General features: G+C 67.8%; 48 protein-coding genes and 1 pseudogene (1 of these 49 only partly in view). 29 read left to right on the top strand and 20 right to left on the bottom strand.

Annotation, left to right across the window (positions count from 1 at the left end):
* The 5 genes from AC07OZ_RS28630 to glk all read left to right on the top strand — a co-directional run.
* Window positions 1–940, top strand: partial view of an ABC transporter substrate-binding protein gene (locus AC07OZ_RS28630; RefSeq protein ID WP_495470416.1) — the 3' portion only. Its footprint begins 362 nt before the window's first position; only the last 940 of its 1,302 coding nucleotides appear in the window; its start codon lies beyond the left edge, outside the window; the stop codon is at window positions 938–940.
* A gap of 10 nt (window positions 941–950) precedes the next feature.
* Entirely contained in the window at window positions 951–1,958 is a 1,008-nt protein-coding gene (locus tag AC07OZ_RS28625) for a carbohydrate ABC transporter permease (RefSeq protein ID WP_495470415.1), read from the top strand.
* Window positions 1,945–2,769: a carbohydrate ABC transporter permease gene (locus AC07OZ_RS28620; RefSeq protein WP_495470414.1), complete on the top strand. Its 825-nt coding sequence runs from the start codon at window positions 1,945–1,947 to the stop codon at window positions 2,767–2,769. Before AC07OZ_RS28625 ends, AC07OZ_RS28620 begins: the two co-directional genes overlap by 14 nt.
* 146 nt (window positions 2,770–2,915) lie before the next feature.
* Window positions 2,916–4,292 carry a GH1 family beta-glucosidase gene (locus tag AC07OZ_RS28615; protein ID WP_495470413.1) on the top strand — a complete coding sequence of 459 codons (1,377 nt, stop codon included), beginning with the start codon at window positions 2,916–2,918 and terminating at the stop codon, window positions 4,290–4,292.
* Window positions 4,293–4,432: 140 nt separating this feature from the next.
* A complete protein-coding gene (gene glk, locus AC07OZ_RS28610) occupies window positions 4,433–5,431 on the top strand; it encodes a glucokinase (RefSeq protein WP_495470412.1) in 999 nt (332 codons plus the stop codon).
* A 184-nt stretch (window positions 5,432–5,615) separates the two neighbouring features.
* On the opposite strand, the gene AC07OZ_RS28605 is transcribed toward glk, so the two are convergent.
* Both AC07OZ_RS28605 and AC07OZ_RS28600 read right to left on the bottom strand, forming a co-directional pair.
* A complete protein-coding gene (locus AC07OZ_RS28605) occupies window positions 5,616–7,637 on the bottom strand; it encodes a M13 family metallopeptidase (RefSeq protein ID WP_495470411.1) in 2,022 nt (673 codons plus the stop codon).
* A 135-nt stretch (window positions 7,638–7,772) separates the two neighbouring features.
* The gene (locus tag AC07OZ_RS28600; protein ID WP_495470410.1) at window positions 7,773–8,792 is read right to left on the bottom strand and encodes a DMT family transporter; all 1,020 of its coding nucleotides are present in this window, start codon (window positions 8,790–8,792) and stop codon (window positions 7,773–7,775) included.
* Window positions 8,793–8,930: 138 nt separating this feature from the next.
* Between AC07OZ_RS28600 and AC07OZ_RS28595 the strand changes: the two genes are divergently transcribed.
* From AC07OZ_RS28595 to AC07OZ_RS28585, 3 genes are all read left to right on the top strand, one after another.
* Window positions 8,931–9,809: a LysR family transcriptional regulator gene (locus tag AC07OZ_RS28595; protein ID WP_495470409.1), complete on the top strand. Its 879-nt coding sequence runs from the start codon at window positions 8,931–8,933 to the stop codon at window positions 9,807–9,809.
* 122 nt (window positions 9,810–9,931) lie between these two features.
* Window positions 9,932–10,681: an enoyl-CoA hydratase-related protein gene (locus tag AC07OZ_RS28590; protein WP_495470448.1), complete on the top strand. Its 750-nt coding sequence runs from the start codon at window positions 9,932–9,934 to the stop codon at window positions 10,679–10,681.
* A 22-nt stretch (window positions 10,682–10,703) separates the two neighbouring features.
* Window positions 10,704–12,227 carry a 3-hydroxyacyl-CoA dehydrogenase gene (locus tag AC07OZ_RS28585; RefSeq protein ID WP_495470408.1) on the top strand — a complete coding sequence of 508 codons (1,524 nt, stop codon included), beginning with the start codon at window positions 10,704–10,706 and terminating at the stop codon, window positions 12,225–12,227.
* A 107-nt stretch (window positions 12,228–12,334) separates the two neighbouring features.
* Here AC07OZ_RS28585 and AC07OZ_RS28580 read toward each other — a convergent pair whose 3' ends face one another.
* A complete protein-coding gene (locus tag AC07OZ_RS28580; RefSeq protein WP_495470407.1) occupies window positions 12,335–13,171 on the bottom strand; it encodes an IclR family transcriptional regulator domain-containing protein in 837 nt (278 codons plus the stop codon).
* 568 nt (window positions 13,172–13,739) lie between these two features.
* Window positions 13,740–14,939, bottom strand: a complete 1,200-nt coding sequence (gene pcaF, locus AC07OZ_RS28575) for a 3-oxoadipyl-CoA thiolase (RefSeq protein WP_495470406.1) — start codon at window positions 14,937–14,939, stop codon at window positions 13,740–13,742.
* A gap of 200 nt (window positions 14,940–15,139) precedes the next feature.
* Between pcaF and AC07OZ_RS28570 the strand changes: the two genes are divergently transcribed.
* The 6 genes from AC07OZ_RS28570 to AC07OZ_RS28545 all read left to right on the top strand — a co-directional run bounded on the left by AC07OZ_RS28570 (window position 15,140) and on the right by AC07OZ_RS28545 (window position 21,979).
* A complete protein-coding gene (locus AC07OZ_RS28570) occupies window positions 15,140–16,438 on the top strand; it encodes an HD-GYP domain-containing protein (protein ID WP_495470405.1) in 1,299 nt (432 codons plus the stop codon).
* Window positions 16,435–18,600, top strand: a complete 2,166-nt coding sequence (locus tag AC07OZ_RS28565) for a putative bifunctional diguanylate cyclase/phosphodiesterase (protein ID WP_495470404.1) — start codon at window positions 16,435–16,437, stop codon at window positions 18,598–18,600. The genes AC07OZ_RS28570 and AC07OZ_RS28565 overlap by 4 nt, the downstream gene beginning before the upstream one ends.
* Before the next feature lie 134 nt (window positions 18,601–18,734).
* On the top strand, window positions 18,735–19,058 hold the full coding sequence (locus AC07OZ_RS28560) for a DUF1840 domain-containing protein (RefSeq protein ID WP_495470403.1): 324 nt from the start codon (window positions 18,735–18,737) through the stop codon (window positions 19,056–19,058).
* Window positions 19,059–19,736 (top strand): histidine phosphatase family protein, encoded by a 678-nt coding sequence (locus AC07OZ_RS28555; RefSeq protein ID WP_495470402.1) that lies wholly within the window; start codon window positions 19,059–19,061, stop codon window positions 19,734–19,736.
* 86 nt (window positions 19,737–19,822) lie between these two features.
* Window positions 19,823–20,899, top strand: a complete 1,077-nt coding sequence (locus AC07OZ_RS28550; protein WP_495470401.1) for a sterol desaturase family protein — start codon at window positions 19,823–19,825, stop codon at window positions 20,897–20,899.
* Between the two features lie 126 nt (window positions 20,900–21,025).
* Window positions 21,026–21,979, top strand: coding sequence for a porin (locus AC07OZ_RS28545; RefSeq protein WP_495470400.1), 954 nt, complete (start codon window positions 21,026–21,028; stop codon window positions 21,977–21,979).
* Between the two features lie 94 nt (window positions 21,980–22,073).
* On the opposite strand, the gene ruvB is transcribed toward AC07OZ_RS28545, so the two are convergent.
* The 4 genes from ruvB to AC07OZ_RS28525 form a co-directional block, all read right to left on the bottom strand.
* A complete protein-coding gene (gene ruvB, locus AC07OZ_RS28540; protein ID WP_495470399.1) occupies window positions 22,074–23,138 on the bottom strand; it encodes a Holliday junction branch migration DNA helicase RuvB in 1,065 nt (354 codons plus the stop codon).
* 28 nt (window positions 23,139–23,166) lie between these two features.
* Entirely contained in the window at window positions 23,167–23,736 is a 570-nt protein-coding gene (ruvA, locus tag AC07OZ_RS28535) for a Holliday junction branch migration protein RuvA (RefSeq protein ID WP_495470398.1), read from the bottom strand.
* 110 nt (window positions 23,737–23,846) lie between these two features.
* Window positions 23,847–24,500: a response regulator gene (locus AC07OZ_RS28530; protein WP_067069232.1), complete on the bottom strand. Its 654-nt coding sequence runs from the start codon at window positions 24,498–24,500 to the stop codon at window positions 23,847–23,849.
* Between the two features lie 141 nt (window positions 24,501–24,641).
* Window positions 24,642–26,120 carry a sensor histidine kinase gene (locus tag AC07OZ_RS28525; RefSeq protein ID WP_495470397.1) on the bottom strand — a complete coding sequence of 493 codons (1,479 nt, stop codon included), beginning with the start codon at window positions 26,118–26,120 and terminating at the stop codon, window positions 24,642–24,644.
* A 91-nt stretch (window positions 26,121–26,211) separates the two neighbouring features.
* Between AC07OZ_RS28525 and AC07OZ_RS28520 the strand changes: the two are divergent.
* Window positions 26,212–27,180, top strand: a pseudogene (locus AC07OZ_RS28520) (PhoH family protein); the annotation flags it as partial.
* Window positions 27,181–27,518: 338 nt separating this feature from the next.
* Window positions 27,519–28,028, top strand: a complete 510-nt coding sequence (gene ybeY / locus AC07OZ_RS28515; protein WP_495470396.1) for an rRNA maturation RNase YbeY — start codon at window positions 27,519–27,521, stop codon at window positions 28,026–28,028.
* A gap of 16 nt (window positions 28,029–28,044) precedes the next feature.
* On the opposite strand, the gene AC07OZ_RS28510 is transcribed toward ybeY, so the two are convergent.
* Both AC07OZ_RS28510 and hemB read right to left on the bottom strand, forming a co-directional pair.
* Window positions 28,045–29,139, bottom strand: a complete 1,095-nt coding sequence (locus AC07OZ_RS28510) for a magnesium transporter CorA family protein (RefSeq protein WP_495470395.1) — start codon at window positions 29,137–29,139, stop codon at window positions 28,045–28,047.
* Between the two features lie 41 nt (window positions 29,140–29,180).
* Window positions 29,181–30,188, bottom strand: coding sequence for a porphobilinogen synthase (gene hemB, locus AC07OZ_RS28505; protein WP_495470394.1), 1,008 nt, complete (start codon window positions 30,186–30,188; stop codon window positions 29,181–29,183).
* 221 nt (window positions 30,189–30,409) lie between these two features.
* Here hemB and AC07OZ_RS28500 point away from each other — a divergent pair, with 221 nt between their 5' ends.
* From AC07OZ_RS28500 to AC07OZ_RS28470, 7 genes are all read left to right on the top strand, one after another.
* Window positions 30,410–30,838 (top strand): CopD family protein, encoded by a 429-nt coding sequence (locus tag AC07OZ_RS28500; protein WP_495470393.1) that lies wholly within the window; start codon window positions 30,410–30,412, stop codon window positions 30,836–30,838.
* 7 nt (window positions 30,839–30,845) lie between these two features.
* Entirely contained in the window at window positions 30,846–32,054 is a 1,209-nt protein-coding gene (locus AC07OZ_RS28495; RefSeq protein WP_495470392.1) for a VanZ family protein, read from the top strand.
* Entirely contained in the window at window positions 32,051–32,383 is a 333-nt protein-coding gene (locus AC07OZ_RS28490) for a (2Fe-2S) ferredoxin domain-containing protein (RefSeq protein WP_495470391.1), read from the top strand. The genes AC07OZ_RS28495 and AC07OZ_RS28490 overlap by 4 nt, the downstream gene beginning before the upstream one ends.
* 16 nt (window positions 32,384–32,399) lie before the next feature.
* Window positions 32,400–33,035 (top strand): alpha/beta hydrolase, encoded by a 636-nt coding sequence (locus AC07OZ_RS28485; protein ID WP_495470390.1) that lies wholly within the window; start codon window positions 32,400–32,402, stop codon window positions 33,033–33,035.
* 13 nt (window positions 33,036–33,048) lie between these two features.
* Entirely contained in the window at window positions 33,049–34,218 is a 1,170-nt protein-coding gene (locus AC07OZ_RS28480) for a D-alanyl-D-alanine carboxypeptidase family protein (protein WP_495470389.1), read from the top strand.
* Window positions 34,219–34,372: 154 nt separating this feature from the next.
* Entirely contained in the window at window positions 34,373–35,254 is an 882-nt protein-coding gene (locus AC07OZ_RS28475) for a D-amino acid aminotransferase (protein ID WP_495470388.1), read from the top strand.
* 24 nt (window positions 35,255–35,278) lie between these two features.
* The gene (locus AC07OZ_RS28470; RefSeq protein ID WP_495470387.1) at window positions 35,279–35,569 is read left to right on the top strand and encodes a DUF493 family protein; all 291 of its coding nucleotides are present in this window, start codon (window positions 35,279–35,281) and stop codon (window positions 35,567–35,569) included.
* 11 nt (window positions 35,570–35,580) lie between these two features.
* On the opposite strand, the gene AC07OZ_RS28465 is transcribed toward AC07OZ_RS28470, so the two are convergent.
* On the bottom strand, window positions 35,581–36,249 hold the full coding sequence (locus AC07OZ_RS28465; RefSeq protein WP_495470386.1) for a tetratricopeptide repeat protein: 669 nt from the start codon (window positions 36,247–36,249) through the stop codon (window positions 35,581–35,583).
* Between the two features lie 62 nt (window positions 36,250–36,311).
* Here AC07OZ_RS28465 and lipB point away from each other — a divergent pair, with 62 nt between their 5' ends.
* Window positions 36,312–36,980 carry a lipoyl(octanoyl) transferase LipB gene (gene lipB, locus AC07OZ_RS28460; protein WP_495470385.1) on the top strand — a complete coding sequence of 223 codons (669 nt, stop codon included), beginning with the start codon at window positions 36,312–36,314 and terminating at the stop codon, window positions 36,978–36,980.
* A 32-nt stretch (window positions 36,981–37,012) separates the two neighbouring features.
* The gene (gene lipA, locus AC07OZ_RS28455) at window positions 37,013–38,023 is read left to right on the top strand and encodes a lipoyl synthase (RefSeq protein ID WP_495470384.1); all 1,011 of its coding nucleotides are present in this window, start codon (window positions 37,013–37,015) and stop codon (window positions 38,021–38,023) included.
* A gap of 108 nt (window positions 38,024–38,131) precedes the next feature.
* Here the strand turns inward: lipA and AC07OZ_RS28450 are convergent, their stop codons facing one another.
* The 8 genes from AC07OZ_RS28450 to AC07OZ_RS28415 form a co-directional block, all read right to left on the bottom strand.
* On the bottom strand, window positions 38,132–39,607 hold the full coding sequence (locus tag AC07OZ_RS28450) for an efflux transporter outer membrane subunit (RefSeq protein WP_495470383.1): 1,476 nt from the start codon (window positions 39,605–39,607) through the stop codon (window positions 38,132–38,134).
* A 15-nt stretch (window positions 39,608–39,622) separates the two neighbouring features.
* Entirely contained in the window at window positions 39,623–42,799 is a 3,177-nt protein-coding gene (locus tag AC07OZ_RS28445) for a multidrug efflux RND transporter permease subunit (RefSeq protein ID WP_495470382.1), read from the bottom strand.
* Window positions 42,796–46,035, bottom strand: coding sequence for an MdtB/MuxB family multidrug efflux RND transporter permease subunit (locus tag AC07OZ_RS28440; protein ID WP_495470381.1), 3,240 nt, complete (start codon window positions 46,033–46,035; stop codon window positions 42,796–42,798). The genes AC07OZ_RS28445 and AC07OZ_RS28440 overlap by 4 nt, the downstream gene beginning before the upstream one ends.
* Before the next feature lie 25 nt (window positions 46,036–46,060).
* Window positions 46,061–47,698, bottom strand: coding sequence for an MdtA/MuxA family multidrug efflux RND transporter periplasmic adaptor subunit (locus AC07OZ_RS28435; protein ID WP_495470380.1), 1,638 nt, complete (start codon window positions 47,696–47,698; stop codon window positions 46,061–46,063).
* 201 nt (window positions 47,699–47,899) lie between these two features.
* Complete coding sequence (locus tag AC07OZ_RS28430; protein ID WP_495470379.1) at window positions 47,900–48,409, bottom strand: TlpA disulfide reductase family protein; 510 nt, start codon at window positions 48,407–48,409, stop codon at window positions 47,900–47,902.
* Between the two features lie 110 nt (window positions 48,410–48,519).
* Window positions 48,520–49,695 carry a hypothetical protein gene (locus AC07OZ_RS28425; protein ID WP_495470378.1) on the bottom strand — a complete coding sequence of 392 codons (1,176 nt, stop codon included), beginning with the start codon at window positions 49,693–49,695 and terminating at the stop codon, window positions 48,520–48,522.
* A 173-nt stretch (window positions 49,696–49,868) separates the two neighbouring features.
* Entirely contained in the window at window positions 49,869–50,639 is a 771-nt protein-coding gene (locus AC07OZ_RS28420) for an alpha/beta fold hydrolase (RefSeq protein WP_495470377.1), read from the bottom strand.
* Window positions 50,636–51,901 carry a CaiB/BaiF CoA transferase family protein gene (locus tag AC07OZ_RS28415; protein WP_495470376.1) on the bottom strand — a complete coding sequence of 422 codons (1,266 nt, stop codon included), beginning with the start codon at window positions 51,899–51,901 and terminating at the stop codon, window positions 50,636–50,638. Before AC07OZ_RS28415 ends, AC07OZ_RS28420 begins: the two co-directional genes overlap by 4 nt.
* A 46-nt stretch (window positions 51,902–51,947) precedes the next feature.
* On the opposite strand from AC07OZ_RS28415, the gene AC07OZ_RS28410 reads away from it, so the two are divergent.
* The 3 genes from AC07OZ_RS28410 (at window position 51,948) to AC07OZ_RS28400 (ending at window position 53,233) form a co-directional block, all read left to right on the top strand.
* The gene (locus AC07OZ_RS28410; protein ID WP_495470375.1) at window positions 51,948–52,451 is read left to right on the top strand and encodes a hypothetical protein; all 504 of its coding nucleotides are present in this window, start codon (window positions 51,948–51,950) and stop codon (window positions 52,449–52,451) included.
* A 90-nt stretch (window positions 52,452–52,541) separates the two neighbouring features.
* A complete protein-coding gene (locus AC07OZ_RS28405) occupies window positions 52,542–52,967 on the top strand; it encodes a PTS sugar transporter subunit IIA (protein ID WP_495470374.1) in 426 nt (141 codons plus the stop codon).
* The gene (locus tag AC07OZ_RS28400; RefSeq protein WP_067281479.1) at window positions 52,964–53,233 is read left to right on the top strand and encodes an HPr family phosphocarrier protein; all 270 of its coding nucleotides are present in this window, start codon (window positions 52,964–52,966) and stop codon (window positions 53,231–53,233) included. The genes AC07OZ_RS28405 and AC07OZ_RS28400 overlap by 4 nt, the downstream gene beginning before the upstream one ends.
* Window positions 53,234–53,376: 143 nt before the next feature.
* Here AC07OZ_RS28400 and AC07OZ_RS28395 read toward each other — a convergent pair whose 3' ends face one another.
* Window positions 53,377–54,222 carry a GNAT family N-acetyltransferase gene (locus AC07OZ_RS28395; RefSeq protein WP_495470373.1) on the bottom strand — a complete coding sequence of 282 codons (846 nt, stop codon included), beginning with the start codon at window positions 54,220–54,222 and terminating at the stop codon, window positions 53,377–53,379.
* A gap of 199 nt (window positions 54,223–54,421) precedes the next feature.
* On the opposite strand from AC07OZ_RS28395, the gene ptsP reads away from it, so the two are divergent.
* Complete coding sequence (gene ptsP, locus AC07OZ_RS28390) at window positions 54,422–56,200, top strand: phosphoenolpyruvate--protein phosphotransferase (protein ID WP_495470372.1); 1,779 nt, start codon at window positions 54,422–54,424, stop codon at window positions 56,198–56,200.
* Window positions 56,201–56,607 lie beyond the last annotated feature (407 nt).

Raw genomic sequence — 56,607 nt, 5'->3', positions numbered from 1 at the left:
GGCGCCGTTCCACGCGGCCGCGCATGCGGACGAGTACGTCCGCTTCGCGATGGCGCAGGGCGCGGGGCCGAAGGGCGAGCAGGTCGCGATTCCCGCCGACATCGGCCCCGGCACGCTGATCTACCGCAAGGACCTGCTCGACCAGGCCGGTGTCAGCGAGACCGAGATCACCCGCGACTGGTCCTCGTACCTGGCCGCGGGCGAACGCATCCGCAAGTCCACCGGCGCCTACCTGATGGCCGATGCCGCCGACCTGCGCGACATCGCGCTGCGCCAGGGCCTGCAGGACGGCGAGGGCCTCTACTTCGACGCGGAAGGCCGCGTGCTCGTCGAGTCGGCGCGCTTCCGCCACGCCTTCGAGCTCGGCCGCGCCGCGCGCCGCGCGGGCCTGGACGCGCGCGCGATCGCCTGGACCAACGACTGGGCCGCGGGCTTCAAGCAGGGCCGCATCGCGACCCAGATGATGGGCGCCTGGCTCGTCGGCCAGCTGCGCAACTGGATCGCGCCGCAGACGGCGGGGCTGTGGCGCTCGGCGCCGCTGCCCGGCGGTGTGCAGGCGGCGTACGGCGGTTCGTTCTATGCGATCCCGAAGAAGGCCGCCAACAAGAGCGCCGCCTGGGACTTCATCCGACTGATGACCGCCGATGCGCAGGTGCAGCTGGATTCGCTCAAGGTGCTCGACAGCTTCCCCGCGATGCGCGCGGTGCTGCGCGATCCGGTGATGGACGAGCCGATCGCCTTCCTCGGTGGACAACGCGCGCGTCAGCTCTGGCGAGAGACCGCGACCCACATCCCGGCGATCCCGGTGAACCGATTCGACGTGCTGGCGACGACGGTCATCCGCGACGAGTTCGAGCGCGTCGTTGCCAAGGGCAAGGCCATCGGCGAGGCGCTGGCCGACGCGCGTCATCTCATCGAGCGCCGCGCGCGCCGCCGTTGAGGCCACACGGATGTCCGCGCGCCGCTTCCCCTCGCTCACCGCACTGCGCCTGCCGTCGTTGCGACTGCCGGCGCTGCGATCGCGTCGCGTCGCGCCCTACCTGTTCATCGCGCCGTTCTTCGCGCTGTTCCTCGTGTTCAGCCTGTTCCCGCTGTTCTTCTCGATCTACCTGTCGCTGCAGCAGTGGAACCCGGCCGAGGGCCTGCACACGATGCACTGGGTCGGGCTGGAGAACTATGGCTACGCGCTCACCGACCCCTGGTTCTGGGATGCCCTCTACAACACCGCGTGGTTCGCGCTGGTGGCCGGTGTGCCGCAGCATCTGGTGGCGCTGCCGCTGGCGTTCTTCATCCATCGGCGCTTCAGGCGAGGTCGCGACCTGATCGTCGGCGCGTACTTCGTCCCGTACATCACGTCGAGCGTCGCCATCGCGCTGATCTTCACGACGCTGTATTCCAAGGACTACGGCCTGATCAACGCCGCGCTGGCCGAGCTCACGCGCATCCCGTTCATCGGCAGTCCGCTGGCGTCGCTCACGGCGTTGAAAGACGGCGGCATCGACTGGCTCGGCGACGCCGACGTCACGCGGCCCGCGGTGGCCTTCGTCGTGTTCTGGCGTTACCTGGGCTGGAACCTCGTGCTCTACCTGTCCGGCCTGCAGGTCATCGACAAGGACCTCTACGAAGCCGCGACGCTGGACGGCGCCACCGAGTGGCAGCAGTTCTGGCACGTCACGCTGCCGCTGCTCAAGCCGATGATGTTCTTCGCGGTGACGCTGACCATCATCGGCAACCTGCAGCTGTTCGAGGAGCCCTTCATCCTCGTCGACGGCGAGAAGGGCGTGTCCTCGTCGGTGATGACGACGGCGATCTTCATGTACCGGACGGCGTTCTCGGACGGCGACTTCGGCACGGCGTCGGCGATGTCGTGGCTGATGTTCGTGCTGATCGCCGCGCTGACCTGGGTCAACGCGCGGCTGTTCGGCCGCGACCCGCGGAGTCGCCATGGCACGCGTTGAGAAGCACTGGCCCGCCCGGTTGATCGTCGCGATGGGCGCGCTGCTGCTCGTGGCCCCGCTGTACTTCACCTTCGTCTTCGCGACGCATGGGCGCACGGAGATCTTCGACAACCCGCCGCCGCTGTGGTTCGGCGATGCGGCGTCTTCGAACCTCAGGCTGCTTGAGGAACGCCTGCCGTTCTGGCGCAACCTCGGCATGAGTCTCTACGTCGCGGCGATGACGACGGTGCTCAACCTGCTGCTGTGCTCGCTCGCGGGTTACGCGTTCGCGATCTACGAGTTCCGCTTCAAGCGCACGCTCTTCGCGATCGTGCTCGGCTCGATGATGCTGCCGGCGTTCATGCACATGATCCCGAGCTTCATGGTGATGGACGCGCTGGGCTGGATCGACGAGCCACGCGCGCTCTACGTGCCGGCGGCCGCGAGCGCGCTGGGCATCTTCCTGATGCGGCAGTACATCGGCTCGGCGATCCCGCCCGACCTGATCGACGCTGCGCGCATCGACGGCTGCGGCGAGCTGCGCATCTTCTGGAGCATCGTGCTGCCGCTGCTCACGCCGGCGCTGGGCACGCTGGGGCTGATCACTTTCATCGCGAGCTGGAACAACTTCGTCGCGCCGCTGGTGGTCATGCGCTCGGCCGAGCACTACACGCTGCCCCTCGCGCTGCGGTCGATGCAGGCGCCCAACAACACCGAATGGGGCGCGCTGATGATCGGCAGCGCCATCGCGATGCTGCCGCTGCTGGTGGCGTACTTCTTCAGCGCCCGGCGTCTCGTCGCCGGGCTGACCTCGGGCGCCGTGCGCGGCTGACCGAATCGACCGCCGGAAACGCCATGTCCACGACCGCGACTTCTGCTGCGACCACTCCTGCGACATCCGTCGGGATGTCCTCGACCCCTTCGATTTCTTCGAATCCTTCGACCCCTACGACCCCTACGACCACGACTGCCACCACCATGCACGCGAACGACGCCAACCCCGCCGCCGACACCGCCACCTTCCAATCGCTGATCCAGTCGTTGCCTGCGGACTTCCAGTGGGGCTCCGCCACCAGTGCCGCGCAGATCGAGGGCGCCGCCCGTGAAGAAGGGAAGGGCGAATCGATCTGGGACCGCTTCTGCGCCCAACCCGGCCGCATCAAGGACGCGTCCAACATCGACGTGGCCTGCGATCACTACCGCCGTTATCCGGAGGATGTGAAGCTGATGAAGTGGTTGGGGCTGGACGCCTACCGCTTCTCGTTCTCGTGGCCGCGCGTGCAGCCGCAGGGGCGTGGCGCGTGGAACGAGGCCGGCTTCGCGTTCTACGACCGGCTGATCGACGAGCTGCTGGCCGCCGGCATCAAGCCCAACGCGACGCTGTACCACTGGGACCTGCCACAGGCGCTGGACGATTCGATCGGCGGGTTGCTGTCGCGCGACGTGGTGCCGCTGTTCGCGGAGTACGCCGCCGAGATCGCGCGTCGCTTCGGCGACCGGCTGTCGACGATCGCGACGCTGAATGAGCCGTGGTGCTCGTCGACGCTGGGCTACGAGACCGCGCAGTTCGCACCCGGCCACACGAACCGCGCCGAGGCTTATCAGGTCTCGCATCACTTGCTCATGATGCATGGTGCCGCGATCCAGGCGATGCGCGCCGTGGGCTCGAAGGCGCAGCTCGGCATCGTGCTGAACCACACGCCGTCCTTCCCCGCCGACCCGCTCAGCGAGGACGACCGCCGCGCCGCGCGCATCGACGACGGCACCAACGTGCGCTGGTACATGGACCCGGTGTTCCGCGGCCAGTACCCGGCGGACATCGTGGAGCACCTCGGCGCCGACGCGCCGAAGATCCAGGACGGCGACCTCGCGCTGATCCAGCAGCCGCTGGACTTCCTCGGCATCAACTTCTACACGCGCAGCGTGCTCAACGGGCAGCAGCAGTTCGTGACGCCGCCGGGGGAGCTCGGTTTCACCGACATGGGCTGGGAGATCTATCCGCAGGCGCTGACCCAGCACCTGCTGCGCATCACCCGCGAGTACACGCCGCCGCCGATCGTCATCACCGAGAACGGCATGGCCAACGCGGACAGCATCGTCGACGGCCGCGTGCCCGACGCGGCACGCATCGCCTACCTGCGCGGCCATCTGGAGGCGCTGGCGCAGGCGGTGGCGCTGGGCGCCGACGTGCGCGGATACTTCTACTGGAGTCTGCTGGACAACTTCGAGTGGAACTCGGGCTACCTCAAGCGCTTCGGGCTGTTCCACGTCGATTACGCGTCGCAGCAGCGGCTGGCCAAGGACAGTGCGCACTGGTATCGCGACGCGATCGCGGCGTTCAAGGCCGGGCGTTGAGCGCGACGCGCTAAACACCGGCCGCGACCACGTCCGCCATCGGGATCCGCCGGCGGGCTGTGGCAGCATCCAAGTCTTCTGCGGGCAGGCGACGGACTTGCCTCGCGAAGGCATGGAGCATCGGTGAAGGAAGACAAGGCATGAGACAGGGCGCGAAGGCAGCGCCGGCGCGTTTGCTGGCGGATGTGGGCGCGACGCACGTGCGTTTCGCCAGCCAGGGCGGTGCGGCGGATCCGCTGGAACATGTGGCGCGATATGTCTGCCAGGACTTCGACACGCTCGCGGATGCGATCTTCTATCACCTGCATCGCGAGGGCCTGGCGACGCCGCGCAGTTGCGCGATCGGCATTGCCACGGCGGTCACCGGCGACCACGTCCGGATGACCAACCACCATTGGAGTTTCTCCACGCGCGCGCTGCAGTCGGCGCTCGGGGCGGACCGGCTGCTGGTGATCAACGACTTCACCGCGCTCGCGTTGGCGCTCCCGGGCATCGATCCGCGATCGACGCGCAAGGTCGGCGGCGGCGAGGCGGTCGACGGCGCGGCACGCGGCTTGGTCGGCCCGGGGACGGGTCTTGGCGTCTCGGGGCTGCTGCCGTCCGAGGACGGCACCTCGATGGTCGCCGTCGGCGGCGAAGGCGGGCATGCGACGCTCTCGTCCTACGAGCCGGAGGAGCGCGCCGTGCTCGACCTGCTGCACCGGCGCTTCGGCCACGTGTCGGCGGAGCGCGCGGTGTCCGGTCCCGGTCTCGAAAATCTCTACACGGCGCTCGCCGAATTGCGCGGGCTCAAACTCGCACCTGGCGAAGGCCGCATCGCGCCGGCCATCACTGCCGCCGCGCTCGCCGGCGAGCCGTTCAGCAGCGATGTCGTCAGCATGTTCTGCGCGCTGCTCGGTGATATCGCCGGCCACGTCGCGCTCACGCTCGGCGCGCGCGGTGGGCTCTACATCGGCGGTGGCATCGTGCCCCGCCTCGGTGAGTGGTTCGATCGCAGTCCCTTCCGGACGCGCTTCGAGACCTGCGGCCGCCTTACTTCATACCTGCGAGCCATCCCGACCTTCGTCGTGCATGAGGCAGATCAGGCCCCGCTGCTCGGAGCAAGCCGAGCGCTGGATCGGGATGTGCTGACGCACTGAGTCCGCTCGTCCTTCGTCGGGCTGGGCGTTGGCCGCCGATGCATGGGGCCCCGGACGCAAGGTCCGAAACCCCACGCATCACCGTCCCCCATCACTGCCGTCCTTTCACGGTTTTGCGACCGGGGACTGCAATGGAAAACGGCCGGGACTTTGCAGTACCGGCCGTTCGTTTCGGGGTCAGGTCTTACCAGATCCGGATGCGGTCCTCGCTGGACTTGAACATCTTGTCGCCCGGCTTGGTCTTGAAGGCCTCGTGGAAACCATCATGGTTGACGGCGGCGCCGTTGGCACGGAACTCCGGCGGCGAGTGCGGATCGATCGTCAGGAGTTGCAGCTTGCGCTCGTCACGCGCCTTCTCGCGCCACGCCTGCGACCAGCCCATGAAGAAGCGCTGCTCGCCCGTGTAGCCGTCGATCACCGGCGCGGGTTTGCCGCCCAGGGAGCGCAGGTAGGCCTTGTAGGCGATCTGCAGGCCGGAGAGGTCGGCGATGTTCTCGCCCAGCGTCAGCTTGCCGTTGAGGTGCTTGCCGGCGATGGGCTCGTAGCCTTCGTACTGGGCGACCAGCTTGTTGCCGATGGCGTCGAAGGCCTTGCGGTCGTCGTCGGTCCACCAGTTGCGCAGCTTGCCGTCACCATCGAACTGGCTGCCCTGGTCGTCGAAGCCGTGGCTGATCTCATGGCCGATCACCGCGCCGATGGCACCGTAGTTCACCGCGTCGTCCGCCTTCGTGTTGTAGAAGGGCGGCTGCAGGATCGCGGCCGGGAAGACGATCTCGTTGAGCGTCGGGTTGTAGTACGCGTTGACCGTCTGCGGCGTCATCAGCCATTCGCGGCGGTCCACTGGCTTGCTGGCCTTGGCGGCCTGGCGCTTCCACTCGAAGGTCGAGGCCCGCAGGTTGTTGCCCACCGGATCGCCGGCTTTCACTTCCAGCGCGCCGTAGTCGCGCCAGACGTCGGGATAGCCGATCTTCACCATGTACTTCGACAGCTTGTCCTGCGCCTGCGCCTTGGTCGCGGGCGTCATCCAGCTCAGCTTGTCGATGGACTCCTTGTACGAGGCCAGCAGGTTGTTGACCAGCTGCACCATGCGCGCCTTGTCGGCCGCGGGGAAGTGGCGCTTGACGTAGACCTCGCCGACGGCTTCGCCCAGGGCGCCGTTGACGTTGCCCACGGCCTGCTGCCAGCGCGGCAGTTGGCTCTTCGCGCCGGTCAGCGCCGCGCCGTGGAAGGCGAAGTGCGCGTCGCGGTAGGCCTTGGGCAGCGTCGAGGCGTTGGCGTCGATGGTGCGGAAGGTCAGGTAGAGCTTGAGGTCGTCGAGCGACGCCTCACCCAGGATCTTGGCGGCGCCCGTCAGGTAGCTGGGCTGCGAGGCCGAGAGCTTGTCCAGGCCCGGCAGGGACGCGGCGGTGAAGAAGGCGTTCCAGTCGAAGCCCGGGGCCTTCTGCGCCAGCTCGGCCGGCGTCATCGGGTTGTAGGTCTTCTGCGGATCGCGCAGTTCGACCTTGTCCCATTGCACTTGCGCCAGGCGCTCCTCGAGCGCCAGCACGCGCTGCGCGCTGCCAGCCGGATCGGCGATGCCGGCCGCCTTCGCGAGCGTCTGCAGGTAGTCGACGTAGGCGCCGCGGGCCTTGCCCAGGCGCTCGTCGTCCTTCTTCAGGTAGTAGTCGCGGTCCGGCAGGCCGAGGCCGCCCTGCCAGGTCTGCAGGCGGTTGATGGTGGGGTCCTGGTAGTCGGCCTCGATGCCCAGCGGCACGGGCAGGTCGACGACGCCGGTCTGCGCGCCCAGCCAGGTGGCCAGCTGCTCGCGCGTCTGGATCGCGGCGATGCTGTCCAGCAGCGGCTTCACCGGCGCGAGGCCGGCCTTGTCGATCGCCGCAGTGTTCATGTAGGCGGCGTAGTAGTCGCCGATCTTCTGCTCGACGGTGCCGGCCTTGGCTTTCTTCTTCGAGAGGTCCTCGATGATGGCGCGCGCCCGCTTGTCGGAGAGGTCCGCCAGCTGATGGAAGGCCCCGTAGGAGGACTTGTCCGCGGGGATCTCGGTGGTCGAGAGCCAGTGGCCGTTGGCGGCGCGGAAGAGATCGTCCTGAGGGCGGACGGTCTTGTCGTAGCCCTTGAGGTCCAGGCCCGACTGCGGCTGGGCCGCCATCGCGAAGCCGCCCAGCTGCATCAGCAGGGCGAGGGTGGTGAGGCGGAGGGCATTCTTCATCGCAAGCAGCTCTTGAGCGCGGGCCGGGCCCGACGAGGCCGCCAGCCTATGCCAGAAGACAGCCCCATGACAAAAGGCATGAGGCCGCCTGTGGCGCCCGTCGCACCGGGGCTTTCCAGCTTGTCGGGAGGCGTTTCAAGTGGCTGGGCAGCGCCCGCCGGTGGTCGCCAGCGCCCCGGCCTTTACCTCCGCTTTACCGGCGGCGCCGTTTCCCGTTGCGGCGTCGCCGCCAGCCCGTGTCGCGGTGGCCGTTGTTGCCGGGGTCGACGACCGCGTGCTCAACGTGAGCGCCGCGATGACAAGCGCCGCGCCCATCCATTCCTGCATCGCCGGGTGCTGGCCCAGCGCGACGCTCATCAGCAGCGCCGACACCGGCACGCCGTTCAGGAACAGGGTCCCACGCGAGGCCCCCAGCTGCCGCACGCCGAAGTTGAAGGCCACCACGGCCGCCACCGTGGGGACGGCCGCGATGTAGACCAGGTGGGGCGCGACCGGGGTCAGGTCTTCCCAGGCCGGGGCGGCTATCCAGCCGCCGGCCGTCGCGACGACCGCGAACGCGACCTGCCACGGCAGTGCCGCGATGGCCGTCAGGCCGGTGTATTCGAGCGGGCTGAGGTCCGGCACCTTGGCCGCGCCCCGCGTGTAGAGCACCCAGCCGACCGTGCCCAGCAGCGTCAGCGCGTCGCCCAGCAGCATGTGCGGCGGACCGTCGGTGCGCCCCAGCACGCCGGAGACGAGGATGACGCCGCTGAGCGCCAGCACCGCCGCGCCGGCCACGCCCAGTCCCGGCCGCTGGCCGTCGAGCAGCCAGCGCAGCAGGATCGTCGTCATCGGCATCGTGGCCATGAGCACCGCACCGTGCGAGGGCAGCGAGAGCTTCAGCCCTTCCAGCACGAGGATGCCGAAGAAACCGTAGCCCAGCACGCCGTAGCGCGTCAGCGTTCCCCAATGGGCGCGGAGCTTGGCCCAGGGCCGTTCGCCGAAGAAGACGACCAGCAGCGTCATGCCGATGCCCGCGAGCAGGTAGCGCACCGCCGTGAACCAGATGGGATCGAGCCGGCTCAGCACCGGCTTGCCGACGAGGAACAGGCTGCCCCACGAGACCGCCGCGAACAGCATCGCGACGGTGGCGGCATAGGGATTGGAGAGGCTCATGGCGCCCTTCGCTTTCGCAAGACTTCGATGGGAGGGAAGTCTGGGCGCCGCCTCGCGCGGGGTCTATGCGCATCTTTGGAACACGCGTTCCGAGAATGTGAACAACGGTCCCGCGGCGGCTTGTCAGAATGCGGTCCCATGGAGCTGTACCAGCTGAAGAGCTTTCTGGCCGTCGTGGCCGAACGCAACCTGACCCGCGCCGCGGAGAAGGTGTTCACGTCCGTGCCCGCCGTCAGCGCGCAGATCAAGGCGCTGGAGGAGGAACTCGGCGTCCAGCTGTTCGAGCGCAGTTCGCGCGGCATGACGCTGACGTCCGCCGGGGAGAAGCTCGCCGAGGAGGCTCGCCGCACGCTGGATGCGGCACAGCGACTGCGGCACGCTGCCGCGCAGATCCGGGGCGATGTGCAGGGCGTGCTGCGCATGGGCACGGTCAGCGACCCGATCTCGCTGCGCCTGGGGGACGTGCTGGTCAAGCTGGCGGAGCGTCATCCCGGCATCGGCCTGCAGCTGATGCAGCGCCTGTCGCTGCAGAGCGTGCAGGCGCTGCGGCGGGGTGAGGTCGATTGCGCCTACGTGCTGCACGACAACGAGACCGCGGAAGGCCTCATCGTCAATCGTCTGCGGCGGATGGAACTCGCGATCGCGGTGCCACGCCGCTTCGCCGACCGCGACTGGCCGGTCTCGCGGGACGCGCTGCTGTCACTGCCCTGGATCGGCACGCCGGTGGTCTGCGGCCTGCGCGCCGCGGCGGAACGGCTGTTCCAGAGCGCCGGCCGCGAGCCGCCGCACAGCCTGATGGCCGAGACCGAATCCGCCGTGCGCGGCATGGTCGCGAGCGGGCTCGGCGCGGCGATTCTCCGGCTCGACCAGGCGCAGGCCGCCGTGGAGGCCGGCGAACTGCGCATCTGGCCGCACTGGCAGGACGAGACCTGGCTGTGCTGGCTGCAGAAGGAAGGCCCCGAGGAGCACGCGCTGACCGCCGTGCGGGAACTGGTCGAGGAAGTCTGGCGGGACTGAAGGGACGTCGGTTCTTTTTCGACCGACCGGTCGGGCTGCGATACTCCGTCGATCACAACGGAGACAGCATCGTGGAGACCCTGCAGATAACGACCGATGCACGGGGCGTGGCCCGCGTGACGATGAACCGGCCCGAGGTGTTCAACGCCTTTGACGAAGCCATGATCGCGGACCTCGATGCAGCCTTCGGGCGCCTTGGCGAGGATCCGGGCGTGCGGGTCATCGTGCTGGAAGGCTCGGGCAAGGCGTTCAGCGCGGGTGCCGATCTCCAGTGGATGAAGCGTGCGTCCGAAGCGACGCAGGACTGGAACGTCGAGGACGCGCGCCGATTCGCCGGCATGCTCGACCGCATCGCCCGCTGCCCGAAACCGACGATCGCGAAGGTCCACGGCGTGGCGCTGGGCGGCGGCGTCGGGCTGACACTGGCCTGCGACATCGCCGTCGCCGCGGCCGGTGCGCAGTTCGCTGTCAGCGAGGCCCGCTTCGGTATCCTGCCCTCGGTGATCGGCCCCTACGTGATCAACGCTGTCGGCCCGCGCGAGGCGCGCCGGCTCGCGCTGACCGCCAGCCGCATTCCGGCCGCCGAGGCGCTGAGGATCGGCATGCTGCATGAGGTCGTCGAGAGCGACGCCGCCGGCGGGCTCGAGGGCGCCGTCGAGCGCTGGATCGCGGAACTGGTGATGAACGGCCCCTTGGCGCAGGCGGAGATCAAGACCTTGTTCTCCCACCTCGAAGTGGGCCCGGTGAGCGCCGAGGTGCGCGAACTGACGGCACTGACCATCGCCCGCGTGCGCATGGGCGCCGAGGCGAAGGAGGGCTTTGCCGCGTTCCTCGCCAAGCGGCCCGCCGCCTGGGTTCCGAACCAGGATTGAACAGGAAGACACGGAGACAGCCATGACGAAATCGACAGGATCCTGGCGCATCGCGGCGGCCGAGGCGGCACAGGCGCCCGTGGCGGTGATCGGCGCGGGCGTGATGGGCGCGGGCATCGCGCAGGTGGCGGCGCAAGCCGGCCACCCGGTGCAACTGATGGACCTGCGCGAAGGCGCCGCCGAAGCGGCGATCGCGCAGATCGGCAAGGCGCTGGACGGGCTGGTGACGAAGGGCCGAATGGACGCGGCCGAGCGCGACGCGGCGATGGGGCGGCTCTCGCCTGCCGCCGCGGCCGCGGACCTGACGGGCGCGGCGCTCGTGATCGAGGTGATCGTCGAGAAGCTCGAGCCCAAGCAGGCGCTGCTGCGCGAGCTCGACGCGCTCCTGCCGCCCGACGCGCTCATCGCGTCGAACACCTCGTCGATCAGCCTCACCGCGCTGGCCAACGGGATGGCGACACCGCGTCGCCTGGTCGGCATGCACTTCTTCAATCCGGTGCCGATGATGAAGCTGGTCGAGGTCGTCTGGGGCGCGGAGACGGACCCGTCCGCCGCGCAGGCGATCGAACAGCTGTCGCGCCGCTGGGGCAAGACGCCGGTGCACGCGAAGTCGACGCCGGGGTTCATCGTCAACCGGATCGCGCGTCCCTACTATGCCGAGACGCTCGCACTGCTGCAGGAGCAGGCCGGTTCACCCGCGCAGCTGGACCGCGCGCTGCGCAGCGCAGGGTTCCGCATGGGGCCGTGCGAATTGATGGACCTGATCGGACACGACACCAACTACCTGGTGACGCAGTCGGTGTTCGAGGCCAACTTCGGCGACAAGCGCTATCAGCCGTCGCTGGTGCAGAAGGCGCTGGTCGACGGCGGCCGGCTGGGACGCAAATCCGGCAAGGGCTTCTACAAGGGCGTGCCCGCCGTGACGCCGCCGGTGGCCCCCGTCGACGAGGATGTCGGCGTGGTCACGCTGGCGGGGCAGGGGCCGTTGGTCGACGGGCTCGGCGACTGGATGATGACGCGCGGCGTCGAGTTCGAGCGCGATCTGGCAGCGGACTGGCAGGGCATGGCCATCGAGGGGCTGCAGTTGCACTTCACGCGGGGACGTTGCGCCGCACAGCTGGCACATGAGCGCAACCAGCCGGGCCTGGCGGTGATCGACTGGCCGCTGGCGCCGGACCGCATCGACGGCCTGGCCATCGCGTTTGCGCCGCGCGTCGAGGCGGGCTCGCGGACGCGCGCCGACGTGCTGCTGCGCGCCCTCGGCTGGGAGCCGCTGGTGCTGCGCGACGTGCCAGGACTTGCCGTGGCGCGGACGATCGCGATGCTCGTCAATGAAGGCGCCGACGCGGTCTGGCAAGGTGTCTGCGACGAGACCGGCGCCGATACGGCGATGAAGCTCGGCGTCAACTATCCGGCTGGGCCCTTCGAATGGCTGGCGTTGCTCGGTGCGCCGGTCATCGTCGACGCGCTGGACGGACTCTTCGATGCGTATCGCAGCGAGCGCTACCGCATCAGCCCGCTGTTGCGACAGCGCCTGTGGGCCTGAAGCGATGGCCCCCGTCCGTCAGGGCGGGGGATCCATGCATGAAAAAAGCGACCCTCGGGTCGCTTTCTCATTGGCGCCTGGGCGCTCCTGATACCTGCCCTGAAGCCTCAGAGCAGCATGCGCAGGTGAGCCTGCGCCTGCAGCAGCGGCGGCAGGCAGTGCTCGACCATCTGCTCCATGCTCATGCGGGTCGCATGCACGCTGATGGCCATCGCGGCGACGGTGTCGCCCTTGTAGTTCTTCAAGGGCACGGCCACCGAGCGCAGGCCTTGCTCCAGCTCCTGGTCGATCAGCGCATAACCCTGGGCGCGGGCGCGGGCGATCTCGATGCGCAGGCGTTCCGGATGCGTGATCGTGTGCGGGGTCAGCGCGGTCAGTTCCTGGCGGGCGATGAAGGCGTCGACTTCCGCCTGCGGCTGCGCCGCCAGCAGCACGCGGCCGTTGCCGGTGCAGTAGGCCGGCACGCGGGTGCCCGGTTGCAGCGTCGGGGACACCACGCGGCCCGCGCTCGTCGCCGAGATGCAGATCACGTCGTTGCCGTCGAGCACGCCCGCCGACGAAGCTTCCTTCATCGCGTACGCCAGCTTGTGCAGCTCGGGTTCGATGATGCGCGGCAGGCGGGCGGAGTGCATGTAGCTCTGGCCCAGGCGCAGCACCTTCGGCGTCAGCGCGAACATCTTGCGGTCCTGCGAGACGAAGCCCAGGTGGGTCAGCGTCAGCAGGTAGCGGCGGGCGGCCGCGCGGGTCAGGCCGGTACGGCCAGCGACTTCGCTGATGGTCAGTCTGGGGCGTTCCTGATCGAAGGCTTCGATCACAGCCAGGCCCTTTTCCAGGCCGGCGACCAGGTCGCGCTTCAGCGGACCGGTACGGACTTCAGCATCAGGGGCGGGGACGACCGCTTGAATCGCGGTCAGTTCATCATCGTGGGCTCGTGCAGCGGACATGGCGGGGAGGGAGGACGTGCGTTTGACGCCCAAATCTGCTGGGCGTAAGCAGGTGATGTCCACGACTATAGGGACAACCCTGTGAAGAATGTTTGCCAGGGCAAATGTTTTATCCGCAAATCGCACGCTTGTGCATCAATTTGGTGCGTTTTCTGCGCAGAACGCCCCACCGCCTGGATCAGGAAGTGTACGTGGGCGTTCAGCGGGAAAAAGGTGCGCGAAACCGCGGTCGGTGGTCGCTAAGCAGGCGGTCAATAGTCAGACATCATGCTTGTCACCGCATACCTACATATATGAGCGGTATGCGCCATCAAACGAAGTCAGTATCACATGCGATGTGCGATTGGCGCCTACGTGGTCCTACGTGCGCCCATGACTATTTCTTTGATGCCCCCAACCTTTGGCTATGGGCCGCACAACAGGCGCAATGGTGCCTGGCGCGCCTGCGTTGCACCAAAATGAGGTCGGACAACCTGGGCGATTGCTGGCGTCCACGTCTCGTCCCAACGAACCGGGCGTCGCCAAGAACGAGGGACAACGGGCCGGGCTGTGCCGGCGCTCAAGACGGTCAGACGCGCTCGACGACGATCGCGATGCCCTGGCCCACCCCGATGCACATCGTGCACAGCGCGTAGCGGCCCTGGATGCGGTGGAGCTGGTTGATGGCCGTCGTGATCAATCTGGCGCCGCTGGCGCCGAGCGGGTGGCCCAGCGCGATCGCACCGCCGTTGGGATTCACTCGGGGATCGTCGTCCTGCAGGCCGAGGTCGCGCAGCACGGCCAAACCCTGGGCGGCAAAGGCCTCGTTCAATTCGATGACGTCCATCTGCTCCAGGGCAAGGCCGACCTGAGCCAGGACCTTGCGCGTCGCGGGCGCGGGGCCAATGCCCATGACGCGCGGCGCAACGCCGGCCGTCGCCATGCCCAGCACGCGCGCTCGCGGGGTCAGGCCGTGACGGGCGACTGCCGATTCGCTGGCCATCAACAGCGCGCAACTGCCGTCGTTGACCCCGGACGCGTTGCCGGCCGTCACGCTACCGTCCGCTCGGACGACGCCCTTGAGCTTGGCCAGCGCTTCCAGGCTGGTTTCGCGCGGATGCTCGTCCTGGCGCACGACAACGGCGTTGCCCTTTTTCTGGGGAATCGTGACCGGACAGATTTCGGCGTCGAAAAAGCCGCTGCGCTGCGCGGCCAGCGCTCTCGTCTGGCTGGCCAGCGCCATGCGGTCCTGCGCCTCGCGCTCGATACCAAAGTCGACCGCGACGTTTTCCGCCGTCTCCGGCATCGCATCGACGCCGTACTGTGCCTTCATCTTCGGATTGATGAAGCGCCAGCCGATGGTGGTGTCGTAAATGGCGTTGGTGCGAGCAAAGGCGGTTTCCGCCTTGGGCATGACGAAGGGGGCGCGGCTCATGCTCTCGACGCCGCCGGCAATCATCAGGTGGACTTCGCCGGCGCGGATCGCCCGAGCGGCGCTTCCGACAGCGTCCATGCCAGAGCCGCAGAGCCGGTTCAACGTCACGCCGGGAACGCCGATCGGCAGGCCCGCCAGCAGCGCGGACATGCGCGCCACGTTGCGGTTGTCTTCACCCGCCTGGTTCGCGCAGCCGTAGAACACGTCGTCCAGCGCTTCCCAGTCCAGCGACGGGTGGCGCGCCATCAAGGCCTGGATCGGCACCGAACCCAGATCGTCCGCGCGGATCGACGACAGGGCGCCGCCGTAACGTCCGAAAGGGGTGCGCTGCGCATCGCAGATGAAGGCGTGCATGAAAAGTCTCCTGTATCTTTATGAGAATGCGAGGTTCAGGGGATCATAGGGGGGCGCAGGAAAAACCTGTGACAAGTTGCACGGTCCCCCCTGGATCATGCGCAACGCCGTACGGTTGACGCGCTTTTGATTTAAGTTGCGCCCCTCCGCAGCCGAAGCTGCTGACGAGGGCGTCCGAACCTGGACGCGGAACTACAAGAATGAAGGACAGATCGGCCGACCCGCTCATCGATGTGAACCAGCTGAAAGTGGGGATGTTCATTCATCTCGACCTCGGCTGGATGTCGCATCCCTTTCCGCTGAGCAGCTTCAAGCTGAGTTCGGAAGAGCAGTTGCTGATCCTGCGCCGCCTGGGCCTGAAGCAGGTGCGCTGGAGTCCGGGCAAGAGCGACCTGCCGCTGGAGGCGACGCCGATGGCGGCGCTTGCGCCCGCGGCGACCGTCATCGAGGAAACCCGCAGCGCCGAGGACGAGGTGCGCGAACGCCATCGCCGCCTGTTGGCCGAACAGCGCGACGCGCTGCTGTTGTGCGAGCGCCAGTACGCCGAAGCCGCTTCCGCCCTGCGCGACCTGATGGATCTGGTGCCCCGTGAGCCGACGGATGCGCGGGACCGGTCGTCCGCGCTGTCCCGCGCGTTGCTGGACAAGATGCTGGTCGAGGGCGACATCAACATCCGCCTGCTCAATGAAGGCGCCGGTGACCGCGGCACCGCGCACGCGCTGAACGTCGCCGTGATCGCGATGCTGCTGGGCCGGGCTTTCGGCCTGGGCCGAGACGAGATGCTGGACCTGGGGCAAGGTGCTCTGCTCCACGACATCGGCAAGATGGAGCTGACCGCCCGTTTCCGCCATCGCGACGACAGTTTCACCGCCGCCGAGGTGGCCGCCTACCAGCAGCACGTCGCCAAGGGCGTCGTGCTTGGGCAGAAGATGGGCGTGGGGGCCGGACCGCTGCTGATCATTGCGCAGCATCATGAACACGCCGATGGCAGCGGGTTCCCGCAACGTCTGAACGCGGACCGCATGAGCATCGGCGCCCGCATCGTGGCGCTTGTCAATCGCTTCGACGGCCTGTGCAATCCGCTGCTCAGCTCCAAGGCGATGACGCCGCACGAGGCGCTGTCGCTGATGTTCGCGCAGGGGCGCAGCCGTTTCGATGCGACCATGCTTAACGCCTTCATCCGGATGATGGGCGTATACCCGCCGGGTTCTGCGGTGCAACTGACCGACGATCGCTATGCGCTGGTCGTGGCCGTCAATTCATCGCGGCCGCTCAAGCCCAAGGTCATGGTCCATGACCCCAAGGTGCCTCGCGACGAGGCGCTGGTGCTGAATCTGGAGGAACTGCCCGACCTCGGCATCCGTCGCAGCGTCAAGCCGCAGCAATTGCCGCGCGCTTCGTTGGACTACCTCAGCCCGCGTAGCCGCATCGCCTATTTCTTCGAGTCTGCCGGCCCGATGTCCCTGCCGCCGCCTCCCCCCGGGGAGATGGCTGCGTGAATCTGCCGACCCGAGCCCCCGCCGCATCTCCCGCGGTGTTCAATACCGCGTTCCTGCCGCTGATCGATGGCTTGCAGGAAGGGGTATGGCTCGTGGACGCACGCACGCATTGCGTCGTTGCGGTCAATCGCGCGTCGCAGCAACTGCTTGGATTGCAGGCCAAGGACCTGATCGGAAGCAGCGTCGAATCGCTGGCGTCGACGCCGGAGGACGCGTTGTTCTGGATGGATGCCGCGACCGGTCGCCGCGAGAGCCTCCACACCGACACGATGATGCGCCACGCCGATGGCCGCATGCTGTGGATCTCCCGCCGCATCAGCCATGTCGCGCAGTCGCAGGGCGACGGTCTGTGGCTGATCGCGATGCGCGACCAGACCCTGCAGCGCCAGCATGACGAGGAGCGGGAGACGCTGCTCGCTGAATTGCGCGCCACGCTCGAATCGACCGCGGACGGCATCCTGGTGACGGACCTGGCAGGCCGGATCCGCAGCTTCAACCAGCGGCTGGCGTCGCTGTGGGGGATCCCCGAGGACCTGCTCAACGACCGCAACGACGACGCCGTCCAGGCGTGGATGCGCCGGAGCGTGGTCGATGGCGCCGCCTATGCGATGCGGCTCGGCGCCATCCAGGAATCGCCGCTGCTGCACACCAGCGACAACCTGAAGCTGATCGACGGTCGCGTGCTCGAGCGCGTGTCGCTGCCGCAATGGAGCCGGGGCCGGCCGATCGGGCGTGTCTACTCGTTCCGCGACCTCAGCGAGAAGCTCGCCGCACACCAGCGCATCGAGGAGCTGTCGCACAACGACATGCTCACGGGGCTGCCGAACCGACGTGCGTTGATGGAACGCGTCGACTACGCACAGGCCATGGCCCGCCGCGAAACGACACCGTTCGCACTGCTCAACGTCGACCTCGACCGCTTCAAGCAGATCAACGACACGCTGGGCCACTCCTATGGCGACCGCGTCCTGAAGGAAGTCGCGCTGCGATTGAAGGAGTCGCTGCGCGAGGTCGACACCGTCGCGCGGCTTGACGGCGATGAGTTTGCACTGCTGATCCACCAGGCAGACGCCCGCGGCGCCGAGCACGCTGCGCGTCGCGTCCAGGAGGCGATGTCTCGGCCGTTCTGCTTCGATACGCTGAGCTTCACGGTCACCTGCAGTACGGGCATCGCCCTATTCCCCGGCGACGGCGCCAGTGCGGAGGAACTGCTGGCCAGCGCCGAGCGCGCGATGCATTGGGTCAAGGAGAGCGGCCGCAGCGCCTTCCGCTTCCATCAGCCGCGCAAGGACGTGGACCTGCTGTCGCGCATGCGGCTGGACCATGCCATGCGACAGGCCTTGCAAGAGCATGAGTTCCGCCTGCACTTCCAGCCGCAAGTCTCGCTGGAGACCGGTGAACTCGTCGGCGCGGAGGCGCTGATCCGCTGGCGCGATCCGCTGCGCGGCGACGTGCCGCCATCCGAGTTCATCCCGGTGGCCGAGGAGAGCGGATTCATCGTCGCGATTGGCCAATGGGTTCTGCAACAGGCCGTGGCGCAAGCGGCGGCCTGGCTCCAGAAGGGGCTGCGCGTGCCGGTGGCGGTCAACGTGTCGGCGTTGCAGTTCCAGCAGGCGCAGTTCGTCGAGCAGGTTGCGCAAGCCCTGCGTGCCTACGACCTGCCGCCGTCGCTGTTGGAGTTGGAACTCACGGAATCCGTCCTGCTGCGCGATGCCGAAGAGGCGTTGCATCGGATGGAGTCACTGTCGGAGCTGGGTGTGCTCATGGCGATCGACGATTTCGGCACCGGCTATTCCAGCCTGGGTTATCTGAAGCGCTTCCCGATCCAGCGCCTCAAGATCGACCGGAGTTTCGTGAAGGGACTGCCAGGGGATGCCAGCGACGCCGGCATCGTCAACGCGATCGTGCAGATGGGGCGCGCGCTCCATCTGAAGGTGATCGCCGAGGGCGTCGAGACCGAAGCGCAACGTGACTTCCTGGCCCGTTGCGGTTGCCATGAGTACCAGGGTTTCCTGTGCGCGCCGGCGCTGGAAACGCGCGCCTTCGAGGAGCGTCAAGCCCAGATCGCCGCGCAGGCCGAGGCCGGGAAACTGACGCGCGAACAGGCGTCCGGAACGCCGCGCACCGCCCGGGCCTCCGTGCATCTGCTGCGCGGCGGCTGATCCTGGCCACGCTTGACGCGCATCGGGATCGACCCGGGGTGCGGGTGGCGCGGTGTCGAGAGACCTCTCCACTGCCTCCTGAGCGAGGGCGGCACAATGCACCGATGGCCGTCGTCGGCGGCCGGGAGACACGCATGCTGTACAAGTTCAAGTCAAAGGCAGGGGCTGACGTCATCATGTTGGCCGCCCATGGCGATCAAGCACTGCAGGCCCTGGGCCGCGGGCCTGCGCCGCAGGGGATCTTCCAGGCGTCGGATCTGCCCACCCTGATTTCACAGGGAGAAGCCGCGATCGCCGAAGAGCAGGGCGCGCTGGATCGTGCCGCCGAGGAGGCCCAGGCCGACGGGCGCAAGCCGCCGCCCAAGCCCGAGGTCACGCTGCGCCAGCGCTTGTGGCCGTTGCTGGAGCTGATGCGCGCCGCGCAAGCGGCCAACGCGGACGTGGTCTGGGGCGTCTGAGTGGACTCGACCCTGATTCTGGCCATCCGGCACGGCGAGACCGCGTGGAACCGGGAAGGTCGTCTGCAAGGCCATCTGAACCTCCCGCTGAACGCGCTGGGCGAGCGTCAGGCTGAGCGGCTCGGTGCCGCTCTGGCGGACCATCCGATCGACGCCGTCTACGCGAGCGACCTGGATCGCGCCGCGGTGACGGCCCGGCATCTGGCGTCGCCGCACGGACTCGAGGTACACCTCGATGAACGCCTGCGGGAGCGCGCTTTCGGCATCCACGAGGGCAAGCTGTGGACCGAGATCGAGGCCGGATTCCCTGAGGACGCCCTGCGCTGGCGTCGGCGTGATCCCGACTTCGAGCCGCCTGGCGGCGAGAGTCTGACCGCGCTCTACGCGCGTTGCATTGCCGTCGTGTCGGAACTGGCCTCGTCGCATGCGGGGCAGACGATTGCGATCGTCGCGCACGGCGGTGTGATGGACTGCCTGTACCGTGCCGCGACTCGCATCGACCTGCAGGCGCCTCGCAGCTGGGTGCTGGGCAACACGAGCGTCAATCGGCTGCTGCATTCGCCGCAAGGATTCAGTCTGGTTGGATGGAACGACGATCAGCATCTGCAAGGACTGACGCTGGATGATCCCGGCGTGCCGGGCTTCATGCCCGTCGCGACGGCGACCGCCAAAGCCTGATCGCGGGATCGCCGGGTCCCCACGAGGGCCGGTAGCCGCGCGCACATCGACAGAAGCGCCGTATCGAGCGCTCATCGAGGAGACACATGACTGACGCACAGATCATCGTGCTGGCAACGCCGGTGTTCTTCGCCCTGATCGGGCTCGAGTACTGGATCGGCCTGCGGCGCGGCCGCAATACCTATCGACTCAACGACGCGGTGAGCAGCATCGCGCTCGGCATGCTGAGCCAGGTGGTGGGGGTGCTGACCAAGCTCTTCACGCTGGGCATCTACACGTGGGTGTTCGAGCGCGCGGCGCTGACCCGGCTGGATGCGAGTGCCTGGTGGGTCTGGCTTCTCGGACTGCTGCTGTATGACTTCCTCTACTACTGGCACCACCGGCTCGGCCACACGACGGCGCTGTTGTGGGCCGCGCACGTCGTCCATCACCAGAGCGAAGACTACAACCTGTCCACCGCGCTGCGCCAGACCGGCAGTGGCTGGCTCGTCGGTTGGCTCTTCTACATGCCGATGGCGATCCTCGGGTTTCCGCCGCTGGTCTACGCGGTCGTCGCCCTGGTCGATCTGCTGTACCAGTTCTGGGTGCATACGCAGCAGATCGGCAAGCTCGGATGGTTCGACCGCTGGTTCTGCTCGCCGTCCAATCATCGTGTGCATCACGCTGTCAACGATCCCTATCTTGATCGCAACTACGGCGGAATCCTCATCATCTGGGACCGGATGTTCGGGAGCTTCGAGGAAGAGCTGGACCGCGAACCCTGTGTCTACGGCACCCGCGACGCGCTGCAGAGCTGGAACCCTTGGACGGCCAACGTGCAGGTCTATGCCAAGTTGCTGAACAAGACGCGACGCACGCCGCGCTGGCGGGACAAGCTACGCCTGTGGTGGGAGCCGGCACATTGGGAACCGGGCATCGGCGCTCGCATAGCGCCCGGATTCGACCCGCACGGAAGGCCGCTGTTCGACCCGAAAGTCGTGTCCTCGCACGCCTGGGCGGCGGGCGCGATGTTCCTGCTGCTGCTTGGGGCGGTGGCGCTGTTCCTCTGGAACGCCCATCGGCTCGGCCCGGTCGAGCAGATCGCCGTGCTTGCGGGACTGCTGGCGGGGCAGGTGCTGACGGCGCGCCTGTTATCACCCGCGGACCCTCTGGTTCACCCCTAACGGGGAACTGTTGCAATTTTGCGTCGGGCGTTATGGGTGCGTGCAACGCACTTCTATACTCCGCACACCTTGCAGTAAAGCCATTGAGCCAGACCGGCTGAAACCTCCAACTGGATGAAGGTGGGTATGAAAAAGATTGCATTCGCTGCGGCCATCGCGGCCCTTTCCGCTCCCGTGTTCGCGCAGAGCTCCGTCACGCTCTGGGGCCGTATCAACACCTCGGTGGAAAGCATCAAGACCGGCAATGCCGACCGTGTCGCCTCGGTGATCAACAACAACTCGCGTCTGGGCTTCAAGGGCACGGAAGACCTGGGCAGCGGTCTGAAGGCGAGCTTCGCACTGGAACACGGTCTGAACTCGGACGACGGTCGCCAGACCAATTCGGCGTTCTGGAACCGTGAAGCCAGCGTGCAACTGGCCGGCGAATTCGGCGCGATCCGCCTGGGCCGCTGGACCCCCGGCTCGTACTACGCCACGGCCGACTATGTGTCGATGCACAACCACGACACCGGCACGTCGGAAGACAAGCTGTACTCCGGCGCCGGCTTCACGCAGACCAACAAGGTCGGCTACTTCACCCCGAACATCAGCGGCTTCAACGGCGAGTTCACGCTGCATGCCGGTGAAGGCGTCGATCCGCGCGGCTACGACGTCGCTCTGAACTACGACCAAGGCCCGATGCACCTGGGTGCTGGCTACAGCAAGCAAGGCAGCGCCAAGCAATACGCCATCCGCGGCCTGTATGAACTGGGCGCTTTCACGTTCGGTGGCTACGCGCAGCGTGAAGAGTCGGGCACGCCGCAATCGCCGGGCGCCAAGGATTCGCGTTGGATCGGCCGCGCGGCTGTGATGTACACGCTGGGCCAGTCTGAATTCCACCTGAACGTCGGTGGCACCAAGGCCGGCGCTTACTCGTTCAACAACGGTCGTAACGGTGGCAAGCAATACACGCTGGCCTACAACTACAACCTGAGCAAGCGCACCAAGGTCTACGCGTTCTACACCGCCGTGGACGCGACCACCGCGAACAAGGTCAACGACCTGAACTCGTTCGCCCTGGGCATCCGCCACAACTTCTGATCTCCGGATCACGAAGCAGAAAGGCGCTCTTCGGAGCGCCTTTTTCGTTGTTGCAACGATGACTACAGACCCGTTGCCTGCGAGCCTGGCGCATTCATTCGAGGTCGAACAACTGCCCCGCCTGCTTTGGAGGCGCTACGCCGAGATGGCGATATGCCGCCAGCGTCGCGATCCGCCCGCGCGGCGTGCGCTGCAGGAAGCCCTGCTGGATCAGGTAGGGCTCGATCACGTCCTCGATGGTGCCGGGTTCTTCGCCGATGGCTGCGGCAACATTGTCCAGCCCCACCGGCCCACCGTCGAAGCGGTGCACCACCGCCTCCAGCAATTTGCGGTCCATCAGGTCGAAGCCCAGAGGATCGACGTCCAGCATTGCCAGCGCCTTTTCCGCAATCGTGCGGGTGATGGTGCCGTCGGCCTTGACGTCGGCGTAATCGCGGACGCGGCGCAACAGGCGGTTGGCGATACGCGGCGTGCCGCGCGAACGGCGCGCGACTTCGAGCGCTCCCTCCGGATCGATCGGCGCGCCGAGCAGCGAAGCGGATCGTGTCACGATGCGCCGCAATTCGTCGGCGGTGTAGAACTCCAGCCGCGCGACGATACCGAAGCGGTCGCGCAGCGGATTGGTCAGCATGCCGGCGCGCGTGGTCGCACCCACCAGCGTGAAAGGCTGCAGGTCGAGCTTGATCGAGCGGGCTGCCGGGCCTTCGCCGATCATGATGTCGATCTGGTAATCCTCCAGTGCCGGATAGAGGATTTCCTCGACGACCGGCGAGAGCCGGTGGATCTCGTCGATGAACAGGACATCGTTTCGCTCGAGATTGGTCAGGATGGCCGCCAGGTCCTTGGGCTTCTCCAGCACCGGGCCGCTGGTCTGGCGCAGGTTGACGCCCAGTTCTGCTGCGACGATGTGGCTCAGTGTCGTCTTGCCCAGCCCGGGTGGTCCGAACAGCAGCACGTGATCGAGGGCTTCGTGGCGCTTCTTCGCGGCGCCGATGAAGATCTCCAACTGTTCCCGAGCCTTGGCCTGGCCGACGTATTCGTCGAGCAGCTTGGGACGCAACGCGCGCTCGATCGCGTCCTCGTTCGGCGACGCGGGTTGTGCACTGATCAGGCGGGCCTGCTGCGGCGCGGGCGTGAAGTCGTCGGTCTGGATGCTCATGATGAGAGGGTACGCCGCGCGCGAGGGTTCATGACAGGTGCTTCATCGCCAGCTTGATGCCTTCGCTGACGCCGACGTCCGGCGGCAAGGTCTTAAGCGCGGTGCCCGCCTCCTTCTCGCTGTAGCCCAGCGCGACCAGCGCCTGCAGGATGTCGGCCTGCGCGTCGTTCGCCACGGACACCGGCAGCGACAGGTCGGGGCTCAGCTTGCCCTTGAGCTCCAGCAGCAGCCGCTCGGCGGTCTTCTTGCCGATGCCCGGTACCTTCACCAGACGGCCGGCTTCCTGCTTGGACACGGCCTGCGCCAGATCCCCGACCGACATGCCCGACAGCAGCGACAGCGCCATCTTGGGACCGACGCCGCTGATCTTGATCAGCAGACGGAAGGTGCTGCGCTCTTCGGCGGTGAGAAAGCCGAAAAGCACGTGGGCGTCCTCGCGGATGCTGAGGTGCGTCAGTAGCGACGCGCGCTCGCCCAGGCCCGGCAGGTTGAAGAACGTGCTCATCGGCACGTCGACTTCGTAGCCGACGCCTTGCACGTCGATGAGGATCTGCGGAGGCGATTTTTCCGCGATGACGCCGGTGAGCTTGCCGATCATGGGCGCGGATTATCCGCGTTCGGAAGCGATTCGACGGCGATTTGCTGGATGTTTGTCCAGTATTTTCCCGAGGCGCGCGAACGGCCCTCTGCCATTCGCGCGCGGGATGTTCAGTTCCTGCCGAAAAGCCCCAGGCGCTGGGCTTCCAGCGCCGCCTCGGCGCGCGAGCTCACGTTGAGCTTGCGGTAGATCTGCTTCACATAGTCGGCGATCGTGTGGCGCGACAGACCCAGCTGCACGCCGATCTCGGGCAGCGTGAACCCCTTGGCGACGCGCAGCAGCACTTCCGTCTCTCGGTCGGTCAGCGAGACCTCGTGCAGCACCTGCGCGGCCTGCGGCCGGCGTTGCGACGTGAAATAGGCGATGACCTTGCGGGCGATCGACGGCGACAGCGGCGGTTCGCCCTGGCTGATGCGCTGGAGCTGCTCGACCAGCAGTTCGCGCGACTGTTCCTTGAGCAGGTAGCCGAAGGCGCCGGCCTGGAGGGCGGGGAAGAGATGTTCGTCGTCGTCATGGATGGTGACGATGACCGACTGGACTTCCGGCTGCTTCTCGCGCAGCGCGGAGATCACGTCGACGCCGGAACCGTCCGGCAGACCCAGGTCCAGCAATGCCAGCGTGAAACGCTGCGAATTGACCTGCTGCAGCGCGTCCTGCACCCGCGAGCATTCAGTGACGACCGCGTTGGCGAACACCTGTTTGACCAGGACCTTGAGCCAGGCGCGGATTTCAGGAATGTCTTCAAGGAGCAGGATGTGGTTCATGGCGCGGATTCTTGCTCAGGATTGTCGTGCGGGCGGAGTGCTCGCTGACTTCACGCAACGGTACGGCTTTATGGAGGGGCTGACCATCCTGATCAACGCCGGACTGTGGCGCCGGCGGCAATGGATCACGCTGAACCGCGATCAGAGCGGGATCGTCAGGCGGATGACGGTGCCCCAGCCGGGTCCGGATTCGACCAGGCACTGGCCATGCATCTGCTTGGCGCGGGCCTTCATGCTGGCCATGCCGTGTCCCTTGTCCAAGCGACCTTCGAGCTCCAGCGGAATGCCCTGGCCGTTGTCCTGGATCACCACCGAGAAGTAGCCGTCCTGCGCAGAACAGCTGATCACGCAATGCGTGGCGCCGCTGTGCTTGATGATGTTGCTGACCGATTCGCGCAGGATGCGCGTCGTCTGGACGTAGGCGCGGGCGGGGAAGGTGTGTTCGATGTCTTCCGCGGGCGATTTCCACTCGGCCAGGATGTTGGCCTGGGCCAGGCGCGAGACCACTTCGGCGCGCCAGTCCCCCAGCGCGTCCAGCAGTTGCACCGGCTTGCCAGTCAGACCGCGCACCGACAGCCGCATTTCCTCCAGCGCCTCGCGCGCCAGCGTGGAGATCCGGTCCGACTCGCTGGTGTGGACGATGGTCAGCAGCTTGGCGCCCAGGTCGTCGTGAAGGTCCGCTGCGATGCGCTTGCGCTCGCGCTCGGTGACCTGCTCCAGCTTGGTTTCCGCGACCTGATCGAAATGTCGCTCCAGTTCGGCGATGCGTTCCTGCAGGCGCAACTCGCCTTGCAGGACGGCGAGCTCGGACTGTGTGAGCGCGCGGGCGAATTCGCGTACGCGATGCAGTCCCAGGCCAAGAAGACACAGCGGGCCGAAGATGCCGGCCAGGCCGCTGCCCGGCAGCACCCAGGCCGCGAGCACCGCGAGCACGCCGAAGCCGATCAGCACGCAGCTCAGGATGAAGTCGGACTGCGGGTATCGCTCCTCCAGCGTCGGCAGGAACATGTCCTGCCACAGATGCCAGAGGTGCCAGCCCATCGCGACCAGCAGTTGCGCGCCCAGCCACCAGAGCGCGAAGGTGGCGATGCGTGTTGCCGGCACCGGCAGCAGCAGCGCGGCGGGGAAGAGCAGGGCCTGCGCCAGGAGCGCACGATGCATGCGGCGGTCGCGACGACGCATTCGGCGCATCAGGTAATGGACGGCGCACCACAGCAGCCATGGCGCGAGGATCACCGCAATGCCGGTTCGCCACGACGACAGCGGCGCGAGGCCGACCGTGACGACCCATCCCGGCATCAGCGCGAGCAGCCAGCCGATGTGGCGCTGGGCACGGCGTTGCCAGATCAACAGGCCCAGCACGAAGGCCATCAGCACCATCGCGGATTGCAGGCCGTAGGCGAGCTGCGGCGCCAGACGCATCCACAGCGTCGCGAGGGACCCGGCGGCGACGCCATCGGCGCCGGCGACCGCCGCCCCCGCCACCTGGGCGAGGCAGACCGGCACGGCCAATGACAGCGCGGCCGCGGCGCCATACGCCGCAGGCCTGGATCCTCCCTGCGCCGTCACGGCATCCCTCTGGCCGGCAGCGTCTCCCTGTTGTTCCGTGGTCCGGTGCATGGGGGGCGATTGTGCAGGCGCGGCAAGCGCGCGGCGCACCGGCGCGCGACAATACCGCCCTCAACCCCCCTGAATACGGAGCCTTCTCCGCTTGAACCTGCGCCACGCCTTCACCCCCGCCGACAACCGGCGTCTGTCGCACCTGTGCGGCCCGCTGGACGAGCATCTCCGCCAGATCGAGGCGGCGCTGACCGTGCGCATCACCCACCGCGCCGAGCACTTCAACATCGAGGGCGACCGCGCGCCGGCGCAGCGCACGCTCGCCTTGCTGGAGTCGCTCTACGCGCGGGCCGACCGGGCCATTCCCGGCGAGACCCTGCGGCTGGCCATCGTCGAGGCCGCCAACGACGTGGCCGCGCCGACGAAGCTCGAGAAGCTGGCCAATGGCGAGGACGCGGACGGGGACACCATCGTGCTGCGCACGCGCCGCGCCGACCTGGCGGGCCGCACGGGCAACCAGCATCTCTACCTGCGCAGCATCCTGTCGCACGACATCAGTTTCGGCATCGGCCCGGCGGGCACGGGCAAGACCTTCCTCGCGGTGGCTTGCGCGGTGGACGCGCTGGAGCGCTCGACAGTGCAGCGCATCATCCTGACGCGGCCGGCCGTCGAGGCGGGCGAGCGTCTCGGTTTCCTGCCCGGCGATCTGACGCAGAAGGTCGATCCCTACCTGCGGCCGCTCTACGACGCGCTCTATGACCTGATGGGTTTCGACCGCGTGACCAAGGCGTTCGAGAAGGGCCAGCTGGAGATCGCGCCGCTGGCCTTCATGCGGGGGCGCACGCTGAATCATGCGTTCGTCATCCTCGACGAGGCGCAGAACACGACGCCCGAACAGATGAAGATGTTCCTGACCCGCATCGGCTTCGGCAGCAAATGCGTGGTGACCGGCGACACCAGCCAGATCGACCTGCCGCGGGGCATGCGCAGCGGCCTGGTCGACGCGGAGCAGGTCCTGGACGGCGTCGAGGGCATTGCGATCACGCGCTTCACGCGCGCGGACGTCGTGCGCCATCCACTGGTCGCGCGCATCGTGCAGGCTTACGAGAACCAGACCGAAGCGCTGGCGCTGGAGGAAGCCCGCGCGCAGGAAGAGCACCGCGCCCAGTTCGCCGAAGAACGCGAGGAACGTCGCCTGCGTGCCCTGCGCCTGCGCGAGGAGGCGATGCGCTTCGAAGCGCCGCCTCCGCCCGTTCCGCCGCCTGCGCCGCTGAAGCGCGCCGTCGCCAAGACGCCGGTCACGAAGAAGATCATTGCGCGTGCGCCTGCGGCGAAGAAGGCGACCGCAATCAAGGCGACCGCGAAGAAGCCTGCAGCGAAGAAGCCAGCCACGAAGAAGGCGGCGGCCAAGCCGGGCGCCAAGACGGCTGCCAAGTCCACGCGCAAGGGAGCGTCCCGATGAGCCGCCCGGAACTGAGCCTGTCGCTGCAATTCGCGGATCCGCGCCACAAGGCGCTGCTGCCGCGTCACAAGGTGATCCGCTGGATGCGCGCCGCGCTGGAGCTGCCGGGCGAGATCACCGTCCGCATCGTCGATGCGCAGGAGGGGCAGTCGCTCAACCGCGAGTACCGTTCGAAGGACTACGCGACCAACGTGCTGACCTTCGACTACACGCATGAGCCGGTCGTTGCCGCGGACCTGGTGATCTGCGCCGAGGTCGTCGAACGCGAAGCGAAGGAGATGGGCCTGGACCTGGTTGCGCACTACGCGCACATGCTGGTTCACGGCACGCTGCATGCGCAGGGCTACGACCACGAGGAAGACGACGAGGCCGAGTTCATGGAAGCGCGCGAGACCGAGGTGATGATCGGACTCGGCTTCGCCGACCCTTACGCGGCGAAGGCCCAGCCGGCCAAGACCGTGAAGCCCAAGGCGAAAGCCAAGGCGAAAGCCAAGGCGAAGCGCTGAGCGCTTCGCGTCCTCGCTACTGCTGCGTGCCGAGGTAGCGCTTGCGCCAGAAGAAGGCGCCGAGCAGGAGGGCGGTGACGACCATGACGCCGACAGCGATCCAGAAGCCGGTGGCCCGGTGGATCAGCGGCAGCGTATCGAAGTTCATGCCGAACACGCCGGTGATCAGGTTCAACGGCAGGAAGATGGCCGTCAGCACGGTCAGCGTGCGCATGATGTTGTTGGTGCGCTCGCCGGTGAGCGAGAAGTGCATCTGCACCGAGGTCTCGGCCGACGTCTCCAGCCGCCGCACGTGGGTCAGCACCCGCTCGACGTGCTCGAGCACGTCGCGCGACCGCACGCGCAACAGCTCCCGCTCGCGCTCCGCCCGGGCGTCGCCGACGGGCCACTCGCCGAGCGCGTCGATCCACTCCTGCACGGCGCTGCGCTGGTCCTCGCAGAGGTCTTCCAGCCGCGACAGCGTGTCGCGCGCGTGCAGCACGACGGGCCAGTCGCGGAAGTGGCCGCGGCGGTCGAGCAGCAGGTTCTGCAGCGTCGTCAACTGGCGCGTCAGCAACCGGCGCAGATCCAGGTAGCTGTCGACCATGTGGTTGACCATGCGCAGCATCAGCTCGGCCGGGCTGTGAGGCAGGCGCGTGCTGCCGCGCAGGTCGCGGCCTTCCTGCTGCGCACCGAGCTTGCCCGCGAAGTGATCCCTCAGCGAGCACTCGCCCGGATGCACCGTGATCAGGACGCGGTCGAAGACGGCGAAGCCGACCGGACTCGTGTCGATGGCCTTCAGCGCTTCATTGACCGCGGCGGCGTGACGGGGCTCGTCGTCGGACAGGTACTGCTCACTGCCCGGCATCGTCGCGAGCCGGCGGAAGACCATCAGGTCGTACGAACTCGTGTAGTCGAAGTGCGACGGCAGTTGCGGATTCATCAGATCCGACACATGCAGATCGAGCAACTGCGCGCCGGCCCAGCGCATCAGCCGCTGTTGAAGCGTGCCGAGCTGGAGCTCGAACTCGCGCCGCGGCAACCCGATCCACAGGAAGCCTTCCGGCGGGAGTTCGTCGGGCAGCGCGGCGAGCTCTTCGTAGAGCGCGTCGCTGAGATGGAAGATGCGCATGCGTCGGGCGGGCAGCCGGCGTTCCCTGGCGTCGTCGAAGCTCAGGCGCCGGCGCGGATCAGACGTGCAGCGTCCATCGCGAAGTAGGTCAGGATGCCGTCGGCGCCGGCGCGCTTGAAAGCCAGCAGCGCTTCCAGCATCACAGCGTCGTGGTCCAGCCAGCCGTTGGCGGCGGCGGCCTTGATCATGGCGTACTCGCCGCTGACCTGGTACGCGAAGGTCGGGACCTTGAACTCCTGCTTCACCAGACGCACGATGTCCAGGTAAGGCAGGCCGGGCTTGACCATCACCATGTCGGCGCCCTCGGCCAGGTCCAGGCCGACTTCGCGCAACGCTTCGTCGCTGTTGCCCGGGTCCATCTGGTAGGTCTTCTTGTCGGCCTTGCCGAGGTTGCTGCGCGAGCCCACCGCGTCGCGGAAGGGGCCGTAGAAGGCGCTCGCGTACTTGGCGCTGTAGGCCATGATCCGCGTGTGGATGTGGCTGTCGCCTTCGAGCGCGGCACGGATCGCGCCGATGCGGCCGTCCATCATGTCGCTGGGCGCGACGATGTCCACGCCCGCACGGGCCTGGACCAGCGCCTGTTGCTTGAGCAGCTCGACGGTGCGGTCGTTCAGGATGTAGCCCTGCTCGTCGAGCACGCCGTCCTGGCCGTGACTGGTGTACGGATCGAGCGCGACATCCGTCAGCACGCCGATGCCGGGCACCTTCTCCTTGAGTGCGCGCACGACACGCGGGATCAAGCCGTCCGGGTTGGTCGCCTCGATGCCATCGGGGGTCTTCAACGCCGTGTCGATCGCGGGGAACAACGCGATCACCGGAATGCCCAGCTCGACGCATTCCTCGGCGACCGGAATCAGCTTGTCGAGACTCAGTCGGGACACGCCCGGCATCGATGCGATCGGTTCGACACGGTTTTCGCCTTCATGGACGAAGACCGGAAAGATGAAATCGCTCGGGTGCAGCCGGTGTTCGCGGACCAGCGCCCGGGTGAAGGCGTCGCGGCGCAGGCGACGGGGGCGGCTGGCGGGATAGGGTGCGGGAAGTTGCATGATTTCCGAGAAGTACCACCAGGATGAGGGGCCACTAGGTGGAAAGACGTAGATTCCGAAATTCGGCAGATCTGTTAAAGTCGTTCTTGAATGATAGCCGCTCGGCTGTCGTTCCCTGCTTTTCCTCCCTGAGCAGGAGCCTTAACGTGATGACAGCGATAAGGCTTTCCGACCCCGGCTGTGAAGCCGGGGTTTTTTTTCGCGCCCTCCATAATGCCGCGATGCTCTGGATCAAAGCGCTTCACATCATCTTCGTTTCGGCGTGGTTCGCCGGCCTGTTCTATCTGCCGCGGATCTTCGTGAACCTGGCCATGGTCCCCGCCGACAGCCATGCCGAGCGCGAACGGCTGCTGATCATGGCGCTGAAGCTCTATCGCTTCAGTTCGGGACTGATGCTGCTCGCCCTGGTCTTCGGCCTGACACTGTGGCTGTATTACGGCATCGGCCGCGGCCCGGGGAACGGATGGATGCACGCCAAGCTCGCCCTGGTCGTCGCGGTCATCGGCTATCACCACGTGTGCCGCGCCTTCCTGCGCAAGTTCGAGATGCTCGCCAACCGCCGCAGCCACAAGTGGTTCCGCGTGTTCAACGAGGTCTCGGTGCTGATGTTCGCGGCGATCGTGATCCTGGTCGTCGTCAAACCCTTCTGATCCGGTGATGCATCGGCGCAGCTCCGCCACCTGGCTGGCCCTGTGTTACGCCGTGCTGGTGGTCTATGCCAGCCTGTATCCGTTCTGGCCCTGGCGCATGCCGCCGAGCCTGCCCTGGCCGGGCTTCGTCGGGCTGCCCTGGCCGCGCTACTGGGGCAAGTTCGACATCTGGGTCAACGTCGTCGGCTACTGGCCGCTGGGCCTGCTCTGCTTCGCCGCGGTGAGCCGCGGCAGCGGCAGTCTGGTGCGCGCGCTGCTGTTGACGGTGGTCGGACTGCCGCTGCTGTCGTTCTCGATGGAGACGCTGCAGTACTTCCTCCCGGGCCGCGTGCCTTCGCTGGCGGACTTCCTGCTCAACAGCGCGGGCGCCTGGCTCGGCGGCCTCTGCGCGTGGGCGGTCCTGGGGCTCGGCGGATTGGCGCGCTGGAACGGCTGGCGCGAACGCTGGTTCGTGCCGCACAGCGCGGGCGCGCTGGCGCTGCTGGCGATGTGGCCCGTGGGCCTGCTCTATCCGGCGCCGCTGCCGCTGGGCCTCGGCCAGCTCTTCCCGCGCTTGCGCGAATGGACCGAGCTGCTGCTCGAGAACACGCCGTGGGAACTCGTTCCCAAGGAGCTCACCGACGAACTGCCCCTGCCACCGGGCCTCGAGGCGATCGCCATCGCCATGGGGGTCCTGGCGCCGTGCCTGCTGGCGCTGTCGGTGGCGCGACCGGGCAAGCGGCGCGCATTGCTCGTGCTGGGCGCGATCGCACTGGGCGTGACCACGACGGCCTGGTCGACGGTGTTGAACTTCGGTCCCGATCACGCCTGGGCCTGGCTGACCTCGACGACCGAGCCCGGCCTGATCATCGGCGGCGCGCTGGCGCTGCTGGCAGCCTTCATGTCGCGTCGCGCGAACGCAGCCTGGGGCCTGGTCGTGCTGACCGTGCTGATCGCGCTGATGGCCGAGGCGCCGTCCGATCCCTACCTGCTCGAGAGTCTGCAGTTCTGGGAACAGGGCCGCTTCGTCAATCTCTACGGGCTGGCGCAATGGGTGGGGTGGCTGTGGCCGTTCGCGGCGCTGGCGTGGCTGCTCTACGGCGTCACGCAGAGCGATCGTCCAGGTCCGCCGCCTGCCGTGGAACCATCGGTCGGGCGCTCTGAAGGACAAACGGTTCGTGACGGACCGCACGAACGGCCGCTCGGTGAAAACCCTGAAACTACAATCGACCGATGAGCGCTCCCAGCTACTACCAACGCCACATCTTCTTCTGCCTGAACCAGCGCGAGAACGAGAACGCCTGCCTTCAGCACAACGCGCAGGAGGCTTTCGACCACTGCAAGAAGCGCGTGAAGGCCGAGCAACTGGCCGGCAAGGGCGGCGTGCGCGTGAACAAGGCGGGTTGCCTGGACCGCTGTGCCGGCGGGCCGGTGGCGGTCGTGTATCCGGAGGCGGTCTGGTACTCGTTCGTGGACAACAGCGACATCGACGAGATCGTCGAACGCCACCTCAAGCATGGCGAAGTCGTCGAGCGCCTGGTGCTCGACGATTCGGTCGGCCGTTGATCGGGAGCCCGTTCGAATGAATGCACAGACCCAGCGCCGGCAGATCGCCGGCCCGGCCGGCGAGATCGAAGTCGCCATCGATGAACCGGCGGTCGACGCGGGCCCGCTGCGCGGGGTGGTGGTGATCTGCCACCCCAATCCGACGCAGGGCGGCACGATGGACAACAAGGTGGTGCAGACGATCGCGCGTGCGTTCGTGCACCTGGGCTATCGCGCGGTGCGCTTCAACTTCCGCGGCATCGGCAAGTCGGCCGGCGCCTGGGACGAAGGCCGCGGCGAGGTCGACGACGCGCTGGCCGTGATCGCGGCCTTCCGCGACCCGGCGCAGCCGCTCGCGCTGGCGGGCTTCTCCTTCGGCGGCTTCGTCGCGTCGCAGGCGGCCCTCCAGCTCGCGCAGCCGGCCGAGCGCCTGCTGCTGGTCGGTCCGGCCGCGAGCCGCTTCGGCGTCGCGACGGTGCCGGCCGATACCGTCGTGATCCACGGCGAACAGGACGATGTGGTGCCGCTGAGCGCGGTCTTCGATTGGGCGCGCCCGCAGGCGTTGCCGATCATCGTGGTGCCCGGTGTCGGGCATTTCTTCCATGGGCAGCTGCCGCTGCTCAAGAACTTGGTGACGCGCGGCTGGCATGCCGTCGGCGAAGCGCGCACCTAAGGATCTCTCCCGAATGAAACGATTCCTCGCCTCCCTCGCTCTCGGCTTGGGCCTGTCCAGCTTCGTGATGACGACCGGCGCGTCGGCGCAGGCGCTGACGCCGCCCGAGATCGCGGCCCGCAACTTCGTCCTGCTGGACCTGACGACGCACCAGACGCTCGCCGAGCGCGACGCCGACACGCCGCAGGATCCCGCCTCGCTGACCAAGCTGATGACGGCCTACGTCGTCTTCGACGCGCTCAAGGCCAAGCGCCTGACGCTGGACCAGACGCTGACCGTGTCCAAGCGCGCGTGGGATGAACGCAAGGGCGATCCGTCGCTGATGTTCATCGACACGACGATGACGCCCAAGGTCGACGAGCTGCTGCGCGGCATGATCATCCAGTCGGGCAACGACGCCTCGGTCGCGCTGGCCGAGGGCGTGGGCGGCACCGTCGAGCAGTTCGTCGCCATGATGAACAAGCAGGCGCAGGCTTGGGGCCTGAAGAACACGTCGTTCAAGAACGTCACTGGCATCACCGAGCCCGGCCACAAGACGAGCGCCCGCGACATCGCGGTCATCTTCTCGCACGTGATCCAGGACTATCCGCAGTACTACGCCGACTACTACTCCAAGCGCGAGTACACCTTCAACAAGATCCGCCAGTCCAACCGCAACATGCTGCTGGGCCGCGATCCGTCGGTGGACGGCGGCAAGACCGGCTACACCGATGCGGCGGGCTACTGCCTCGCGGCCAGCGCGCAGCGCGACGTGCCCAACGGCAAGCGCCGTCTGCTGAGCGTGGTGATGGGCACGGCCTCGAAGGAAGCGCGTGCGACCGAAAGCCAGAAGCTGCTGAACTGGGGCTACTCGGCCTTCGACGCGGTGCGTCTGTTCGAGAAGAACCAGCCGATCACCACCGTCAAGGTCTGGAAGGGTGCCGTGCCGGAAGCCAAGCTGGGCGCGGCCGATGCGGTCTTCGTCGCCGTGCCGCGCGGCGAGGGCGGCAAGCTCAAGACCGACATCCAGCGCACCGACCCGCTGGTCGCGCCGCTGGCGCTGAATCAGCGCGTGGGCACCCTGAAGGTGACGACCTCGGGCGGCGCGCCGGTGGCCGAAGTGCCGCTGGTCGTGCAGCAGGAGGTGCCGCTGGCCGGCATCTTCGGCCGCGCCTGGGACGCGATCCGGCTCTGGATCAAGTAAGACCCGCGCGGACCGGCCAGGCGCCGTCGCCATGGTCCGGTCGGGCCGTGTCGACGGGCCGGTCGGCCAAGGCCCCTCGCTTGCCGGGGTTGGCGAGCCGGGCCGGCGGCGTACAGTCGGTGGCTTCGGCGTGACCACACTGCGGGAGCCACCGATGACCATGCCCTGGGCCGATCTTCCCTGCTATCTGAACGGCCACCTGGGCCGGCTCGGCGATGCCCGGGTACCGGTGATGGACCGAGGATTCCTCTTCGGCGACGGCGTCTACGAGTCCATCCCCGTCTATGCGCGCCGCTTGTTCCGCGTGGACGACCACCTCGACCGCCTCGGTCGAAGCCTGAAGGCGCTGCGCATCGAGGATCCCTACGAGCGCGAGGCCTGGCTGGACCTGTTCCACAGTCTGGTGGCGCATCTGCCGGAGGTCGAGGATCAGATGATCTACCTGCAGGTCACGCGCGGCGTCGCGGCGCGCGGCCATGCGATGCCCAAGGACCTGGAGCCGACGGTGCTCGCGTACACGCAGCCCCTGCTCGCGTTGACGCCGGAGCAGCGCCATCAAGGCCTGATCTGCGTGACGGCGAGGGATTTCCGCTGGCAGCGCGGCGACATCAAGAGCATCTCGCTGCTGGGCAACGTGCTGGCACGGCAGGCCGCGGCCGATCAGGGCGCGGACGAGACCGTGCTGATCCGCGACGGCTATGTGACCGAAGGCTCCAGCAGCAACGTGTGGATCGTGCGCGACGGCGCGCTGCTGACGCCGCCGCCGGGTGAGGCGCTGCTCGAAGGCATTCGCGTGCGTCTGCTCAAGGAGCTCTGCGAGGAGCTCGGCATCGCCTGCAACCTGCGTCCGATCGCGGAGACCGAACTGAGCACCGCCGACGAGATCCTGTTGACCTCCGCCAGCAAGGAGGTCGCCCCGGTCACCCGGCTCGATCACGAGCAGGTCGGCCACGGCGCGCTGCGCGGTAAGCCCGGCCCGGTCTACGCGAAGCTCCACGAGGCCTATCAGCGGGCCAAGATCTTGCAAAGCCGCTGACTGACTCCATTTGAATCTCCCATCATGACCAGCTTCAACAACGCCCCGATCCCGCCCGAGCAATCGCTCATCGAGTACCCGTCCCAGTTCCCCATCAAGGTGATGGGTGCGCATGTGGAGGGTTTCGTCGAGGCGATCGTCAGCGTCGCGCAGCAGTTCGATCCGGCCTTCGATGCCGCCAGTGTCGAGCGGCGCCCCAGTTCGGGCGGCAAGTACCTGGGCGTGACGATCACCGTCACCGCCACCAGCCGCGAACAGCTCGACGAGCTCTATCGCACGCTGACCACGCACCCGATGGTGAAGGTCGTCCTCTAGGCGAGGACCGCTCACACCGCGCCGGCGGCGGCCGCGAGCGCTTCGTCGACCGCCTTCAGCTTGTACGGCGCGGCCTCGTCGCCGTTGCGCGCCGCGATGTCGTACCAGTAGCGCGCGAGGCGCAAATCGCGCTCGACGCCCAGGCCCGACTCGTACATCGACGCGATCAGGTACTGCGCGCCGACGTCGCCGCCCTTGGCGGCTTCGCGATACCACTGCGCGGCTTGCGGGAAGTCCTTCCCGGCACCACGACCCAGGTAGAACGCGGTGGCCACGGCCACCTGCGCATCGACGCTGCCGTGCTCGGCGGCCTTCAGGTACCAGGCCTGGGCCTGGACCAGGTCCGGCTTGCCGTCCGCGCCCTGTTCATGGAACTGGCCCAGCGCCAGCTCGGCGCGGACGAGGCCGCGACCGGCGGCCCGCACGAGCAACGTCCTGGCGAGTTTGGGATCGGGCTTGGGCACCTCCGCGCGCAGATGCATCATCGCGAGGTTGTAGTCGCCCAGCGCCAGCCCCTGCTGCGAAAGCGCACGGAACTGCTTTTCCGCGGCTTGAAGATCGCCGCGTTCGTACGTGGCGAGCGCCTGCTCCAGCGTGACGCCGGCGGCGAAGGCCGGGCTGCCCTGCAGCGCGAGGCAGCAGACCGCGAGGGCGGCGAGGGCCGTGATGTGACGCGGCATGGCGCGGCTCCTGAATGTCCCGATGCCGGCGATGCTAGGGCCATCGCGGCTAGCATGCCGGAATGCTGATCAAGACCCTGGGCCGCGTCGACTATGCGGCCACGCTGGACGCGATGCGCGCCTTCACCGAGACGCGCGGTCCGGAGACGCTGGACGAGCTCTGGCTCTGCGAATTCGATCCCGTCTACACCCAAGGCCTCGCCGGCCAGGCCGACAATGTCCTGGACCCGCAGGGCATTCCCGTCGTGCAGACCAACCGCGGCGGACAGGTGACGTATCACGGCCCCGGGCAGGTGGTCGCCTATCCGCTGGTGGACCTCAGGCGGCTGGGGATCTTCGTCAAGGAGTACGTGTTCCGCCTGGAGACCGCCGTGATCCAGACGCTGGACGGCGTCGGCGTCACGGGCCACCGGGTGGCCGGCGCGCCCGGCATCTATGTGCGGCTGGACGACCCCGGGGCGCATGCCGCCCTGACCGGCCCGGCCGATCCCGCGGATCCTTTCCGTGGCTTGGGCAAGGTCGCGGCGCTGGGGATCAAGATCAGCCGGCACTGCACGTATCACGGCGTCGCGCTGAATGTGGCGATGGACCTGAAGCCCTTCCTGGGCATCCATCCGTGCGGATACGCAGGGCTTCAGACGGTGGACCTCGGTACACTCGGGGTTTTCACGGACTGGGCCACGGTGGCCCAGCGGTTCGGAGAGCGGCTCGCCGCCCAGCTCCAACCCTGAGGCCCGGAACAAGGCAACCGAGAGAACGCCTGATGGCAACCGAGAACGTCACCCACGAAGCCAAGAGCGCGTCCGACTACGACGCGACCGCCAAGCAGAAGGCGCAAGCCAAGACGGCGCGGATCCCGATCAAGATCATTCCGGCGGAACAGCTGAAGAAGCCGGACTGGATCCGGGTGAAGGCCGGTTCGCCGTCGACGCGCTTCTACGAGATCAAGCAGATCCTGCGCGAGCACAAGCTGCACACGGTCTGCGAGGAAGCGTCCTGCCCCAACATCGGCGAGTGCTTCGGCAAAGGCACGGCGACCTTCATGATCATGGGCGACAAGTGCACGCGGCGCTGCCCGTTCTGCGACGTCGGCCACGGCCGGCCGGATCCGCTGGACGTGGACGAGCCGCTGAACCTGGCCAAGACGATCGCCGCGCTGAAGCTGAACTACGTGGTGATCACCAGCGTGGACCGCGACGACCTGCGCGACGGTGGCGCCGGCCACTTCGCCGAGTGCATCCGCAAGGTGCGCGAACTGAGCCCGCGCACGCAGATCGAGGTGCTGGTGCCCGACTTCCGCGGCCGCATGGACCGCGCGCTGGACATCCTGAAGGCCGCGCCGCCGGACGTGATGAACCACAACCTGGAAACCGCGCCGCGCCTGTACAAGGAAGCGCGTCCGGGCTCGGACTACCAGTTCAGCCTGAGCCTGCTGAAGCGTTTCAAGGAAGCGGTGCCGGGCGTGCCGACCAAGAGCGGCATCATGGTCGGCCTGGGCGAGACCGACGAGGAGATCCTCCAGGTCATGCGCGACATGCGCGAGCACAACATCGACATGTTGACGATCGGGCAATACCTGGCCCCGTCGGGCCACCACCTGCCGGTGCGGCGCTACGTGCACCCGGACACCTTCAAGATGTTCGAGGAAGAGGCCTACAAGATGGGCTTCACGCACGCGGCGGTCGGCGCGATGGTGCGCTCCAGCTACCACGCGGACCAGCAGGCGCATGCCGCGCTGGAGAAGGTGGAAGCGGAGAAGGCTTCCGCCGCTTGAGCCTTCAGGCGCCATGAAAGACGGCTCCCATCCGGGAGCCGTTTTGCGTTGTGGGCCCTTTCGTTACCGGGCCGGGCCGGGGCCGGCTTCAAGGAGCGCGCGAGGCGCTCAGGCCGGTGTCCAGCGGCCCGCGACGTTCTTCAGCAGCAGGTTGATCGCCGCCAGTTGGCGGTTGCGCACGGACAGCAGCGAGGCCTCCGCGTTGAAGGCGCTGTTCTGCGCCGTCGTGACGTCCAGGAAGGACACGGTGCCTGCGCGGTACTGATCGGTCACCAGTTCGAGGTTGCGCTGCGCGGCGTCCAGCGCCTCCTGCTGCAGCCGCGCTTCCTCGCGCAGGTGGTCGGTGAGGATCAGGTTGTCCTCCACTTCCTGCAGGGCGGTCAACACCGTCTGACGATAGGTCGAGGTCGCGACCTCGGCGCTCGTGCGTGCCTGCGCGCTCGCCAGCTTGCGCTGGCCGCCGTCGAAGATCGCCTGCGCGAGCGACGGGCCCAGCGACCAGAACAGGTTGGGCGCCGACAGCAGGTCCGTCAGCGTGCTGTTGCGATAACCGGCGCTGCCCGACAGCGTCAGCGACGGGAAGTACGCCGCGTCCGCGACGCCGATCTGCGAATACGCCGCCGCCACGCGCCGCTGCGCGGCGGCGATGTCGGGCCGGCGCTCCAGCAACTGCGACGGCAACATCTCCGGCACGGCGGGCGGCTTCGGCAAGACCGCGTTCTTCGCCAGATCCAGCGCTGACGGCGGCAGTCCCAGCAGCACCGCGATTGCGTGCTCGAGCTGACCGCGCGTCGAGCGCGTCTCCAGCAGTTGCGCCTCCGCCGAGCGCAGTTGCGTCTGCGCCTGCAGCACGTCGCTGCGCGCGGCGACGCCGCTCTGGTAGCGCGCCTGTGTCAGGTCGAGGAAGCGCTGATACGCCTTCACGCTGCGGTCGTACAGCGCCTCCTGCGCCTCCGCGGTCCGCAGCGAGAAGTAGGTCTGCGCCAGCGTCGCCTGCGCGCTCAAGCGCGCGGCGGCGAGGTCGTCGGCGCTCGCCTGCAGCGACGCATTCGCGCCTTCGCTCGCCAGGCGCAGCCGGCCCCAGAGGTCCGGCTCCCAGCTCGCGTTCAGCGAGGCCTGGACGCTGTTGGTCGGTCCGCGGTTGATCGAGCCGTTGGTGACGTTGCCGTCCGGGCTCTTGCTGCGCGTGCCCGAGAAGCCGACGGACAACGTGGGGAAGAACGCCGAGCGGCTCGCCTCGAGCGCGGCGCGGGCGCCTTCCACCTGCGCGATCGCCGCCTTCAGGTTCTCGTTGCCGATCACGAGCCGGTGCTGCAGGTCGTTGAGGACCGGGTCGTCGAACAGCGTCCACCACTGTTCAGGGATCGGCTCGGCGGCGGCGGGCCGCGCCTGCTTCCACAGCGCGTTCTCCTTGAACTGCGCCGGCGCCGCGACCGGCGCGGGCGGGTCGACGCGCGTCACGGCGCAGCCGCTCATCAAGGCGATCAGTGCCGTCATCGCCGCTGCCGTCGCGAGGGTGTTGAGGGCCGTGCGCGGGCGTGCGGCGGAGACGGAGGAGTCGTTCTTCATCATCGGGGTCTGCATGTCTGTCTGCATGTCTCAGCCCTGCAGGGTCGGAGCCGCGGGCGGCTCGGGATTCATCGGGGGCGCCGTGTTCGAGGCCTTGGCGGCCTTCGCCGCGCGCCTGGCCGCGCGGCGCCGCATCACGCGCTGGCGCAGCCGTTCCATCGTCACGAAGACGACCGGCGTCGTGTAGAGCGTGAGCACCTGACTCAGGATCAGGCCGCCGACGATCGCGATGCCCAGCGGCTTGCGCAGCTCGGCGCCGTCGCCGCTGCCCAGCGCGAGCGGCACTGCGCCGAAGATCGCGGCGAAGGTCGTCATCAGGATCGGACGCAGCCTCAGCTTGGCGGCGCGGAAGATTGCCGCGCCCGCCGTCAGGTGGGCCGTCGTGCGCTGCCGCGCGATGGCGAAGTCGATCATCATGATGGCGTTCTTCTTGACGATGCCGATCAGCAGGATCACGCCGATCAACGCGATGATCGAGAACTCCGTGTTGAACATCATCAGCGCCAGCAGCGCGCCCACGCCTGCGGACGGCAGCGTCGACAGGATGGTCACCGGATGCACCAGGCTCTCGTAGAGCATGCCCAGCACCAGGTAGATCGCGATGATGGCCGCGCCGATCAGGATGGGCTGCGACTTCAGCGCGTCCTGGAAGGCGTTGGCCGTGCCCGCGAAGGTGCCGCGCAAGGACACCGGCACACCCAGCTCCGCCATCGCGTTGTTGATCGCGTCCGTGGCCTGCGACAGCGACACGCCCTCGGGCAGGTTGAAGCTGATCGTCGACGCCGGGGAGCCGCTCTGGTGGTTCACCGACAACGGCGTGTTGGTCGTCTCGAAGCGGCTGAACGCCGACAGCGGCACCTGCGCGCCCGAGCTGCTCGTGACGTAGAGCTTGCGCAGCGTCTCCGGCCCCTGCAGGTACTGCGGTGCCAGTTCCATCACCACGCGGTACTGGTTCAGCGGGTTGTAGATGACGCCGACCTGCCGTTGGCCGAAGGCGTTGTTCAGGGTCGTGTCGATGGTGCTCACCGTCACGCCCAGACGCGCCGCCGCGTCGCGGTCGATGACCAGCGAGGTCTGCACGCCCTTGTCCTGCTGGTCGGTGTTCACGTCGGTCAGGTCCGGTAGCTGCGACAGCGCGTTGCGCACGCGCGGTTCCCATTCCCGCAGCACCTCGAGGTCGTCCGCCTGCAGCGTGAACTGGTACTGCGCGTTGGCCTGCCGGCCACCGATGCGGATGTCCTGCACCGGCACGAGGAAGAGGTTGGCGCCGGGCTCGTGCGCCATCTTGTCGCGCAGCCGGTTCACGACCTGATCGGCCGAGACCTTGCGTTCCTTCAGCGGCTTGAGCGTGATGTAGAAGTTGGCGCCGTTGCGCTGCCCGCCGCCGGTGTTGCCGTTGACGTTCTCCACCGCGGGGTCGGACAGGATGATCTCCATGAAGCGGTCGACCCGCTTGCGCATCATCTCGAAGGAGCTGCCCTGGTCCGCCTGCACGCCGCCGATCAGCACGCCGGTGTCCTGCTGCGGGAAGAAGGTCTTGGGGATCGCGCCGTAGAGATGCACGTTCAGCGCGACCACCGCCACCAGCGACAGCAGCGCGACCGGCTGATGCCGCAATGTCCACATCAGCGAGCGCCGGTAGCCGCGCGCCAGTGCCCGGTTGAAGCGACCGGCGGCGCGCGCGAACCAGCCCTTGCGCTTCGTGGCGGCGCCGGGCTCGGGCTCCTTGCGCGGCTTCAGCACGCGCGAGGCCATCATCGGCGTCGTCGTCAGCGAGACGATCATCGACACCAGGATGGAGGCCGAGAGCACGACGGCGAATTCGCGGAACAGCCGCCCGACGACGCCGCCCATCAGCAGGATGGGGATGAACACCGCCACCAGCGACAGGCTGATCGAGATCACCGTGAAGCCGATCTCGCGCGCGCCGCGCAGCGCGGCCTCGACCGGCTGCAGACCCTGCTCGATGTAGCGGGTGATGTTCTCCAGCACGACGATCGCGTCGTCGACGACGAAGCCGGTGGCCACCGTCAGCGCCATCGCCGACAGGTTGTCCAGGCTGTAGCCGCACAGGTACATCACGCCGAAGGTGCCGGCCAGCGAGACCGGCACGGCGACCGCGGGCAGCAGCGTCGCGCGCCAGCTGCGCAGGAACAGCAGCACCACCAGGATGACCAGCCCGACGGCGATCGCCATCGCGCGCTGCACCTCGTCCAGCGAGGCGCGGATGGTCGGCGTGCGGTCGCTGATGACCTTGAGGTCGATCGCCGGCGGGATCGAGGCCTGCAGCCTCGGCAGCAGCTCGCGCACGTGCTGCACCGTCTCGATGATGTTGGCGCCCGGCTCCTTCTGGATGAACAGCAGGATCGCCGGCTGGCCGTTGGACGCGCCGTAGTTGCGCACGTCCTGGACCGAGTCGCTGACGTCCGCCACGTCGCGCAGCCGTAGCGCGGCGCCGTCGCGGTAGGACAGCACCACCGGCGCGTACTCGGACGCGCTGCGCGCCTGGTCGTTCGCGCCGACCTGCCAGTAGCGGCCGGACTGCTCCACCGCGCCCTTGGGCCGGTTCGCGTTGGTGTTGGTGATGGCCTGGCGCACCTGGTCCAGCGAGATGCCGTTGGCCGCCAGCTTGTCCGGGTTGAGCTCGACCCGCACCGCCGGCAGCGCGCCGCCGCCGACGTTGACCTGCCCGACGCCGCCGACCTGCGCCAGCCGCTGCGCCAGCACCGTCGACGCGGTGTCGTACATCTGGCCACGCGTCAGCGTCTGCGAGGTCAGCGCCAGGATCATGATCGGCGCGTCGGCCGGGTTGACCTTGCGGTAGGTCGGGTTGCTCGGCATGCCGGTCGGCAGCAGCGTGCGCGCCGCGTTGATCGCGGCCTGCACGTCGCGCGCGGCGCCGTCGATGTCGCGGCTCAGGTCGAACTGCAGCGTGACGTTGCTCGATCCGAGCGCGGAACGAGACGTGATCTCGGTGACGCCGGCGATGCTGCCCAGCGCGCGCTCCAGCGGCGTGGCGACGGTCGCGGCCATCGTGTCCGGGCTGGCGCCCGGCAGCGAGGCGGACACCGAGATCGTCGGGAAGTCCACCTGCGGCAGCGGCGCGATCGGCAGAAAGTGATACCCGAGCATCCCCGCCAGCGCGATGCCGATCGTGATCAGCGTCGTTGCAACCGGCCGGGCGATGAACGGCGCAGAAATATTCATCGCAGGTCTCCGCCCGGACCGGCAGGTCCAACCGGCTCGATCGGGCCGATGGGGCCGGCCGGATCGGCGATCTGCGGCGCGTCCGGGCCGCGACGTTCCTCGGCGGCACGCGTCTCGCGCTTCACACCGCGGCGCTCGCGCCAGCGCTGCGCCATCCGCGCGAAGCCCAGATAGATCACCGGCGTCGTGAACAGCGTCAGCAGCTGGCTCACGATCAAGCCGCCGACCATCGTCACGCCCAGCGGATGCCGCAATTCATGGCCGACACCGGTGCCCAGCATCAGCGGGAGCGCGCCCAGCAGCGCGGCCATCGTCGTCATCAGGATCGGGCGGAAGCGCAGCAGCGAGGCCTGGTGGATCGCGGCGCGCGGCTCGAGTCCCTGTTCGCGCTCGGCCTCGAGCGCGAAGTCGATCATCATGATCGCGTTCTTCTTGACGATGCCGATCAGCAGCACGATGCCGATGATCGCGATGATCCCGAGGTCCAGCCCGCCGAGCAGCAATGCCAGCAGCGCGCCGACGCCGGCCGACGGCAGCGTCGACAGGATGGTGACCGGGTGGATGTAGCTCTCGTAGAGCACGCCCAGCACGATGTACATCGTGACCACCGCCGCGAGGATCAGGAACAGCGTGCTCGACAGCGAGTTGCTGAAGGCCTCTGCCGCGCCCTGGAAGCTGGTCTCGACGCTGATGGGCAGGTCGAGCTGGGCCTGTTCAGCCTTGATCGCCTTGACGGCATCGCCGAGGGCGACGCCGGGCGGCAGGTTGAACGAGATCGTCGCCGCGGGGAACTGCGCGACGTGGTTGATCGCCAGTGCCGCCGGGCGCTCGACGATCTGCGCGACCGAGTTCAGCGGCACCTGCACCGAAGTCGTCGACGTCGTGCCGGTGGCGCTGGTGGTGGACGTGCTGCCGGGCACGTACAGCCCTTCGAGCGCGCGCGGTCCGCTGCGGAACTCCGGCGCCGCTTCCAGCACGACGCGGTACTGGCTGGACTGCGTGTAGATCGTCGAGATCAACCGCTGCCCGAAGGCGTTGTAGAGCGCGGTGTCGATCGCCGCGATCGTCACGCCGAGCCGGCCGGCCGCCTCGCGGTCGATCTGCACCCAGGCCTGCAGGCCCTGGTTCTGCAGGTCGCTGGCGACGTCGGCCAGCTGCGGCAGCGCCTTGAGCCGTTCCAGCAGCTGGTCGTTGGCCTTCTGCAGGTCGCCGGAATCCGGCGAGCTCAGCAGGAACTGGTACTGCGTCTTGGAGATGCGGTCCTCGATCGTCAGGTCCTGCACCGGCTGCATGTAGGCGGTGATGCCCGGCACCTGCCGGTTCGCGTCGCCCAGCCGCGCGATGATCTCCGTCGCCGACGCGTGACGCGACGCGAAAGGCTTCAGCGTGATCTGCATGCGGCCCGTGTTCAACGACGCGTTGGCGCCGTCCACGCCGATGAAGGACGCGATGTGGTCGACGTCGGGATCCTTCAGGAAGACTTCGGCCAGCTTCTGCTGACGCTCGCTCATCGCGTCGAAGGAGGTGCTCTGCGTCGCCTCGGTGATGACCTGCAGCAGGCCCGTGTCCTGCACCGGGAAGAAGCCCTTGGGCACGACGATGTACAGCAGGGCCGTCAGCGCCAGCGTCCCGAAGAAGCCCAGCAGCGTCAGCACCGGCCGGTCCAGCACCCAGTCCAGGCCGCGGCCGTAGGCCTGGATCATGGCTTCGAACTTCTCGCCGAACCAGGTGCCCAGGCGCGAGTGCTTCTGCTCCACCTCGGGCTTCAGCAGCCGTGCGCTCATCATCGGCGTCAGTGTCAGCGAGACGAAGGCGGAGATCAGGATGGACACCGCCAGCGTGATCGCGAACTCATGGAACAGCCGGCCGACGACGTCGCCCATGAACAGCAGCGGGATCAGCACCGCGATCAGCGAGACCGTCAGCGAGATGATGGTGAAGCCGATCTGCCTGGAGCCCTTGATGGCCGCCTCCATCGGCGAGTCGCCTTCCTCCACGTAGCGGGCGATGTTCTCGATCATCACGATCGCGTCGTCGACGACGAAGCCGGTCGAGATGGTCAGCGCCATCAGCGTCAGGTTGTTGATCGAGAACCCGGCGAGGTACATCACGCCGAAAGTGCCGATCAGCGACAGCGGCACCGCGACGCTGGGGATCAGCGTGGCACTGCCGCTGCGCAGGAACAGGAAGATCACCGCGACGACCAGCACGATCGCGAGCAGCAGCTCGATCTCGGTGTCGTCGACCGAGGCGCGGATCGTCGTCGTGCGGTCGGACAGGATCTGCACGTCGACGGACGCGGGCAGGGTGCCCTGCAGCTTGGGCAGCAGCGCCTTCACGCGGTCGACGGTCTGGATCACGTTCGCGCCGGGCTGGCGCTGAACGTTCAGGATCACGCCGGGCGTGGTGTCGGCCCAGGCCGCCAGGCGCAGGTTCTCGGCGTCGTCGACGATCTCCGCGACGTCGTTCAGCCGCAGCGGGTTGCCGTTCTTCCAGGCGATGATCAGGTTCTGGTACTCGGCGGCGGAGCGCAACTGGTCATTGGCGTCGATCGTCGACGCGCGCTGCGAGCCGTCGAAACTGCCCTTGGCCTGGTTGACGTTGGCCGACGCGATGGCGCTGCGCACGTCGTCCAGCGACAGTCCCAGCGCCGCCAACGCGCGCGGGTTCGCCTGGATGCGCACGGCGGGTCGTCGCCCGCCGGCGATGCTCACCAGGCCCACGCCGTCCACCTGCGACAGCTTGGGCGCGAGGCGGTTCTCGACCAGGTCGTGGACCTTGATCACCGGCAGCGACGGCGAGGTCACCGCGATCGTCATCACCGGCGCATCGGCCGGGTTGACCTTGCTGTAGACCGGCGGCATCGGCAGGTCGCTGGGCAGCAGGTTGCTGCCGGCGTTGATCGCGGCCTGCACTTCCTGCTCGGCGACGTCCAGCGACAGGCCCAGCGAGAAGCGCAGCGTGATCACCGACGCGCCGCCGGAACTCGAGGAGGTCATCTGGCTCAGGCCCGGCATCTGGCCGAACTGGCGCTCCAGCGGCGCGGTGACGGTGGTCGAGATGACGTCGGGGCTCGCGCCCGGATAGAGCGTCGTGACCTGGATCGTCGGGTAGTCGACCTCCGGCAGCGCGGACAAGGGCAGCAGCCGATAGGCCAGCAGGCCCGCCAGCAGGATGGCCAGCATCAGCAGCGAGGTCGCGACCGGCCGCTCGATGAAGGGACGGGACGGGTTCATGGCCATAGCCTGTTGCCCTCGGCGATCAGTTGCCGCCGGCCGAGGCCGCCTGGCGCTTGGCGCGTTCGGCGCGGCGTTCGGCGATCCAGGCTTCCCGCTCGGCGGGACTCATCTTCATGACCTTCTCTTGGACATCGGGCGGCAGTCGATCCAGCCACGCTGGGCGTTCGCCGCCGGCTTGCGCGGCGTCGTTGCGGGCTTCCGTAGTGGGAGCGCGCAGCGCGGCGTCAGCCGGATTGCCGGAGCCGCTGGCCGCGCCTTGCGGTGCCGATGCGCCCGAGGCCCGGCGGCCTTCGCCCCACGCGCCGGAAGCCGCACCGCCCGGTGCGCTCGCGCCACGGCCGCGACGCGGTGCCGCGTTCGCGCCGGCGCGCTGCTTCGGATCGGCGGCGATGACCTCGACCTTCGCGCCTTCGCGCAGCCGGTCGACGCCGTCGATCACGACGCGATCGCCCGGCTCGACCTTGCCGTCCACGGCCATCCAGTCGCCATCGACCGCACCGGTCTGCACGACGCGTGTGGTGACGGTGTTGTCCGCGCCCACGACGTAGACGTAGAAGCCCTGCGCGCCGCGCAGCACCGCGGCGGCCGGCACGGCGAGGCGGTTCTGCTCGGTCGCGAGCTGCAGCTTCACGCTGACCGACTGGTTGGGATAGAGCGCGTCGTCGTCATTCGGGAACAGCGCCTTCAGCTTGATCGTGTCGGTGGTGATGTCGATCGCGTTGTCGGCGGTCGCGAGCTTGCCGGTGGCCAGGCGCGTCTTGCCGTCGCGGCTCCAGGCCTCGACGGTCATCGCGGTCTTGCCCTTCAGGCCGGCGCTCACCTGCGGCAGCAGCGCCGAGGGCACCGCGAAGGTCAAAGCGATCGGACGCGTCTGCGTGATGCTGACGATGCCGTTGGTGTCGCCGGTCTGCACGACGTTGCCGATGTCCGCCTGCTTCAGGCCGACGCGGCCCGAGATCGGCGCCTGCACGCGGCTGTAGGTGACCTGCAGCCGTGCGCTGTCGACGGCGGCCTGGTCGGCCTTGACCGTGCCCATGAGCTGGTTGACCGTGGCCTGCTGCGTGTCGACCTGCTGGCGCGCGATCGCGTCCTTGGCGAGCAGGTCCTGGTAGCGCGTCAGGTCGATGCGGGCGTTGTCCAGCGTGGCCTTGTCGCGGGCGAGCTGGCCTTCGGCCTGGCCGAGCGCGGCCTGGAAGGCGCGCGGATCGATCTGCGCGAGCGTCTGGCCGGCCTTGACCTGCTGGCCTTCGGTGAAGTGGATCTGCTGCAGCACGCCGCTGACCTGCGCGCGCACGACGGCGGTGTTGGAGGCGCTGATCGTGCCGATGGCAGCGGCGGTGTGGCGGATGTCCTGCAGCCGCGCGGGCATGACCGAGACCGGCTGCACGCGGTTGGCGGCGAAGCGGCCCCCGCGGCCGGCACCGCCGGCGCCCGGGCCACCGGCACCCGCGGGCCCGCTGGCGGCGGAGGCGGGACCGCCCGCCGCGCCGTCGGCGCCGCGCCCCTTCCACCACCACCAGCCGCCAGCCGCGATGGCCAGCACGACCACGCCGAGGATCCAGGGCGCCGCCCGGCCTCGTTGTCGTCGCTGCGTCGATGCGTTGGAGAGGGGGGAGATGACAGTCCCCGGCACGCCGGGCAGGTTCTTGTTCGTGTTCATTCGGGCGGGCGATGCTTGCTATGTCGCTACCCTAGTATCTGGCGACAGCAGGCTGGTGTACCCGAGGAAAAGAATCGCAAAGCGTCGGGGCTAACCCGCGTATTCGCGGGGATCGCGCGGGGATCGACACCCGAGCGAAGGCCGGTCCGGCCATGAAAAATGCCGCTCGGAAGCGGCATGGTTCGGTGGGGCGCGGAGGACTCAGCTCTCGGCGAGCAGCTTCTCGATCGTGCCGTGCAGCGCCGCGAAGTCGGGTTCGCCGACGAAGCGCTTGACGATCTCGCCGCGCTTGTTGATCAGGAACGTCGTCGGCGTGAGCTGGACCTTGCCGAAGCTGCGGGCGATCTCGCCGGTGCTGTCCATCGCGACGCCGAAGGGCAGGTTGCGGGTCTCGGCGTAGTTGGCGACATAGGCCGGCGGGTCGTAGCTCATGGCGACGGCCAGCGTGTCGAAGCCCTTGTCCTTGTACTTCTGGTGCGTCGCGATGACCTGCGGCATTTCCTTGACGCAGGTGGTGCAGGAAGTCGCCCAGAAGTTGACCAGCATCACCTTGCCCGTCCAGGCCTGAGCGGAGGCGTGCTTCGAGCCGTCGAGCAGCACGTAGTTCACCTGCGGCGCAGGGTCGGGCTTCAAGCCCTCATAGGCGAGGCCGGCGCCGATACCAACGGCGGCAACCAGCAGCAGGAGTCCGGACCAGCGAGGCAGCTTCATGGGCCGGAAGTGTATGCCCGAGGCAGTTCGCCCGCCACTTTGGTGGGGCTTAAGTCAGGAGCATGTCAGGGCGGCGCCAGGGTGCGGCGCCGACGCCGTGCGGCGGCGATTCAGAGCGCCTTGGACAGCTCGAACAGGAGCACCGACGGCAGCGCGTCCTGCAGGTTCTGGCGGGAGATCCGCGCCATGTGTTCCGCCGTGGCCGTGGACAGCTGCGTCTGCTGGTCGCCGTCCAGCACCTCGATGAAGCTGAAGCTGGGCACCTCGCCGGTGATGTCGGCGCGCAGGCGGTCGAAATCGGCGTCACGCATCGACTGCTCGAAGGCGATGCCGTGCGGCAGGCCCTCTTCGCAGAACTGCAGCGCCTCGTCCATCGAGCCGACGGCATCGATGATCAGTCCCATGTGGCGCACGGCGTTCTGGATCTCCTGACGCACCTCGCGGCGCGGCGAGACGATCAGCAGGTGACAACCCGCCAGCGGCTTGGAGTTGCGCGACGGCGTCGGATCATCGAGCTCGAGTTCGGGCCGTTCCGCCTGGGCGGGCGGTGCCAGTTCTTGCTGGACAGCCGGTTCGTCGCTGGCCACGTGCGGGAACTCGAGCGTCAGCATCGTGATGCCGGCCTCGTCCTCGCGCAGCGGCAGCGCGCCGAGGGTCAGGGCGGTCTGCTCGATCAGGCGCCAGTGCAGCGAGTTCAGCGACTCCGGCGGCGCGTTGATCGCCGCCGACGGAGCGCTGCCCAGGTCCAGCGAGCGGTGGGCGAAACGGCACATGAGCCGGGCCTTGGCGGGCCAAGGCATCAGGTCCAGCCGCATCTCCAGCGAGGAATGCGTGTTGGCGAGTGCCCAGTCCATCACCGCGTTCAGCAGCGAGAACAGCAGCGAGGCGTCGGTGATCACCTCGATCGGCTGCAGCAGCTGCCGGATCTGGATGCCGCGGGCCTGCGTCTCGCGGCTGCGTTGCGTGAGCACCCCGCGCAGCACCTGCGTCAGCGGCACGCGCTCGCGCGACAGCCTCAGCCGCCCGGACGCCAATCGCGCCAGTTGCTGGCTCACCATGCCCGCCTCGCGCGCCTGCGCCACCGAGTCGCGCAGCGCCCTCAGGCCCTGGCGATCGATCTGGCCGGTGCTGATCAGCGTGTGGATCCGCTCCAGCGCCGCGCTCAGCGGGCCGGCGATCTCTGCGCCGAGCTGCTGGACGACGTCGCCCCATTGCGAATCGCTCGGGGGCTGCGCCATGTCATTGGCGGCCAACGGCGCGGCAATGGAAGGGGGCGGGCGGGACATGCTCTCTCGTTCTTGTGAGCCTCCGGCGGCATGCCGGGGCAGGGGAGGCGCCATGGTTCCGCGCGGCCCCGGGGGAGGCCATCCCGTGAGTCGGGGGCAATCGCCCCCCTGGGTGGATGGCGTGAAATGGCTCACGATTCCCCGGGGATGAGGGGCGGATTGCGGACGATCCGTCAGGCTTGCGCAGCCTGCCGATCGGCCAGCATCAGGAGACGGTCGGTGAGCTGTTCCGGGGCGGAGACCATCACCTGGTGACCTGTGGCGATCTCGAAGAGCTCCCAGCCGGGCTGGCTGCGGGCGCGCTCGCGCGCGGCGGCGATCGTGAGCAGCGCCGGACGGTTGCAGTCGATGAAGGTGCGTGGACGCTTGAGCCACGCCGCCTGGTCGAAGTCGAGCGGGCTGTCATAGACGCCGCCCGGCTGCGGGCGCTGGCAGCGCATCATCCAGTCGAAGTCGTCCGGCTTCAGCCCCATCCCGTTGGGCTCGGTCACCGGCAGGTGGCCGAACTTCGAGATCAACTCGCGGCGCTGGATCTGGGTCTCCGGCGTGTGGCGGCTGGACCAGGACTCGCCAGGCTCCGGCACGACGGCGTCGAGGTAGACCAGCCGCGCGATGCGGTCCGGCATCTGGTCCGCAACGCCGGTGATGACCATGCCGCTGTAGCTGTGGCCGACCAGGAGGACATCGGTCAGTTCCTCGCACTCGATGACGGCTTTCACGTCGTCGATGTGCGTCTGCAGGCGGATGTCCGCGTGCGGCTGGTGGGCCCGCTCGCCGACACCGCTCAGCGTCACGGGGAACACCTGATGTCCGGCGGCGCGCAGGGGCCCGAGGACCCGCTTCCACGCCCAGGCACCGAGCCAGGCGCCGTGCACGAGCACGATGTTCACGCCCTCGACGGGAAGCGCTTGATCCCGGCCCCGACCCTCATCCTTGCTGCTCATGCGATGACCCCTTCCTCACGCCATGCGGCGATCGCGTCAGGGCCGTGTCCCAGCTCGGCGAGAACCTCGTCGGTGTGCTGCCCCATCAGCGGCGGGGGCAAACGGTAGGCCACGGGGGTCTCCGACAGCTTCATCGGACTGGCGACCACCCGCAAGGCATCGCTTTGCGGATGGGCCATCGACACCACCATCCCGCGGTGCAGGACCTGCGGGTCGTCGAAGACTTCGGACAGGTCGTTGATTGCGCCGCCCGGCACCTTGGCCGCTTCCATCGCATCCAGCCAATGTTGTCTCGGTCTCTCGGCGACGCGCGCGGCCAGCAGCGGGACCAGCTCCTCGCGATGCCGGACGCGCTGCGAGTTGGTGGCGTAGCGCGGGTCGCGGTGAAGTTCCGGCAGACCGAGGAGCTCGCAGAACTTGACGAACTGGCCATCGTTGCCCACTGCAACGATGAGATGACCATCGCTGGCCTGGAACACCTGGTAGGGCACGATGTTCTGGTGAGCGTTGCCCATGCGGCCTGGCGCCTTGCCGGTCGTCAGGTAGTTGGCGCCGAGATTCGCCAGCATCGCCACCTGCGTGTCCAGCAGGGCCATGTCGACGACCTGGCCCTGACCGGTCGCGTCCCGGTGGCGGAGCGCGGCGAGGATCGCGACCGTCGCGTACATGCCGGTGAAGAGGTCCGCCACCGCCACGCCGACCTTCTGCGGTCCGCCGCCGGGCAGCGCGTCGGCCTCGCCGGTGACGCTCATCAGGCCGCCCAGGCCCTGGACCGCGTAGTCGTAGCCGGCGCGATCCCGGTAGGGCCCGGTCTGACCGAAGCCGGTCACCGAGCAGAACACCAGCCGGGGATTGATGTCGAGCAACGCCGCAGCGTCGAGCCCGTAGCGGGTCAGGTCGCCGACCTTGTAGTTCTCGACGAGTACGTCTGCCCGCCGCGCCAGCTCCCGGATCAAGTCCTGACCCCGTGGGCTGGCGATGTCGATCGCGACCGAGCGCTTGTTGCGGTTCGCGCCGAGGTAGTAGGCCGCTTCGGCGGTGTCCTGCCCACCCCGGTCCTTCAAATAGGGAGGGCCCCATCCGCGGGTGTCGTCACCCCCGGGATGGCCGCCTTTCGGAGGGCGCTCGACCTTGATCACGTCCGCGCCGAGATCGGCCAAGGTCTGCGTGCACCAGGGGCCGGCCAGCACGCGGGAGAGATCCAGCACGCGCACGCCCGTCAGGGCCATGGCGGAGGGCGGGGGGGAGTTCGCTTCGCTCATCGGGGCATTGTGGCCCCTCCATAATCGTTCGATGCGTCCGTCGAGCTTGCCCGTTTCGATCCTGCTGCTGGTGCTGGCCGCCGGCTGCAGTCCGGCCTTGAACTGGCGCAAGGTGAGCCCGGACGGCGCACAGATGCAGTTGATGTTCCCCTGCAAGCCGGACCGCGAAGAGCGCACGCAACCCGGTCCGTCGGGACAGGGGGTGACCGTGCGATCGCTGAGCTGCAAGGCCCGGGGAAGCCAGTTCTCGTTGACCTGGACCGATCTCGGCGACGCCAGGGCGACCTCGGCGGCGATGCGCCGCATGCACGAGAGCATCGCCCGGCAGATGGTCCCTCAGGCGTCCGCGCCCCTGGGCGTGCGCGGCATCGCGGCGGATCAGGAAGCATTCCAGCAGTCCTTCGAGGCGCTCCCCGGTCAGTCCCGGCAGCAGGTGCGGCAGGCCGTGTTCTCCCGCGGTGGGCGTCTGTATCAGCTGCTGATGCAGGGCGAACGCCTGGACCCGGAGGCGTGGGATGTATTCCTGGGATCGGTGGCCCTGCCACCCTGAAGCGGGCCGAAGCGGGAGTCCTCCTCCCCACGATTGAGGGTTTGTGCGAGCCACGCCCGCACCATGCTGCGCCGCACGATAATGATCGTCATGTCCGGCCTGCTGTTGATCGCTCACGCCCCGCTGGCCACCGCACTGAAGCAGGTGGCCGAGCACACGTTCCCGCATTGCTCGCTGCAGCTGAAGGTGCTGGACGTGACGCCGGAAATGAGCGCCGACGATGTCGAATCGCAGGCGCGCGCGCTGATCGACGCTTCCGGACACCAGCAGACCCTGGTGCTCACCGACGTCTACGGCGCCACACCGACGAATGCCGCGCTGCGTCTGCAGGGCGAGCAGGTGAAGGTGCTGACCGGCGTCAACGTGCCGATGCTGTGGCGCTCGCTGTGCTACGCCGGCGAAGGCCTGGATGCGCTGGTCCAGCGCGCCAGCCAGGGCGGCACGCAGGGCATCCTGTGCGACGCGACGGCGCCCTGCGCCTCCAACAACCCCTCGTCCCAACCTTCCTGCCCATGATCAAGTCGACCCTCACCATCAGCAACAAGCTGGGCCTGCATGCCCGAGCCTCGGCGAAGTTGACGAAGTTGGCGGGGGGATTCAAGGCGGAGGTCTTCATGACCCGCAATGGCCGCCGCGTGAATGCCAAGAGCATCATGGGCGTCATGATGCTGGCGGCGGGCATCGGCGCGGAAGTCGAGCTCGAGACCTCGGGCGAGGATGAGCAGCCTGCGCACGACGCGATCACGGCGCTCGTCAACGACAAGTTCGGCGAAGGCCAGTAACTCCCCCTCGTCCGTTCAACCGCCCCGACGAGCCGCGCAGTCCGGAGAAGCCGGAGCGCCGGTACCCTGCGGAGCGAATGCCGAGCGTGAGGAGGCGATTGAGCGGAGCGGGGTACCGGCGCTCCGGCTTCGCAGCGCTGTGCTCAACGCCCCAGGAAGTGCTTCCGATAACGCGCCGGCAGATCCGCGATGCGCATGATCATCGGCAGGTCGGCGGTATTGAAGTCGGGATCCCAGGCCGGACGGCCGAGGATGCGGGCGCCGACCCGCAGGTAACCCTTGATCAGCGGCGGCGGTTCGACCACCAGATCCTGGCGAAGCTCGTCCACCGGCAGCGGCAGTCGCGGACGCACCTGCCAGGCGATGTCGGCCATGTGGCTGCCGTCCAGCTGGCGCCACAGGCTGGCGGCGTAGTGGCCGCCGTCACGCATGCTGATGCTGGCGCAGCCGATCATCGTGTCCAGATCGTTGCGGACCATGAATTCGGTGAGCGCGCCCCACAGCGCCATGATGGCGCCGCCGTTGCGGTGGTCCGGGTGGACGCAGGACCGGCCCAGCTCGACCATGCGCGGGCGCAGCGAGCGCAGGCGGGTCAGATCGAATTCGGTTTCGCTGTAGAGGCCGCCGGCACGACGGGCCGCCTCCGGCGTCAGCACGCGGTACGTGCCGATCACCTCGCCGGGCTGCCCGTGCTTGTCGAGCGTGCGCACCAGCAGGTGTTCGCAAAAGGGGTCGAAGAGATCGATGTCGTGCCCGGCGGGCGCACCGACCGGCACGCTCAGGCGCGCGCCCATCTCATCGACGAAGACCTGGTACCTCAGGCGCTGGGCCTGGCGGACTTCGTCCTCCGTGCGCGCCCAACCCACGTGGAAGCGAGTGCGCGCAGCATCGACAGCGACGTCTTGCGAGCTGGCTGGAAGTGACCTCCGGGGCGCTTCGGCGGGGCGCAGATCGGAGAAGGGCAGGGTAGGCAGCGGCAGATCCCTCATGGCAAAGCCTCGCTGAAGTGATGGCCGCGATGCTGAGTGGGCGGGGTGACGCGTCGGTGACCCTCAAGTGAACGAACCGTGACAGTCGCGAGGGCGTCACGTTCATGCGTCGGGGTGATTGACGCCGGCTCCACAGAGGTTTTCGCGGAGTTCACCTCCGCCCACCGGCGGATTCAGAACCCGCTGCTAAAGTCGGCGCATGAGTTTCCAGGTCTTCGGCATTCCCGTTTCTCGCGGCGTGGCGATCGGCCGCGCAGTGCTGGTCGCATCCAGTCGCGTCGACGTCGCGCATTACTTCATCGCTGCCGCCGATGCGGAACAGGAGTACGCCCGTCTGGTGCGAGGCCGTGATGTGGTCACCCGGGAGTTGCAAGGCCTGAAGGCCGAGCTGCCTGACGACGCGCCCCATGAGCTCGACGCGTTGCTGGACGTTCATCTGCTGCTGCTGAACGACGAAGCCCTGGTCGACACGGCCCGCGATTGGATCGTCGATCGTCACTACAACGCCGAATGGGCGCTGTCGGCGCAGCTGGAGGTTCTGGCTCGGCAGTTCGACGAAATGGAAGACGATTACCTGCGCGAGCGCAAGGCGGACCTGGAGCAGGTGGTCGAACGTATCTTGTCCGCGCTCGCGGCGGAGCTGGACGATGCGCCCGCCGGAGGCGCTGCCTCCGTGGTGGCCCGGGATTTCGCCGGAGAGGACCCGCTGCTGCTGGTGGCCGCGGACATCGCGCCGGCGGACATGATCCAGTTCAAGCGCAGCGTCTTCCAGGGCTTCATCACCGACATCGGGGGGAAGACCTCCCATACCGCCATCGTGGCGCGCAGCATGGCGATCCCTGCCGTGGTGGGAACGCGAGAAGCCTCACGGCTGATCCGCCAGGACGACTGGGTCATCATCGACGGCGACGCAGGCACGGTGATCGTCAATCCGTCACCCATCGTGCTGGAGGAATACCGCTTCCGGCAGCGGCAGTCGGAACTTGAGAATGCACGTCTCGCACGCCTGAGGCATACGCCGGCGATCACGATGGACGGGCAACGCATTGAATTGCACGCCAATATCGAACTGCCTGGCGATACCGTGGCAGCGCTGGCGTCCGGCGCGACCGGTGTCGGACTGTTCCGCAGCGAATTCCTGTTCATGAACCGCGATGGCGACCTGCCCAGCGAGGAAGAGCAGTTCGCCGCCTACAAGAGTGCGGTCGAAGCCATGGCGGGCCTGCCAGTGACGATCCGCACAGTCGACATCGGTGCCGACAAGCCGCTGGACCGGATGTCGGTCAACGAACTCCGCCACGAACATGTGCTCAACCCGGCCATGGGCCTTCGGGCGATCCGGTGGAGTCTGGCAGAGCCGAGCATGTTCCGGCAGCAACTGCGGGCGATCTATCGGGCGAGCGCGTTCGGCAAGGTGAAGCTGCTGATCCCGATGGTCGCCCACCTGGGGGAGATCCGTCAGGTCCAGGAGGCGGCCAAGCGCGTGAGGGCTCAGCTGGACGAGGTCGGTCAGGCCTATGGCGAGGTCGCTCTCGGTGTGATGGTGGAGGTACCCGCGGCCGCGATCATGCTGCCGCAGTTGCTCAAGCATGTGGACTTCGTGTCGATTGGAACCAACGACCTCATTCAATACACGTTGGCCATCGACCGCGCGGATGAGGCGGTCGCCCATCTCTATGACCCCTGGCACCCGGCAGTTTTGCACCTGCTGGCGCATTCGATCTCGCAGGCCAGGGCGGCCGGGAAGGAAGTCAGCGTCTGTGGCGAAATGGCCGGCGACGCTGCCTTCACCGATCTGCTGCTGGGTATGGGCCTGACGAGCTTCTCGATGCACCCGTCGCAGATTCCGTCGGTGAAACAACGGATCCTGCGAGCCGACGTGCAGCGGTTGTCTGCCGCGATCCCGCGCATCCTGGAGAGCGATGAGCCAGCCAAGGTGGCGCTGGAAGTGCTGGCGCCACAATCCAGGCTGCATTGACTGCACTGCGCCGCCGAGGCGTCGGCGGTCGACCACCGCACGTTCAATGAAAGCTCCATGACGGGAGTTGCGCGAGCGAAAAAACTCGTGCTAGACTAGCGGTCTTCGCTGTTCACGACAACGTTTTGAACGGCGGCCTCGGAGGGTATGCCGAGGTAGTCGAATGAATAACTGGCCACGGCGAGTTTTCATTTGGCGGCGAGATTCTCGCAGTCGACGATGAAAATAATTTCTCTGACTGCTTGACGGATTCGAAAGAAATCGTTCATAATCTCGCTTCTGCGCTGTTGACGACAAGTCAGCGACGCGACGAAGTAAGCGGCAAGGGGCTGAGGCCTTGAGCGAAAGCTGCTTCGATGTTCTTTAAGAATTTACAGCCGATAAGCGTGGGCGTCTGGACGAGCGAC

It is taken from the genome of Roseateles sp. GW821-FHT09G03 (assembly GCF_059416045.1).
Note: the sequence above shows the minus strand (reverse complement) of the source record. Positions and strands in the feature narration are given on the sequence as shown.

Excerpts from the sequence above, each read along its gene's own strand:
- AC07OZ_RS28625 (WP_495470415.1), top strand. The coding sequence starts at position 951 with ATGTCCGCGCGCCGCTTCCCCTCGCTCACCGCACTGCGCCTGCCGTCG.
- AC07OZ_RS28620 (WP_495470414.1), top strand. The coding sequence starts at position 1,945 with ATGGCACGCGTTGAGAAGCACTGGCCCGCCCGGTTGATCGTCGCGATG.
- AC07OZ_RS28615 (WP_495470413.1), top strand. The coding sequence starts at position 2,916 with ATGCACGCGAACGACGCCAACCCCGCCGCCGACACCGCCACCTTCCAA.
- glk (WP_495470412.1), top strand. The coding sequence starts at position 4,433 with ATGAGACAGGGCGCGAAGGCAGCGCCGGCGCGTTTGCTGGCGGATGTG.
- AC07OZ_RS28605 (WP_495470411.1), bottom strand. The coding sequence starts at position 7,637 with ATGAAGAATGCCCTCCGCCTCACCACCCTCGCCCTGCTGATGCAGCTG.
- AC07OZ_RS28600 (WP_495470410.1), bottom strand. The coding sequence starts at position 8,792 with ATGAGCCTCTCCAATCCCTATGCCGCCACCGTCGCGATGCTGTTCGCG.
- AC07OZ_RS28595 (WP_495470409.1), top strand. The coding sequence starts at position 8,931 with ATGGAGCTGTACCAGCTGAAGAGCTTTCTGGCCGTCGTGGCCGAACGC.
- AC07OZ_RS28590 (WP_495470448.1), top strand. The coding sequence starts at position 9,932 with ATGAACCGGCCCGAGGTGTTCAACGCCTTTGACGAAGCCATGATCGCG.
- AC07OZ_RS28585 (WP_495470408.1), top strand. The coding sequence starts at position 10,704 with ATGACGAAATCGACAGGATCCTGGCGCATCGCGGCGGCCGAGGCGGCA.
- AC07OZ_RS28580 (WP_495470407.1), bottom strand. The coding sequence starts at position 13,171 with ATGTCCGCTGCACGAGCCCACGATGATGAACTGACCGCGATTCAAGCG.
- pcaF (WP_495470406.1), bottom strand. The coding sequence starts at position 14,939 with ATGCACGCCTTCATCTGCGATGCGCAGCGCACCCCTTTCGGACGTTAC.
- AC07OZ_RS28570 (WP_495470405.1), top strand. The coding sequence starts at position 15,140 with ATGAAGGACAGATCGGCCGACCCGCTCATCGATGTGAACCAGCTGAAA.
- AC07OZ_RS28560 (WP_495470403.1), top strand. The coding sequence starts at position 18,735 with ATGCTGTACAAGTTCAAGTCAAAGGCAGGGGCTGACGTCATCATGTTG.
- AC07OZ_RS28550 (WP_495470401.1), top strand. The coding sequence starts at position 19,823 with ATGACTGACGCACAGATCATCGTGCTGGCAACGCCGGTGTTCTTCGCC.
- AC07OZ_RS28545 (WP_495470400.1), top strand. The coding sequence starts at position 21,026 with ATGAAAAAGATTGCATTCGCTGCGGCCATCGCGGCCCTTTCCGCTCCC.
- ruvB (WP_495470399.1), bottom strand. The coding sequence starts at position 23,138 with ATGAGCATCCAGACCGACGACTTCACGCCCGCGCCGCAGCAGGCCCGC.
- ruvA (WP_495470398.1), bottom strand. The coding sequence starts at position 23,736 with ATGATCGGCAAGCTCACCGGCGTCATCGCGGAAAAATCGCCTCCGCAG.
- AC07OZ_RS28530 (WP_067069232.1), bottom strand. The coding sequence starts at position 24,500 with ATGAACCACATCCTGCTCCTTGAAGACATTCCTGAAATCCGCGCCTGG.
- AC07OZ_RS28525 (WP_495470397.1), bottom strand. The coding sequence starts at position 26,120 with ATGCACCGGACCACGGAACAACAGGGAGACGCTGCCGGCCAGAGGGAT.
- ybeY (WP_495470396.1), top strand. The coding sequence starts at position 27,519 with ATGAGCCGCCCGGAACTGAGCCTGTCGCTGCAATTCGCGGATCCGCGC.
- AC07OZ_RS28510 (WP_495470395.1), bottom strand. The coding sequence starts at position 29,139 with ATGCGCATCTTCCATCTCAGCGACGCGCTCTACGAAGAGCTCGCCGCG.
- hemB (WP_495470394.1), bottom strand. The coding sequence starts at position 30,188 with ATGCAACTTCCCGCACCCTATCCCGCCAGCCGCCCCCGTCGCCTGCGC.
- AC07OZ_RS28500 (WP_495470393.1), top strand. The coding sequence starts at position 30,410 with ATGCTCTGGATCAAAGCGCTTCACATCATCTTCGTTTCGGCGTGGTTC.
- AC07OZ_RS28495 (WP_495470392.1), top strand. The coding sequence starts at position 30,846 with ATGCATCGGCGCAGCTCCGCCACCTGGCTGGCCCTGTGTTACGCCGTG.
- AC07OZ_RS28490 (WP_495470391.1), top strand. The coding sequence starts at position 32,051 with ATGAGCGCTCCCAGCTACTACCAACGCCACATCTTCTTCTGCCTGAAC.
- AC07OZ_RS28485 (WP_495470390.1), top strand. The coding sequence starts at position 32,400 with ATGAATGCACAGACCCAGCGCCGGCAGATCGCCGGCCCGGCCGGCGAG.
- AC07OZ_RS28480 (WP_495470389.1), top strand. The coding sequence starts at position 33,049 with ATGAAACGATTCCTCGCCTCCCTCGCTCTCGGCTTGGGCCTGTCCAGC.
- AC07OZ_RS28475 (WP_495470388.1), top strand. The coding sequence starts at position 34,373 with ATGACCATGCCCTGGGCCGATCTTCCCTGCTATCTGAACGGCCACCTG.
- AC07OZ_RS28470 (WP_495470387.1), top strand. The coding sequence starts at position 35,279 with ATGACCAGCTTCAACAACGCCCCGATCCCGCCCGAGCAATCGCTCATC.
- AC07OZ_RS28465 (WP_495470386.1), bottom strand. The coding sequence starts at position 36,249 with ATGCCGCGTCACATCACGGCCCTCGCCGCCCTCGCGGTCTGCTGCCTC.
- lipB (WP_495470385.1), top strand. The coding sequence starts at position 36,312 with ATGCTGATCAAGACCCTGGGCCGCGTCGACTATGCGGCCACGCTGGAC.
- lipA (WP_495470384.1), top strand. The coding sequence starts at position 37,013 with ATGGCAACCGAGAACGTCACCCACGAAGCCAAGAGCGCGTCCGACTAC.
- AC07OZ_RS28450 (WP_495470383.1), bottom strand. The coding sequence starts at position 39,607 with ATGCAGACCCCGATGATGAAGAACGACTCCTCCGTCTCCGCCGCACGC.
- AC07OZ_RS28445 (WP_495470382.1), bottom strand. The coding sequence starts at position 42,799 with ATGAATATTTCTGCGCCGTTCATCGCCCGGCCGGTTGCAACGACGCTG.
- AC07OZ_RS28440 (WP_495470381.1), bottom strand. The coding sequence starts at position 46,035 with ATGAACCCGTCCCGTCCCTTCATCGAGCGGCCGGTCGCGACCTCGCTG.
- AC07OZ_RS28435 (WP_495470380.1), bottom strand. The coding sequence starts at position 47,698 with ATGAACACGAACAAGAACCTGCCCGGCGTGCCGGGGACTGTCATCTCC.
- AC07OZ_RS28430 (WP_495470379.1), bottom strand. The coding sequence starts at position 48,409 with ATGAAGCTGCCTCGCTGGTCCGGACTCCTGCTGCTGGTTGCCGCCGTT.
- AC07OZ_RS28425 (WP_495470378.1), bottom strand. The coding sequence starts at position 49,695 with ATGTCCCGCCCGCCCCCTTCCATTGCCGCGCCGTTGGCCGCCAATGAC.
- AC07OZ_RS28420 (WP_495470377.1), bottom strand. The coding sequence starts at position 50,639 with ATGAGCAGCAAGGATGAGGGTCGGGGCCGGGATCAAGCGCTTCCCGTC.
- AC07OZ_RS28415 (WP_495470376.1), bottom strand. The coding sequence starts at position 51,901 with ATGAGCGAAGCGAACTCCCCCCCGCCCTCCGCCATGGCCCTGACGGGC.
- AC07OZ_RS28405 (WP_495470374.1), top strand. The coding sequence starts at position 52,542 with ATGTCCGGCCTGCTGTTGATCGCTCACGCCCCGCTGGCCACCGCACTG.
- AC07OZ_RS28400 (WP_067281479.1), top strand. The coding sequence starts at position 52,964 with ATGATCAAGTCGACCCTCACCATCAGCAACAAGCTGGGCCTGCATGCC.
- AC07OZ_RS28395 (WP_495470373.1), bottom strand. The coding sequence starts at position 54,222 with ATGAGGGATCTGCCGCTGCCTACCCTGCCCTTCTCCGATCTGCGCCCC.
- ptsP (WP_495470372.1), top strand. The coding sequence starts at position 54,422 with ATGAGTTTCCAGGTCTTCGGCATTCCCGTTTCTCGCGGCGTGGCGATC.